The following is a 57,671-nucleotide window of genomic DNA, read 5'->3' as shown; positions in this document are numbered from 1 at the left end:
TGAAGCAGGTGGAAGACACCTTCGCCTCGGTCGAATTGCCACTGCCGCCTGCCGCCCACTACTTCTACCTCAGCGGCCGCAGCGGCCTGCACAGCGAGCACCTCGGCCTGCTGCTGGCCGAGATGCAGTTCCTGCCGCGAGCCTACCCCGATGCGACCTGGTGAGCTGATCGCCAGCGACCGCGGCGCCCGTGCCGGCCAGGCCGACGACCTGGCGCGCGCCTGGTCGGTACTGGAACAGGTGATGGACCCGGAGGTGCCGGTGGTCAGCGTGGTCGACCTCGGCATCGTCCGCGATCTCGACTGGCAAGCCGGGCACCTGCATCTGGTGGTCACGCCGACCTACTCGGGCTGCCCGGCCACCGAGGTGATCGAGGGCGACATCCGTCAAGCCCTGGAGCAGGCCGGCTTCAACGGGCCGCACCTGGAACGGCGCCTGACCCCGGCCTGGAACACCGACTGGATCAGCGACCTCGGCCGCGAGCGTCTGCGTGCCTATGGCATCGCCCCGCCAGTGGGCAGCAGCAGCAAGCGCAGCCTGCTCGGCGACAGCCCGCAGGTGCACTGCCCGCAATGCGGCAGCGCGCACACCGAATTGCTCAGCCAGTTCGGCTCGACGGCCTGCAAGGCGCTGTACCGGTGCCGCGAGTGCCTGGAGCCCTTCGACTATTTCAAATGCATCTGAGCGCGTCGCGCCGTGCAGCGGGAGAACAATAATGAGCCACTTTCACAGCCTGACGATCAAGGAAGTCCGCAAGGAAACCCGCGACGCCGTGTCCATCGCCTTCGACGTGCCGGCGCAACTGCGGGACGATTTCCGTTTCACCCAGGGCCAGTACCTGGTGATGCGCACCCAGCTGGATGACCAAGAAGTGCGCCGCTCCTACTCGATCTGCAGCGGCGTCGAGGACGGCGAGCTGCGCGTGGCGATCAAGCGCGTGCCGGGCGGGCGTTTCTCGGCCTATGCCAACGAAGTGCTCAAGGCCGGCCAGCAACTGGAGGTGATGCCACCCGCCGGCAGCTTCTACGTGCCGCTCGACCCGAACCGTCATGGCCACTACCTGGGCGTGGCCGCCGGCAGCGGCATCACGCCGATCCTGTCGATCATCACCAGTACCCTGGAGCGCGAGCCGAACAGCCGATTCACCCTGCTCTACGGCAATCGTTCCAGCTCTGGCGCGCTGTTTCGCGACAAGCTCGAAGACCTGAAGAACCGCTACCTGCAGCGCCTCAACCTGATCTTCGTGTTCAGCCGCGAACAGCAGGACATCGACCTCTACAACGGGCGCATCGACGCCGACAAATGCGGCCAGCTGTTCAGCCGCTGGATCGACGTCAAGTCGCTGGAGGCAGCCTTCATCTGCGGCCCCCAGGCGATGACCGAAACCGTGCGCGACCAGCTCGCGGCCAACGGCATGTCGGCTGAACGCATCCACTTCGAACTGTTCGCCGCAGCCGGCAGCGCGCAGCGTCGTGAAGCCCGCGAAGCCGCACGTGAGCTGGACTCGGCCGTCAGCCAGGTCACCGTGATCAGCGACGGCCGCGCCCTCGCCTTCGACCTGCCGCGCAACACCCAGAGCGTGCTCGATGCGGGCAACGCCACCGGCGCCGAACTGCCCTATTCGTGCAAGGCCGGCGTGTGCTCGACCTGCAAGTGCAAGGTCATCGAGGGCGAAGTGGAAATGGACAGCAACCACGCCCTGGAAGACTACGAAGTGGCGGCCGGCTACGTGCTGTCCTGCCAGGCCTTCCCGATCAGCGACAAGGTGGTACTCGATTTCGACCAGATCTGAGCGCAGCTAACGCGCTTTCGGTGGGCCGCTCGCCCCCTTACACCCGCAACGCCCCGGCAATACCGTCTCGACAATCACAATAAAGAGAGCGCAGCCATGACCCCGCACGACCTCGAGCACCTACGGCAACACCCCGACTTCATCCAGCTGGTGCGGCGCAAGCAGCGCCTGACCTGGACCCTGACCCTGTGCATGCTGGCGATCTATTTCGGCTTCGTGTTGGTCATGGCCTTCGCTCCGCACCTGCTCGCTCAGCCCATTGGCAACGGAGTGACCAGCGTCGGCATCGCGGTGGTGGCGGCGGTGATCGTGCTGTCCTTCGTGCTCACCGCCATCTACGTACGCCACACCAACAAGGTGATCGACCCGCTGGCGGCGAAACTGATGCAGGAGCCCCGTCCATGAGAACGGCTCCCCTGCTCCTCCTCGCTGCCGGCCTGCTGGCCAGCGCTGGCGTGTTCGCCGCGGATGCCGCCGCGCGGCCACTCAACTGGCACGCCATCGGCATGTTCCTGGTGTTCGTCGCCTTCACCCTCGGCATCACCCGCTGGGCCGCCACCCGCACCCGCTCGGCCAGCGACTTCTACACCGCCGGTGGCGGTATCAGTGGCTTGCAGAACGGCCTGGCCATCGCCGGCGACATGATCAGCGCCGCGTCCTTCCTCGGTATCTCGGCGATGATCTTCCTGGCTGGCTTCGATGGCCTGCTGTACTCCCTGGGCATCGTCGCGGCCTGGCCGATCATCCTGTTCCTGATCGCCGAACGTCTGCGCAACCTGGGTAAGTACACCTTTGCCGACGTGGTCTCCTATCGCCTGGAGCAGACGCCGATCCGCATCACGGCGGCCCTGGGCACGCTGATCGTGGCACTGATGTACCTGATGGCGCAGATGGTCGGCGCCGGCAAGCTGATCGAGCTGCTGTTCGGCATCAGCTACGTGCAATCGGTGATGCTGGTCGGCGTGCTGATCGTCTGCTACGTCACTTTCGGCGGCATGCTCGCCACCACCTGGGTGCAGATCATCAAGGCGGTGATGCTGCTCTCCGGCGCCACCTTCATGGCCTACATGGTTCTGCGTCACTTCAACTTCAGCCTCGAGGCGATGTTCGCAGGCGCCGCTGCCGTGCATGCCAAGGGCACCGCGATCATGGCGCCGGGCGGGTTGCTGGCCGACCCCATCGACACCCTCTCACTGGCCGTCGGCATGCTGTTCGGCACCGCCGGCCTGCCGCACATCCTCATGCGTTTCTTCACCGTGAAAGACGCCCGCGAAGCGCGCAAGAGCGTGCTCTATGCCACCGGTTTCATCGGCTACTTCTACCTGCTGCTGATCGCCATCGGCTTCGGCGCCATCGTCATGGTCGGCACCGACCCGGCGTTCCGCGACGCCGCCGGCGCCATCATCGGTGGTGGCAACATGGTCGCCGTGCACCTGTCCCACGCCGTGGGCGGCAGCCTGTTCCTCGGTTTCATCTCGGCCGTGGCCTTCGCCACCATCCTCGCCGTGGTGGCAGGCCTGGCACTGTCCGGCGCCTCGGCGGTGGCCCATGACCTTTACGCCTGCGTGATTCGCAAGGGCAAGGCCACCGAGAAGGAAGAAATGCGCATGTCGCGTATCGCCACCCTGGTGATCGGCGTGCTGGCGGTGGTTCTCGGCATCCTCTTCGAGTCGCAGAACATCGCGTTCCTCTCCGGCCTGGTGCTGGCCATCGCCGCCTCGGTCAACTTCCCGGTGCTGATCCTTTCCATGTTCTGGAAAGGCCTGACCACCCGCGGCGCCGTGGCCGGCAGCCTGATCGGCCTGGTTTCGGCCGTGGCGCTGCTGGTGCTCAGCCCGGTGGTCTGGGTCAAGGTACTGAACAACCAGAGCGCGCTGTTCCCCTGGTCCAATCCGGCGCTGTTCTCCATGACCCTGGCATTCCTTGGCGCCTGGGCGTTCTCGGTGACCGACCGCTCGGCGCGCGGCGCCAGCGAACGCGGCCGCTACCTGGCCCAGTTCATCCGCTCCATGACCGGTCTCGGCGCAGCTGCCGCCAGCCGCCACTGATCCACACGGAACCACAACAATGAACAATATCCGTATCCAGGCCTCGCTGATGTCCGCCCTCGGCCTTTGCCTCGGCAGCTACGCCAGCGCCGCCTTCCTCGAAGACAGCAAGGCCAGCCTCGAGGCGCGCAACGTCTACCTGAACCGCGACTTCCGCCAGAGCGGTGCGCCCCAGGCCAAGACGGAGGAATGGGCCCAGGGCTTCACCGCACGGGTCGCATCAGGATTCACCGAAGGCACGCTGGGCGTGGGCCTCGACGCCATGGCCCAGCTCGGCGTGAAGCTGGACAGCAGCGCCGACCGCCGCGGCAGCGGCTTGCTGCCGTTCGACCCGGCAAGCGGTGAGCCCGTGGACGACTACAGCGAACTGGGGCTGACCGCCAAGCTGCGCGCCTTCGACAACGTAGTGCGCCTCGGCACCCTGCAACCCCTGCTGCCGGTGGTCACCTACAATGACACGCGGCTGTTGTCCTCGAGCTTCCAGGGCGGCCTGCTGACCTCCACGGCCATCGACGGGCTCACCTTCAACGGCGGCCGCCTGACCCGCGCCAACCTGCGCGATTCGTCGAGCCGCGACGACATCGGCTATGCAGGCGCCAGCAGCGATGCCTTCGACTTCGCCGGCGCCAGCTACGCCTTCACCCCGCAACTGACGGCCAGCTACTACTACGGCCGGCTGGAAGACATCTATCGCCAGCAATTTTTCGGCCTGGTGCACGACCAGACCCTCGGCGGCGGCTTCGCCCTGCGCAGCGATATCCGCTATTTCGACAGCCGCGGCCACGGCCAGGAGCGCGCCGGGGGCATCGACAACCGCAACTTCAACGGCATGCTCAGCATCAGCCATGGCGGGCACCGCGTCGGCGCGGGCTGGCAACGCATGTCGGGCGACAGCGCCTTCCCCTTCCTCAACGGCGGCGATCCCTACTCGGTGAACCTGGTGACCTTCAACACTTTCACCCGCGCCGGCACCGACGCCTGGCAACTGCGCTACGACTATGACTTCGCGGCCCTCGGCATTCCCGGGCTGAGCTTCATGACCCGCTACGTCGATGGACGCAACGCGACGACCGCCAGCGGCGATGACGGCGAAGAATGGGAACGCGATACCGACCTCGCCTACGTGGTGCAGAGCGGCCGGCTCAAGGGCATGAGCCTGCGCTGGCGCAACGTCACCTTTCGCTCGGGCGGCGGCCTGAGCACCGATCTCGACGAGAACCGCCTGATCCTCGGCTACACCCTGGCGCTCTGGTAGGGCGCCCCTGTTTCGTGCCGGTGCCCGTCGCCGGCCTCCATCTCCAGAGGAGAACACCTGATGAGTAACGTCCCCACGCTGCAGAGCTTCATCGGCGGCCACTGGATCGGCCAGCACGGCGCCAGCGCCCTGCGCAGCGCGATCAACGGCCAGACCCTGTTCCGCACCCACGAGGAGTCCATCGACTTCGCCGAAGCCCTCGCCCATGCCCGCCAGCAGGGGCTCAAGGAGCTGCTGGCGCTGGACTTCCAACAACGCGCATCGCGCCTGCGCGAGCTGGGCAAGTACCTGCTCGAACGCAAGGAACAACTCTACGCCCTGTCCCACCACAGCGGCGCGACCCGGGGCGACGGCTGGGTCGACATCGAAGGCGGCGCCGGCACCCTGTTCGCCTACGCCAGCCTGGGTCGCCGCGAACTGCCGTCCGGCAACCTGGTACACGAAGGCCCGGCCATGCCGCTGGGCAAGCTCGGCACCTTCGTCGGCAGCCATATCCTGGTGCCGCGCGGCGGCGTCGCGGTGCATATCAATGCGTTCAACTTCCCGATCTGGGGCATGCTGGAAAAATTCGCGCCGAGCTTCCTCGCCGGCATGCCGTGCATCGTCAAGCCGGCCACCGCCACCAGCTACCTGAGCGAGGCCGCCGTACGCCTGATGCACGAGTCCGGCCTGCTGCCGGCCGGCAGCCTGCAATTGATCGTCGGCAGCACCGGCGATTTGCTCGACCGCCTGCAAGGCCAGGACGTGGTGACCTTCACCGGCTCCGCCGACACCGCCGCCAAGCTGCGGGTCAACGCCAACCTTATCCGTAACTCGGTGCCGTTCAACGCCGAGGCGGACTCGCTGAACTGTGCCATCCTCGCCCCGGAAGTCACCCCGGACGATCCCGAGTTCGACCTGTTCGTCAAGGAAGTCGCCCGCGAAATGACGGTCAAGGCCGGGCAGAAATGCACCGCCATCCGCCGTGCCATCGTGCCGGCCAGGCATGCCGATGCCGTGGCGGAAAAACTGCGCGAACGCCTGCGCAAAGTCGTCGCCGGCGACCCTTCCGTGGAAGGCGTGAAGATGGGCGCCCTCGCCTCTCATGCACAACAGGCCGACGTCGCCGAGCGCGTCGAAGCCTTGCTGGCCAACAGCGAATTGCTGCTCGGTGCCCGTGACGGTTTCAGCCCACGCGGCGACGGTGTGGCCGAGGGGGCGTTCTTCGCCCCGACCCTGCTGCGCAGCCGCGATCCACACGCCGAAGGCGGCGCCCACGACATCGAAGCCTTCGGCCCGGTGACCACGCTGATGAGCTACGACGATATCGACGAAGCCATCGCCCTGGCCGCCCGCGGCAAAGGCAGCCTGGTCGCCAGCTTGATCACCAAGGACCCGCAGGTCGCAGCCCGCGTGGTGCCCGCTGCCGCCGCGCTGCACGGTCGCCTGCACATCCTCGACCGCGAATCCGCTGGGGAATCCACTGGCCACGGTTCGCCTCTGCCGCAACTCAAGCACGGCGGCCCTGGTCGGGCCGGGGGCGGCGAAGAGCTGGGCGGCCTGCGCGCGGTCAAGCACTACCTGCAACGCGCAGCGGTGCAAGGCTCGCCCAGCATGCTGATGGCGGTCACCGGCGAATACGTGCGCGGCGCCCAGGTGTACGAGACTGAAGTACATCCGTTCCGGCGCCACTTCGAAGACCTGCAGATCGGCGAGTCGCTGCTGACCCATCGGCGTACCGTTACCGAAGCCGATCTGGTCAACTTCGGCTGCCTCTCGGGCGACCATTTCTACATGCACTTCGACGAGATCGCCGCCCGTGAATCGCAGTTCGGCAAGCGCATCGCCCACGGCTATTTCGTGCTGTCGGCGGCCGCCGGCCTGTTCGTCTCCCCGGGGGCCGGCCCGGTGCTGGCCAACTACGGCCTGGACAGCCTGCGCTTCATCAACCCGGTGGGCATCGGCGACACTATCCAGGCGCGCCTGACCTGCAAGCGCAAGATCGACCAGGGCAAGCTCAGCCCGAAGGACGAACCCCAGGGCGTGGTCGCCTGGGACGTGGAGGTCACCAACCAGAACGGCGAACTGGTGGCCAGCTACGACATCCTCACCCTGGTGCTCAAACGCCAGGCCTGACCGGCCGGCCTTGCCGTCACGACTCGCCGATGCTTGCGCAACGGCGCTGCGGCCATGACCTCAGGGGTAACTGAAACGCTGCACCAGCGTCAGCTCGCCCGGTGTACGCATCGGCACGAGGAAACTCTGCTGCTTTTCGTTGACCGTGCCTTCTTCGCTGATCACGGTGATCTGCCCGGTGGTGAGAACCTGCTGGGCAGTGCTCTCGCCGTCTTCGTCGTAGCCGTAACCACCACCGTAGTAATTCACGTACACCAGGTACTGGCCCTTGAGCGGTGTCGCGGTGGCGATCATCTCCGGGCCGTAGCCGGTGGTCACGTCCACATCCAGGGCTGCGCCGTTGGCCAGGGAACGGTCGCCGTACCAGACGTGGCCACCATCGGGTGTCACCAGGTGCAGGTCGAGGTCGGTGTTGTCGCTGTCCCAGGACAGCACCACCCGCAAGCGCGCCGGGGTTTCGCCGCTGCCGCGGTTGTAGAACTGCACACGGCGGCGCTGAGCGCCATCGGGGCTGCGCACCTCGACGTTGTTGCTGCCCTCGGAGAACACGAAGGGACGATCGAAGCTGCCATCTTCGGCGATCTTCAGCGGCATGCTGACCCCGTTGACGACCAGTCGGCCGGGTGTCTTGCCATCTTTCCCCAGCGTGCTGATCGCGCCCTTGATACGGGCGGTATCGGCCTGATTGGCGGCGCTGTTGACGCTTGATGCCGGGTAGTTGACCTGCTGCCTGAACTGCGCGCCATCGGCGCCGCCCTCGCGCCAACCGCCGCTTGGTGCGTCGATTTGTACGTCGGCCAGCAGCGACGGCGAGAGCAGAGCCAGACACAACGAAACGAACAGCGGATTCATCGGAGCCATGATGTCATTCCAGTAACAGGGTGCGGGCGAGACTTTCTACATAGGCCTCGTCCTGTCCATTGGGGTGGGCGGCGAACGCCAGGTGCAGGTATTCGTGGGTCAGATCGAGGCGATCCTGCAGGGAAAAGAAGCCGCGCACGTAGATGCGCTGCCGTTCGCGATCCACCGAAGGCCGGCCGGAGGCCAGCTGGCAGACGGCGAACTGCTGGATTTCCTCGTAACCGGGCTCGCCGTCCAGTCGTTGTCGCCAGTCGCGACGCTGCTTGCGCAGCCACTGTTCGGCGGCAGTAATCGGTTGGCAAGCGGCTACCGGTTCGTCCCAGCGGCTCAGCGTGGCGCGAGGAAAGGCGCGGGCCAGGATGGCGTCATAACGCAGGCCGCTGCCAGCCTGCTCGACGGCTTGCGTCCAGGCCAGGCGATCAGGCCCGGGTTGGGTCGTGTGATAGGTCACAGGCGTGCCGGCCAGCACCAGGTCGGCCGTCCACGCGGCGATATCCCGTGCGCCCTGACTGGCCGGGCGCGGCGCCACCCGCTGGTTGGCGCTGCTGTCATCGATGCTCAGGCATTCACCGCGGCGCCCGGCGCTCTGCAGCAGGTAGGTACGGACAGCGATGGCCAATGCCTTGGCGGCTTCGGCGGGCTGCGCCGAGGCTTCGCGATCCAGCACGCGGGCCACATAGTCCTCGCGATCCAGATGGGCAGTGAGCTGCAACCCTTCGCTGCTTCGCTCAAGGAACAGCTCGCCGTGGCTTTCGATAGGCAAGCGGTTGCCGTTAATGAACTCGACCTCGTAACGTCCGTTCAGCGCGCCTGGCTCCACTGCCGCGTCGTTACCCTCACGGCGTATCTGGCGCACAGGATAGCGGGCGAACAGGCGCACCTCGACGCAGCTGCCGGCCTCGCGCGGCCACGCTGTTGGCAGCACCTGGCCGAGCGCCTCGGCATGGCGCTTGAGCACCATGCTGCTGGTGCCCGAGCCACCCGCCCAGACTGGCGTGCCATCGGCCAGCCAGCCGGCAAAACCGCCCTGCCGCGCCTGGGGATCGCCATCGGCCAGCCAGCTCCAGGTTTTTACCCGCAGCCGGCTGCCCAGGGCGCTGATGGTCGAGCCGTCGCCGCCCAGCACCACGTCCAGCAGCACCTTGCGCGCATCGGCCTGGGCCGGCAATTGCCCGAGTTGCGTCAACAATTGCTGAACCGAAACGCGGGTATCCGCTGCCAGGCGCTGGCGCTCGCTGATCCAGCTCGGCGCCTTTCGAGCCTGCCAGTAGCGCGACCAGTCATCTTCGGCCAGTTGCAGATTCTGCTGCTCGAAATACAGGCCGCAGGATTTGACCAGCGCCTGATCCCGGTCGATGCGCCCGCCCGGGTTGCAGCAATAGACCTCTTCCTTGTCCTGCCCACGGCACTGATAGCCGTTATCCGGCTGCTTGGTGTCGACCAGATAGGCATAGACGAACAGCTTCCACAGGCTGCCCAGTGGCGCCTGCAGGTTCTCGGACAAGGGTTCGCGGCTGAGCAGCCGCTGCCCGTCCAAACGCAGCAGCTCGCTGCCATCGGCCCGCTGCCAGGCCAGCGACAGCGGCGCCTGGCCGGCCATTGCCAAACCACCAAGGGCGGTCAGCAGGGCCAGCGAAGCTAGCAAGCCGTACTTATTCAACGGTTACCTTCTGCAGCGCGGGTTCAGCCTCCAGCGCCTGCTGCCCGGGCGCATACAAGCGCACATAACGGGCTGGCGGCAACACGAACTCACCCTTCTGCGAAAAACGCACCAGATGGCGCAATACCAGTTCGCCCTGCAGGCTGTCCACCGGTACGGCGTAGCTCAGCTCGCCCGACTCGTTGCGCGCCTTTTCCAGCGCCGAGGCTTCATCGCCGCCCAGGCCACTGACCTGAATCCCCCAGGTGGTACGTTCCACATCGGCGCCCGGTGGCAGCGGCACTTCCAGCATGCCGTAGCGCAGGGTCTGCTCGGATTCGCTGCTCAGGGTCACTTCGTCCAGGTACAGGTCGGCACTGGAGATCTCGTCCTTGCCGACTTCCTCGGCGCGGAACTCGAACGCCTTGTCGCTCGGCACCAGGCGCAGCAGCCGCCGCTTCAAGGTCACCGGCACGTTGCTCGGCGCCGCCTGGGCGCTCTGGTAGTCGAGGCGCACGTCGCTTGGCTGATCCAGATCCCCGGCCAGCACCAGGGCCTGGGGCGGCTGAGCGCCGTTCCATTGCCAGTAGGTTTCTCCGCTCGCACCTTCCACGGCCTGCCAGTCGCCTTGCAGTACCAGCGCGGGCTGGGTACCACGCAGATCCAGCGACGGCTGCAGCCAGGTCAGCGCCAGGGCGCGTTCCAGGCCTGCCTGGGCAGGCGCCAGCTCGCCGAGCAGGCGCTGAGCCCGTTGGCGATCCGGGCCATCCAGATACAGACCGACGGCGTCGACGAAGGGTGACTGGCTCTCGGCGAGACGCCCTCGCGCAGCATCCATCTGCGCGAGCAGCTCTTGCGCTATCGGCACGCCAGCGCGCTGCGCCAGCTTGACGCCCAGCTCGCGAGCAATCGCCAGACCGAGCGCGGAATCCGGCGCAGCCATCACCAGGCTGTCACCCTCGCCAAGCACCACTTCCCCGCCTTCGCCTGCCGCGGCCAGGTCATACACCAGCCCTTCGAGCAGGGTTTTCACCGGCAAGCCCATGTCTCGGGAGAACGCGATGATCAGCGCGCGTTGCAGCAATGGCGTGTCCTGAGCGCGTTTGGCATACAGCTCCAGCAGGCGCTGCCAGTGCTCGGGCGGCAACGGGATCGCCAACGCACGGCTGGCGTGCCAGTCGGCGAAATAAGCGTAGGCGGTCAGGAAGGCGTCGCCATCGGCATCGCCGCCCCACCAGGTGAAGGTCGCTTCCGGCCCGGCCATCTGCACCAGGCGCAGGCGGCTGTTCTGCATGACCAGACGCAGGCGATCCTTGACCCGCGGCTCTCCCGCCGCCAGGGTCGGGTAAGCCAGGCTCAGTGGCAGTAGACGGCTGGCCGTCTGCTCGACACCGCCATAGGGGTAGGCGAGCAGGTCATCCAGGGCCGCACCGAACAGACCGGCCCCACTGTCCTCCCGGCGCACTTGCACCTGGCTGGCATCGGCAGGCAACTGCAACGCCGTGCTGCCCGGGAAAGCCGAAAGGCGCGTGCTGCGCACCTGCTGCCAGCCCGCAGCGACCGTGCGCAGATTCACGGCCAGCGCATCTGCCAGCTTGTCGCCCTGGCGCAGCTCGGCACTGAAGTCGCCGGCGGCGATCACCGCGTCCTCGACGGGCAGGTAGTTGATGCCCTTGGCCAGTACCACGTCACGGCGCTGTTGCTGCTCGCCATGACGGATCAGCAGTTCGGCCTTGGCGCCCTCTTCGCCCTGGTTGAAGGCGAACAGCCCCAGTGCCGGCTTGTCGCCGACCCGGAAGCGGCTCGGGCCGCTCCACTTCAGGTACAGCGGCTTCTCCGAGCGCACGAACTGACGCTTCTGACCGACCTGCCCGTCCGCGCTCACCGCACGGGCGGTGATACGCCAGCGGGTCAGCGAGTCGGGCATGCGGAAGCTGAACCGTGCCTTGCCGTGCGCATCGGTGACCAGATCCGGCTGCCAGGAAGCGGTGTCGACCTCTTCACGGCGTGGCCGCTCCAGTACCTTGACGCCCCGCTCGCTGCGGTTAGCGCGGCCCGGTGCACTGGGCATTCCCGGCAGGGCCAGGTCATAGCTGATGAACGACAGGCTGGCGCTGGTGCGCACGTTGTTGCGCCGTGGGTGGTAGAAGAACCGATCGATGCCCGGGGCGATCTCCGGCTGCAGGGCGTAGATCATCTCGTCCACCACGCTGACCGTCAGCCGCGTCGGCAGCGGCTTGCCTTCGAACAGGGTGCTCAGCTCGACGGTGACCAGCTCGCCCGGCTGCACCACGTCCTTGTCGGTCTTGATGGCGATGTCGATCTGCGGCGTGGCGACCTTGATACCGGCGTTCTGGAAGCTGTAATCGCCGCCACGGGTATAGAGCGCGGAGAAGGTGATGTTCGGCGAGAAATCATTGCCTACCGGGATCCGCGCACGGTACTGGGTGTCGGACAGGCGCTCGAGCTTGAGCCAGTCGCCGCCCCTGGAGAGCAGCGCAGTGGCCTCGACCTTGTCGCGCTCCAGGGTCAGCAGCGCATCGCTGACCGGCTCGGGGAAAGTGATCAGCGCCAGGGCTTCGTCGCCGGCCTGGTACTCGGCCTTGTCGAGCACGATCTCGATGGTGCCGGCGACGGATTTGACGCCCTCGCCACTGACCGAATGGCCGGTGGCGCCGAGGATCAGGCCGCTGCTGTCCTTGAGGGTGACGCTGTAGGTACCGGGGCGCTCGAAGTTCAGTTCGAAGCCCTTGGCGTCCGCCGCCAGCTCGCCGTTGCCGGTGCTCTGGTCTTCCAGGCGCACCCACTCGTAGCGGGCCGGTTTGCGCTCACTGACGCCCTCGCTCTGATAGGCGAAGTTCACCGCCTGGCCAGCCGAACTGAAGCGCTGCGGCGCGCTCAGGCGGTAGCGGGCGGCGCCGCGCTCGATGAGGATTTCCTTGCTGGTCTTGACCCGGTAGGCGGCGCCATCGCTGGCGAACACGCTGAGCAGGTAGCGGCTGGGCTTGTCGGCGGCCGGCAGGTCGAGCACGGCGCGGCCCTGGCTATCGGTACTCACTTCGCTGCTGGTCAGCTCGACCGGGAACTGGCCGAGGTACTGCAGCTCGTTGTCGACCATCGACAGCTGCTGGGCGCGCAGGCTCAACTGCACCTTGGCATCCACCACCGGTTTGCCATCCGGGTAGAGCAGCACCAGAGCCCCCTTGACCGGCTCACCGGTGCGCACGTCCGGCTTGTCCAGGTCCAGCGACACTTCGAAGTGCGGCTTGATGTACTCGGCCACCCGGAAGGCGCTGCTGTACTGCTGGTCGCGGTAGGCGAAGCGCAGTTCGTAGCCGCCGGCCACGGCGTTGTCCGGCAGCTGGAAGCGGCCCTGGCCGCCACGGGCGCTGTCGAAATCCAGCTTCTGGGTCTGCAGCACGGTGCCGTTGGCGTCCAGCACGCTGAGGCTGATCGGCGCGGTGCCGGCGGCCACCGAGTCGCGGGCGTTCTTGAACTCACGACCGACGATCTTCACCTCGACCCAGTCACCGGGGCGGTACAGCGGGCGGTCGGTGAAAGCGTACAGCTTGGTGTCGTAGATTTCGCTGTCGTAGTAGAAGTTTTCGGAGACGAACACACCGCCCTGGGCGTCCTCGCCGATCACGTAGGAACGCTCCGGGCTGGCATGGCCGAGGCGCAGCAGGCCTTGTGCGTCGGTCTTGCCGCTGGTCATCACGCCCAGGCCATCGCTCCACAGCAGCTTGGCATCGGCCACTGGCGTGCCCTGGTGCTTGTCGGCCGTCCACACCAGCAGCTCGCCACCGGCGATCTTGCTCACCGCCACGGTGTTGGAAACGAACACCACGGTGGTGGCGCGGTACTTGCCGATGATCGCCTCGGCCAGGTACAGGCCCGGCTCCAGTTTGCCCAGCGGCACGTAGACGTTACCTGGCGCGACACTGACGAAGTTGCTCGACGAGCCGGACAGGTCGACACCCGCCGGCGGTTCGATGGGCTTGGCTTCCCACAACGGATAGCGGAACTCGGCCACCAGCGGCAGCCCCTTCATCGGCGCGAACTGCACCTGCGGGGTGTACTCGGTGGGGGCCGCGATGGCGCTGCCCATCTTCAGCTCAGGCGCTTCCTCGGTGACCTGCTTGCGCGACTCGTAGGAGAAGGCACGCTGCATCACCCGGCGAGACTTGCGGTACCAGTTGTCCCACAGGTAGGACAGGGTATTGGACAGCCCTTCCCCCTTGAACTGGCCCTCGGCGACCACGCGGTGCAGGTTCTTCTGGCGCTTGAGAAACTCCAGCGGCTGCTCGATGCGATACAGGCGCATGTCCACCCCGCCGTAGCCTTCCATGCGATAGCGGCGGTAATCACGGCCTGGCGCCTCGAGGCGTACCGTGGCCACTTCGTCAGCGGCGAAGCTTGAGTCGGCGAGCAGGAAGAACGACTCGCCGGACAGCGGCGTGTAGTTGCCCGCCGGCACCTCGTCTTCGGCCTGGACGGCGAACGGCAGAATTGCGCACAACGCCAGGCAAAGGAGGCGGCTTATCGCGCGAGGAAATTCAGCCGATAGATGCCGATAAAGTTGGGGTTGGCGTCGTCGGGTATCCATCGGGTGTCCTTCCATGTCATGAGTTGTTGCAGGCTGACGGCACGCATGCCGTTATCCGTGGGAGTGGTGGTGCCGGTGTGGTAAACGATGTCGCGGCCCATCCAGATCATCAGGTGCTGGTCATCGCCCTGATCGAAGAACATCAGGTCGCCGGGGCGGGCCTGGTTCAGATCGCGGCCGACCCACTGGCTGTTGAACTGGATCATCTTGATCGCATTGACGTAGGGGCCCTGCTTGCCGCCGCCCTGCTGCCAGTTCTGCGCCAGACGGCGCTGGGCGTCGTCCAGTTCCAGCTCCGGCGGCAGGTAGCGATTGGACAGGCCATTGGCGTGCAGCCACTTGGCGTCATGCACTTTCAGCGCTTCGTTGGCAGCGAAGCGCACCAGGCCAACACAGTCCTGCTGGTGCCAGCGCGGGCTCGGTCCCTGGCGCAGCTGTTCCTGGGCGATACGCACGAACCAGGCACGGAATATCTGCGACTGCTCGGGGTTCAGGCCGGGCACCGACTCTGGCGTTGGCTCGGCGCGGGCGCAGAGGCTCAACGCCAGGAGCATGGCGAACAGGCCAGCAAGAATGGGTTTCAAAGAGCGCGCCATTCCAGGGGCACCCATTTCCAATCGTCATCGGCTTCGGTGTCTTTCGGCAGCGTCAGCGCGAACTGGCCATAACCGCCCATGGCACGCAGCTTGGGCAGCAGATGCGTGTCGGCGGCGTTGCGGAATACCGGCTCGTAGTTGGCCGGCAGGCTGTCCAGGGTTTCCTGTTCGAGCAGGCGCGACAGCCCCTCGGGTGCCAGATAGCCGGGCACCAGGCCATCGGCGGGCAGCACCTCGGCAAGCGGCGGGAAGCGTTTGCCGAGCGTATCGAGCGCCTTGTCCACCAACCGGTCATCCAGGGAGAACAGCAGCGTCTGCCCCTGACGCGCCAGGCTCACCCGGAAGAACCCCTGGGAAACCAGCGCATCGGGCATTGCACTCTGCTCGGCCGGGTACTGGCCGAAATTGGAACCCACCTCGCGGCGCCAGGTATGGCCATCGGCAGTGCTCTGGCTTTCCACCGGGAAGCGGCCGTTCTCGGCATTGGGCTCGAAGGCGCCGATCATGCCGTCGAACAGCCCGCCGATAGCCTGATCCAGCTCAGGCGTGGCGGCTTCGTCGAGATGGGCGACCAGCAACGGCGAGTGCAGCCGCGAGTCGGCGTACCAGCACAGGCCGGCGACGTTGCCCAGGCGCTTGCGCAGGTCTTCGCTGGCTTGCTCGCTGGCGCCGACCTTGGCCAGCAGTTTCTCGGCACTGCCCGGCGCCACGGGCACCGCCACACAGGCGCTGGCGCCCATCGGCATGGCTTTCCAGATCGGCGTGAAATCCAGGCGCGGCTGGTCATCGACTTCGTTCAGGGCCAGGAAGCTGCTCCAGCCGCCCTCGCCTTTTTCGAAACGCAAACCGGCGAAGGCCGGGAAGAAGCGCTGGTAGCCGAGGGCGACATACTCGCCACTCAGGGAAATGCGCTGCTGCTCCTGCTCACGGGCCTTGAGGCCGAAGCGCTTGGCAAACGGGTTGTCGCCGTCGAGCAGGGACTCCACCGACTCCACGGCTTGGCGGCCGAGCTTGTCGTCCTCGCCAAACAGCATGCCAGGTGAAGACAGCACCAACAGCTTGTCGCCATGGCTGGCCAGCAGCAGGGCACGGTCGCCCAGATAGTTGAGACGATACAGCTGCACGCTGCTGCCATCGACGCGCAGCTCGCCAGCCTGCTTCAGCTGGCTGTCGTCCAGGGCGACATGGGCCAGCGGCTCCAGCACCTTGGCCAGACCGCCGCGCTGCATGACCATCAGGAAATGCTTGAGCTTGCCATCGGCGCCCTTCCACAGAGCGACGTCGGCGGGCTGGTCGAGCAGCTCGTCGAGCAGGTTGTCACGCAGCTTCAGGTCGCGTTCGTAGATGATCCGCCGCAGGCTGCCAACCAGCCCGAGGCGGTCGGCGTTGTGCTCGTAGTAGAAGACGAAGTCTTCGGTGAGGGTGTCGCGCAGCAGCGGCACCGCCAGCAGATCCTTGGGCAGACGGCTGAGCGAGGCACTCTCGATCAGCGCATCGGGGTGCTGCAGATTCAGGCCCAGGGCGCTGCGTTCACCCAGCTCGCGGGAATCCTGGCCGCAGGCGGCAAGCAGCACAGCCAGCGCCAGTGTGGAGGCGCGCTGCAAGTGGGCGGTGATCATCCGGTTCATAAAAAGTCCCAGTTCATCCGAGCATCGGGTTCAATAATTGAAAGATTTGACGAAAAGCAGCTCGCCAATGGCGCGTAGCGGCACCAGGAACGTCTCGCGCTTTTCGTTGACGGTGTTCTCGTTGAAGACCAGGTTGATCTGCGCAGTGATGATCTCGTTCTGGTTGCTGCCAGCCTCGAAGTTGTAACCACCGCTGCCCAGGTTGCCCCAATAGTTCACGTAGATCAGATAGGTGCCCTGCAGCGGCGCGGTCATGGTGAACATTTCCGGGCCGGGGCCATCGACGCTGTCGACATCCAGGCCACCGCCATTGCTCAGCACCGGCCGACTCCAGAAGGCGTGCTGACCATCCGGGGTGACCACGTGCAGGTCAAGCTCGGCCTTGGGATCGTCCCAGCCCAGTACGATACGCATGCGCGCCGGCGTGCGCAGGTCGTTGGCTTCATAGAACTGAATGCGCCCCCGCGACTGCCCCTCGCCTGCCACCAGCTCGACGCTGTTGGAGCCGGCACCGAAGGCATAGGGCCGGGCGAAACGACCCTGCTCGTCGGTATACAGCGGCAGTGGGTTGCCATTGACCACCAGCCGATGGGGCGGGCGCAACTGGCCGATGTTCTGCAGAGTCCCCTCGATCAGGCTGCGGCCACGCTGGGCGCCACGGTCGATGGGTGGCGTCGGGTAAGCGACGCGGGCCTGCGTGTCGGCGTCATTGAGACCGTGGTAACGCCAGCCACCGCTGGGGCCTTGCAGGGATACGGAGGGCTCGGCCAGGCTCACGGCAGGCACCAGGGCGACGCACAGCAGCGGCAGGCGACGCGCCAGCCAGGCACAGGCCCGAACGAGCCGAAACGACCTTCGTCGCGAAGAGGGACGAACCACTGCACTGCACTCCTTGTGCCGGCTCAGGCTGCACAGCCTGGCATCCGCACGTTACGTCACAGGTGATAGCGCTTCATGGACGATCCGCCGCCAAGAGGCTGTCACATGAAGTTACACGCCAGCCGACGATGCTAACCAGTTACCCCGCAACTAACAATCGTGGAGCGTGCGAATAGGCACTGGATCACAAGGGCGGGCTCGATGAAGGGCGGGAGTGGGCTGGCGATGCGAACATCTGGCGCGCTGAATCCACCCCGGCAGCACGCGCCTTGCGCAGGGTGGATGACGCTCTTTTCATCCGCCATCGCTACCGTGAAAGGGTGACCGATTCGGGTCGTGCAGGTCAGGCGCCTTCTACCCGACTGGTTCGGATTGCCGATGTGAACATGCCATTGGCGGGCTGAAGCGGACGCTATCGATGCGCTAGATCCATCCTGCCCACTGCAACAGCAGCAAACCGACGTTGGTGGTGACCACCGCTGCCAGGGTGGTGATCACGATGATCGCGGCGGCCAGTTGGTAGTTGCCGTTCACCGCCCGCGCCATGACGAAACTCGCCGCCGCCGTAGGGCTGGCGAAGTAGAGGAAGAGGATGGCCAGGTCGGCATCACGAAAACCGCAGGCCCAGGCCCCGAGCGTCGCGAACAGCGGCAGCCAGACCATCTTCATCATGCTCGACCCGAGCGCCACGCCGCTGCTTTCGCGCAGCGAGGTCAGCGACAGGGTACCGCCGATGCAGATCAGCGCCAGCGGCAGGGTCATCTGCGCGAAGTACTCGCCGGACACCAGCATCCAGTGCGGCAGCGGGATCTGCCAGTAGGCGAACGGGATGGCCGCCAGTACGCCGATGATCAGCGGGTTGCTGAAGATGCTCTTGCATAGCGTCCAGGGGTCGGCCTTCATGTTCGGGCTGTAGATCGCCAGGACGATGGCCGACAGCACGTTATAGCAGAGGATTACCACGCCACCGAGCACCGCCCCCACCGACAGGCCGTAGTCGCCGTACATGCTGGTGGCCAGCGCCAGGCCGACGATGCCGTTGTTACCTCGAAAGGCACCCTGGGTGTAGATGCCGCGGTCGGCCATCGGGCAGCGCCAGATGGCCCAGCCCCAGGCGACCACGAAGCTGACCAGGGTGGCGAGCACGAAGTAGCCGATCAGCCTGGGCTGCAGCGCCGCATTGAGGTCCGCGCCGATGATGCTGAGAAACAGCAGGGTCGGCATGGTGCCGCGGAACACCAGGGACGACGCGGTGCCGATGAAGTCATCGTCGATCCAGCGCAGCCGCTTGAGCGCCACGCCGAGAAACAGCATGGAAAAGACCGGCGCGGTAATGCCGAGGGTTTGCTGAAGCACGGCGAGCATGGGTGTCCAGGGAGCAGGAAGGTGGCACGACAACGTGCCTGAAACCCAGGCACGTTGATAGCGTGCTAATGATAGTCGTAAAGGCAGCGGCAAGCTTCAAGCTTTGAAACGCAAGAAACGGCCCATGGTTGCCAGGGGCAGACGAGCGGCATTGCGACGCTGCCCTGACCGAGAAAAGCGCATGCCCACCAGCGTCGCTCAGCCAGCGAACTTTCTTTTACTTGCAGCCTGAGGCTTGAGGCCGCGTTATCGGCGAACCGGTCGCTTCTGCAGCTTGCGCTGCAGGGTCCGGCGATGCATGCCGAGGGCACGGGCAGTGGCCGAGATGTTGCCTTCGTGCTCGGCCAGCACGCGCTGGATGTGCTCCCACTGCAGGCGGTCCACCGACATCGGGTTCTCCGGCACCAGGGTGTCGAGGTCGGCATGCTGGGTCAGCAGCGCGGCGAGCACGTCGTCGGCATCCGCCGGTTTGCACAGGTAGTTGCAGGCGCCGCGCTTGATGGCCTCCACCGCGGTGGCGATGCTCGAATAGCCGGTGAGGATCACCACGCGCATTTCGGCATCCAGCTCCAGCAGCTTGGGCAGCAGCACCAGGCCCGAGTCGCCTTCCATCTTCAGGTCGAGCACGGCGTAATCCGGCACGTCCTGGCTGGCCAGCGCCAGGCCTTCCTCGGCAGAGGCGGCGGTCGAGACGCGCAGTCCACGGCTGCTCATGGCCCGCGCCATCACCCGGGTGAAGGTGGGATCGTCATCGACCAGCAGCAGATGGGGTTGTTCTTCACTTTCCAGCAGCGCTTCGTCACTCATCACATCACTCCTTAACTCAGGCCCGAACGTAAGCCCTTGGCAGCTTGAGCTCGGTGAGCGTGCCGCCTTCTTCATGGTTATACAGCTTCACCGTGCCACCGGCACGGGTCACGCTGGCCTGGCTGAGGAACAGCCCGAGGCCGAACCCCTTGCCCTTGCCTTTGGTGGTGAAGAACGGCCGCCCCAGTTGCTCGGCAATCGCCAAGGGTACACCCGCGCCGTAGTCCCGTATGCTCAGGCGTACCCACTGGTGATCCCAGTCCAGGCAGATTTCCAGGTTCTCCGGGCAGGCATCGGCGGCATTGTTGAGCAGGTTGAGCAGCGCCTGGCTGAGGTCCGCCGGCGGCATCAACGGCGGCGGCTTGCCAACCCCCAGGCACTCGTAACGATAGCTGGCTTCGGGGCGCATCAGGTGCCAGCGATTCAGGGTGCTCTCCAGCCAGGCCACCGAGGACATCTCCACCACCGCCTGACGGCGATCCGCTTCGGCGGCGCGCACCAGTTGCTGGAGGGTTTCCTTGCACAGCTTGACCTGCTCCTGAAGCAGCGCCAGGTCTTCCTGCAGCAGCGGGTTCTGGTGCTCGCGGCGCAGTTCCTTGATCAGCACGCTCATGGTCGCCAGGGGCGTACCCAGCTCGTGGGCGGCCCCGGCGGCCTGGGTGGCCACGGCCAGCAACTGCTGATCGCGCATGCCCTCCTCACGGCGCTCGGCACGCAGTTTTTCCTGCTGGCGCAGTTCCTCGGCCATCTTGGCGACGAAGAAGGTGATCAGCCCCGCGGCCAGGGCGAAACTCAGCCACATGCCGTAGACCAGCAGGCTCTCCCGCGGCCCGACCGGCAGTTGCAGCGGGTGCGACCACACCAGCAACAGGGTGTAAGAGGCCAGCGCCATGCCGCCGAGGATCATGGTGAACAGCCAGGGCAGCGTCGCCGCGGCGATGGTCAGCGGCACCAGGTAATAGGAGACGAAGGGGTTGGCCGAGCCACCGGAGTAATACAGCAGCACGCTGTGGATGATCAGGTCGAATCCCAGGTGGATGCCGTACTCGGCCTCGGTCACCGGCCAGGGCCCGCGCAGGCGAACGGCCGTGAGCAGGCACAGCACCAGCGAAGCGCCCAGGGTGATGCTAAGTTGCATCCAGGGCAGCGGCAGCAGCTCGGACTTGTAGGCCAGACCGACCGAACCGGCCTGCGCCGCCAGCACGAGGAAGCGAATCAGGGTCAGGCGCCAGAGGTTCTGGCGACTGGCCGACAGCAGTTGTACGGGGGCGAGCATCGATACTCCTTTATGCTCGTGGGCAGGCCCGGCGAGTATAACCAAGCCCGTCGACGGCCTGATGCGGCAACGCGCCGCAGTCGTACGATGATTGTCGCCCCGCCGCCCGAGAAAAAATCACCTGCCGAAAACAGTGCCCTGGGAAGGGCGGATGTTTTTTCCGATGGCCTTGACCCGATTCCCCAGGCCGCCTCGTCTAACCTGATGAACACGGCTTTCATCCGTGCCCGTAATCGATAAGGAACCGCCATGCAGCCACTGTCCCGCCTCGCCACCGCCCTGGCCCTCACCACGACCGGCCTGCTCAGCATCACCGCCCAGGCCGACGAGCCACGCTACAACCAGGTCTCGCTGAGCACCCAGGTCAGTCACGAAGTGGCCCATGACCTGATGCAGGTCACCCTGTACACCGAAGCCCAGAACACCGATCCCGCCGCCCTCGCTGCAGAGATCACCCGCACCCTCAATGCCGGCCTGACCCAGGCCCGCGACGTGAAAGGCGTGAGCGTGTCCCAGGGCAGCCGCAACAGCTACCCGGTCTACGGTGAGAAGGGCGAGGACATCAGCGCCTGGCGCGAGCGCGCCGAGATCCGCCTGGAAAGCGCCGACTTCGCCACGCTTTCGACACTTACCGGCGACCTGCTCAAGACCCTGAAGATGGGCGGCATGAGCTTCAGCATCGCTGACGCGACGCGCAAGAAAGAGGAAGACGCGCTGATCAAGGACGCCGTCGCAGCCTTCAAGGAGCGCGCCCAGCTGACCACCGAAGCGCTGGGCGGCAAATCCTACAAGCTGGTCAGCCTGGGCCTCAACGGCGGCGGCTTCGCGCGCCCGCCCATGCGCCTGCAAGCCATGAAAGCCTCGTCGTTCTCCAGCGACAGCGTGGCACCGGAAGTGGAAGCGGGTACCAGCCAGGTGACCCTCAGCGCCGACGGCGTGATCGAAGTGCAGATGTAAGCCAAGCCCAACCCCCGCGCCGAGCCCGCTCGGCGAATCCCGTCATGGGGTTGCGACCAGCGTCGCACCCCCATTGCCATATCCCGACCGGTTTCGGCACATCCCGTGCATAGCGTGCAACAAGGTCTAGGGTTAAGGCAGGCCGGTCACGATCTGACACGCCCTGTTTTCCTGCAGCAGACCCCTCACGAAAAAACACAATAGACATGAGGTAACCATGCACAAGAACGCCTTCATCCAGGCTTTTGTCGCCGCCGGTCTGATCGCCAGCGCCCCGTTCGCCAGCGCCGCCAGCAACCTGGTGTTCTGCTCCGAAGGCAGCCCGGCCGGCTTCGACCCCGGGCTCTACACCACCGGCACCGACTTCGACGCGGGTGCGGAAACCGTCTTCAACCGCCTGTCGCAGTTCGAGCGCGGCGGTACCGCCGTGGTCCCGGGCCTGGCGGAAAAGTGGGACATCAGCGAAGACGGCCTCACCTATACCTTCCACCTGCGCGAGGGGGTGAAATTCCACACCACCGAGTACTTCAAGCCGAGCCGCGCGTTCAACGCCGACGACGTGCTGTTCACCTTCAACCGCATGCTCAGCCGGGAGCATCCATTCCGCAAGGCATACCCCACCGAGTTCCCCTACTTCACCGACATGGGCATGGACAAGAACATCGCCAAACTCGAGAAGGTCGACGCGCACACCGTGCGCTTCACCCTGAGCGCCGTCGATGCGGCCTTCATCCAGAACATGGCCATGAGTTTCGCGTCGATCCACTCCGCCGAGTACGCCGACCAGTTGCTCAAGGCCGGCAAGGCCTCGGACATCAACCAGAAGCCCATCGGCACCGGCCCGTTCGTGTTCAGCCGTTACCAGAAGGACGCGCAGATCCGCTACAAGGGCAACAAGGAGTACTGGAAACCCGAAGACGTGAAGATCGACAACCTGATCTTCGCCATCAACACCGACCCGTCCGTACGCATGCAGAAGCTGCGCGCCGGCGAGTGCCACGTCAGCGTCTACCCACGGCCTGCCGACCTGGAAACCCTGAAGAAGGATGCCAAGCTGCAGATGCCCGACCAGGCCGGTTTCAACCTCGGCTACCTGGCCTACAACACCGAGCACAAGCCGTTCGACAAGCTCGAGGTGCGTCAGGCCATGGACATGGCGGTCAACAAGCAGGCGATCATCAATGCCGTGTACCAGGGCGCGGGCCAGGTGGCGGTGAACGGCATGCCGCCGACCCAGTGGTCCTACGACGACACCATCAAGGACAGCCCCTACGACCCGGAAAAGGCCAAGCAACTGCTCAAGGCCGCCGGCGTCGAGGAAGGCACCGAAATCACCCTGTGGGCCATGCCCGTGCAGCGCCCGTACAACCCCAACGCCAAACTGATGGCCGAGATGCTCCAGGCCGACTGGGCCAAGATCGGCATCAAGGCGCGCATCGTCAGCTACGAGTGGGGCGAGTACAACAAGCGCGCCAAGGCCGGCGAGCACGACGCCCTGCTGATCGGCTGGACCGGCGACAACGGTGACCCGGACAACTGGCTGAGCGTGCTGTACGGCTGCGACGCCATCGGCGGCAACAACTACAGCCGCCTGTGCAACAAGGAGTTCGACGGGCTGCTGAAAAAGGCCAAGGCGATCAACGACCGCGAAGCGCGCACGGTGCTCTACAAGCAGGCCCAGCAGCTGCTCAAGGCCGACGTGCAGAGCACCCCCATCGCCCACTCCACGGTGTACCAGCCGATGAGCACGCGGGTTAAGGACTTCAAGATCAGCCCCTTCGGCATCAACTCCTTCTACGGTGTGAGCATCGAGTAATCCAGCCCCTAAGGAAAACGCCCGGCCAATTGGCCGGGCGTTTCCGTTTCCAAGAGTGGGTTACGCACCCAGACCGAACGGGTCGTCCAGCGAATGGCTCGGCTGGGTAAACCAGCGCGGGCCGTTGGCGGTCATGTAGAAGTGATCCTCCAGGCGGATGCCGAACTCGCCGGGCACGCAGATCATCGGCTCGTTGCTGAAGCACATGCCCTCGGCCAGCGGGGTGTCGTCGCCACCGACCAGATACGGCCCCTCGTGGATGTCCAGGCCGATGCCGTGGCCAGTACGGTGCGACAGGCCTGGCAGCTCGTAGCCCGGGCCCAGCCCGGCGGCCTCCAGGCTGCGGCGCGCTGCGGCGTCCACCGATGAGCAAGGCGCACCCAGGATGGCGGCCTCGAACGCCGCTTGCTGGGCGGCCTTCTCCTGGTTCCAGAACGCGCGCTGGCGCGTGCTGGGCGTGCCGAACACGTAGCTGCGGGTGATGTCCGACAGGTAGCCGTGCACCTGGCAGCCGGTGTCGATCAGCACCATGTCACCGTCCTTCAGATACTGCGCATGCTTGACCCCGTGAGGAAACGCGCTCGCCGGCCCGAACAGCACGATGCAGAAGACCGAGCCCGGTGCACCGACCTTGCGATGAGCCTGACGGATGAACTCGGCCACCTCAAGGGTACTGATGCCCTCGTGGAGGATGCTCGCAGCGGCCTTGTGCACGTCCAGGGTCATGTCCTTGGCACGCTGCATCAAGGCGATTTCCGCCGCCGATTTATGCTGCCGACAGGCCGTGGTGATCAACCCGGCATCGACGAAACGATAACCGTCGGTCAGTTGGCGCAGGCCGTCGTACATGAAAAAAGGCAAGGAAGAACAAAGACCTACCCGAGGCTGCGCACCATCACTGGGCGAAATCACGAGGCGTTGCAGGCAACTGATCAGCAATCCGTAGGGACTCTCATGCTCTTCCCAGGTATTGATCACACCCGGCACGACCTGGAAGTCGAGCACGGTGCCTTCTTCGAAGGTCGGAGCCAGGTATTCGAGTACGCCGTCGGCAGGCAGAATCGCCCCTACCATGCGCTCGCTGGGGTTCCACTTCACACCGGTGAAGTACTGCAGATTGCTGCCTGCCGACACGAACAGCGCGGCGATACCTTGCTCGCGCATCAAGGATTGAGCACGTGCGATGCGGCCCCGGTACTCGTCTTCGCTGATCGGCGAGGTCCCGCCTGTCATATCCTGCAGGCGCGCCAAGGCCTGCTCCGGCGTGCTGCCGCCCACTCCCAGTGTCATCTGCGCATCCTCTTCTCAGGCCTGCAACGGGCATCGTCGGCCGGCCGTATACCGGGGCAAAATTTAAGTGCAACTTAAATTTTGGTCAAAGTCTTTTTTAGCAGCACTTAAAAAGCCTCTGACGTTCAAGCTGAAGTCCTTGTATCTCATGGGTATACTGCGGCGATTCGAACAGCGAGCCCCCTTCATGACCGCAGATCGCATCGGCGAACGCTTGCGCCGCTACCGGCGGGCCGCCGGCAAGACCCTCAATCAGGTAGCCGCCGATGCCGGCCTGACCGCGAGCTTCCTGTCCCAGGCGGAACGCAACCTCACCGGGGTGTCGCTGTCGTCCCTGGCGAGTATCGCCAAATCCCTGAACATCCCCCTCAACGCCCTGTTCGACCAGCCCGCCCAGGCGCAACCCGATTCCCACGTCAACGAGCGGGTGCGCTACACCGTGGGCGGCCAGTTGCTGGCCTACGAGCGGTTATCCAGTTCGTTTCCCGGCAACTCGATCAATGCCGTGAAGATGAACATCCCGGTGGGCTACCAGTCGGAACTGATCGCCCACGAAGGCGTGGAGTTCTCCTACGTACTGGCCGGGCAGATCGTCTACACCATCGAGGGCCGCGACTACCCGCTCGGGCCGGGCGATTCGGTGCACTTCGATGCCGGCAAGCTGCATCGCCTGGCCAATGCCACGGATGCCCCCGCCGAGGTGCTGACCATGACCACCATGGCCCTGTTCGACGATCGCCCCACCAGCGAGTGATTTCCGCCCCAATTCAGGGCAATTATGCGCAATGTTAGTGCTGCTTAATTTTTGTTGACCGGAATTTCAGCATGACTTAATTTCGAGCCTGACCCGGTGGGCTATCCGCTTTCACCGCATTCCGAGCTCGCGCTACACCCCGGCGCGAACAAAAAGAAAAAGAGGTTCGCATGCGCATGTCTCCCTTGTGCAAGGCTCTGCTCACCGCAGGACTGCTCACCAGTGCTTCGTTCGCACACGCCAGTAACCTGGTGTATTGCTCCGAAGGTAGCCCGGGCGGTTTCGACCCCGGCCAGTACACCACCGGCACCGACTTCGATGCGGCCTCGGAAACCATCTTCAACCGCCTGGCGGAATTCGAGCGTGGCGGCACCAAGGCGCAACCCTCCCTGGCCAGTTCGTGGAACATCAGCGAAGACGGCCTGACCTACACCTTCCACCTGCGCGAAGGGGTCAGGTTCCACACCACCGAGTACTTCAAGCCGACCCGCGACTTCAACGCCGACGACGTGCTGTTCACCTTCCAGCGCATGCTCGATCGCAACCACCCGTTCCGCAAGGCCTACCCCAGCGAGTTCCCGTACTTCACCGACATGGGCCTGGACAAGAACATCGCCAAGGTCGAGAAGACCGACGACAAGACCGTGATCTTCACCCTCAACGCCGTGGACGCCGCCTTCGTGCAGAACCTGGCGATGAACTTCGCCGCCGTGCATTCGGCCGAGTACGCCGACCAGTTGCTCAAGGCCGGCAAGGCCGCGGACATCAACCAGAAACCGATCGGCACCGGCCCGTTCGTGTTCAGCCGCTACCAGAAGGACGCGGTGATCCGCTTCAAGGGCAACAAGCAATACTGGGCCCCGGAGATGGTGAAGATCGACAACCTGATCTTCTCGATCAACACCGATGCCTCGGTGCGTGCCCAGAAGCTGCGCGCCGGCGAATGCCAGGTCACCCTCAACCCCCGTCCTGCCGACCTCAAGGGCCTGCAGGCGGACAAGAACCTCAACGTACCGACCGAGCCGGGTTACAACCTCGGCTACATCGCCTACAACGTCACCCGTGCGCCATTCGACAAGCTCGAGGTGCGTCGGGCATTGGACATGGCAGTCAACAAGCAGGCGATCATCGACGCGGTTTACCAGGGCGCCGGGCAGTTGGCCGTCAATGGTATGCCGCCCACCCAGTGGTCCTACGACGAGTCGATCAAGGACGCCGCCTACGACCCGGAAAAGGCCAGGCAACTGCTCAAGGCCGCCGGCGTCAAGGAAGGCACCGAAATCACCCTGTGGGCCATGCCCGTGCAGCGCCCGTACAACCCCAACGCCCGCCTGATGGCCGAAATGCTGCAGAGCGACTGGGCCAAGGTCGGCATCAAGGCACGTATCGTCAGCTACGAATGGGGCGAGTACATCAAGCGCGCCCATGCCGGCGAGCACGACGCCATGCTGATCGGCTGGACCGGTGACAACGGTGACCCCGACAACTGGCTGGGCACCCTGTACGGCTGCGCCTCGGTCGACGGCAACAACTTCTCCAAGTGGTGCGATGCCGAGTACGACAAGCTGGTGGTGGCGGCCAAGCGCGTCACCGACCAGACGCAGCGCAGCGAGCTGTATCGCCAGGCCCAGGTGGTTCTCAAGCGCGAAGTGCCGATCACGCCGATCGCCCACTCCACGGTCTACCAGCCGATGCGCAGCAGCGTCAAAGGCTTCCAGATCAGCCCCTTCGGTCGCAACAGCTTCATCGGCGTGAGCAACGACTGATAGCGTGTCGCGCAACCGTCCTGCAACGACGTGGTTCGGGTACCCACCCGAATCATGTCGCGGCCGAACAGCTACCCTGCAAGTAACCGAGGAATCGCCAGAAATTCCCGGGCTGTTCGATATTGCCCTGATGAGGAGTTATCCACCCCCATGCTGAGTTTCATCGCACGCCGCCTGGGCCTGCTGATTCCGACCTTCTTCGGCGTCACCCTGCTGACCTTCGCCCTGATTCGCATGATCCCCGGCGACCCGGTGGAGGTGATGATGGGCGAGCGCCGGGTCGACCCGCAGATGCACGCCGAGGCCATGGAGCGCCTGGGTCTGAACAAGCCGCTGTACGCCCAGTACCTTGACTACATCGGCCAGTTGGCGCGGGGTGACCTGGGTGAATCGCTGCGCACCCGCACACCGGTGTGGGACGAGTTCACCACGCTGTTCCCCGCCACCCTCGAGCTGACCCTGGCCGCCCTGTTGTTCGCGGGCACCCTGGGGCTGATCGCCGGGGTGATCGCGGCACTCAAACGCGGTTCGCTGTTCGATCACGGGGTGATGGGCATCTCCCTGACCGGCTACTCGATGCCGATCTTCTGGTGGGGGCTGCTGCTGATCATGTTCTTCTCGGTGTGGCTGGGCTGGACTCCGGTGTCCGGGCGCATCGACCTGCTCTACGACATCCAGCCGGTGACCGGTTTCATGCTCATCGATACCCTGCTCTCCGACGAGCAGGGGGCGTTCGTCGATGCCCTGCGCCACCTGATTCTGCCCGCCATCGTGCTGGGCACCATCCCGCTGGCGGTGATCGCCCGCATGACCCGCTCGGCGATGCTCGAGGTGCTGCGCGAAGACTACGTGCGCACCGCCCGCGCCAAGGGCCTGTCACCAGCCCGCGTGGTGTTCGTGCACGGCCTGCGCAACGCGCTGATCCCGGTGCTGACGGTGTTCGGCCTGCAGGTTGGCACACTGCTGGCCGGCGCCGTGCTGACCGAGACCATCTTCTCCTGGCCGGGCATCGGCAAATGGCTGATCGAGTCCATAGGCGCCCGTGACTATCCGGTGGTGCAGAACGGCATCCTGCTGATCGCCTGCCTGGTCATCCTGGTCAACTTCGTGGTGGACATCCTCTATGGATTGGCCAATCCGCGCATCCGCCACCAGCGTTGAGAACCGGCCATGACCTGCTGCGCGTCGGCGATGCCGCGTCAAAATCCATCTCGAGATGCTCATTGGCTACAGCCAACTCCGCTCTCACGACGAATTTTTCCTTGCCTCGCGCTAGCTCGCGAGGCCATGAACCGATTCTCCGGAGTCATGAATGGCCACTGATACCAACACCTCTCGCCAGTCCGTAGGGTGGATGACGCTGTTTTCATCCACCATCAGTAAACCTCAGTGGTGGACGGATAAAGCGTCGTCCACCCTACAAGAGAATGAGGTGCGCCCGTGACCTCGACATCCACCGCACCTCTCGACCAGAGCCTGGTCTACCCCTCGCCACTGAAGGAGTTCTGGAGCGCCTTCAGCCACAACAAGGGCGCCGTCGCCGGGCTCGGCTTCATGATCCTGATCGTGTTCTGCGCATTGTTCGCGCCCTGGATCGCCCCCTATTCACCCAGCGAGCAGTTCCGCGATGCCCTGCTGACGCCGCCGGTGTGGCTCGAAGGCGGGCAATGGCAGTTCATTCTGGGCACCGACGAGGTGGGCCGCGACCTGCTCTCGCGGCTGATCCATGGGGCACGGCTGTCGCTGCTGATCGGCCTCGCCTCGGTGGTCATCTCGCTGATCCCCGGTTTGCTGCTGGGCCTGGTGGCGGGTTTCTTCCCGCGCCTGATGGGCCCGTCGATCATGCGTCTGATGGACATCATGCTGGCGCTGCCGTCGCTGCTGCTGGCGGTGGCCATCGTCGCCATTCTCGGCCCCGGTCTGATCAATACGGTGATCGCCATCGCCATCGTCTCGCTGCCCTCCTACGTGCGCCTGACCCGCGCTGCGGTGATGGGCGAGCTGAACCGCGACTACGTCACCGCTGCACGCCTGGCCGGCGCCAGCCTGCCACGGCTGATGTTCATCACCGTGCTGCCCAACTGCATGGCACCGCTGATCGTGCAGGCCACCCTGAGCTTTTCCTCGGCGATCCTCGACGCCGCCGCCCTGGGCTTCCTGGGCCTCGGCGTACAACCGCCAACCCCCGAGTGGGGCACCATGCTGGCCTCGGCGCGTGACTACATCGAGCGCGCCTGGTGGGTGGTGACCCTGCCGGGGCTGGCGATCCTGCTCAGCGTGCTGGCGATCAACCTGATGGGCGACGGCCTGCGCGATGCGCTGGACCCCAAGCTCAAGAACGCGAGCTGAGGAGGTCACCATGAACAACCTCCAATCCGTGCCAATGCCCCGGTGGACGAGTGAAGCGTCGTCCACCCTACGCTCCCGTTCGAGGCTGCCCGTAGGGTGGATGACGATTTTCTCATCCACCATGGCCGCACCTCGCTACCCGATGGAGGCCGCCCGATGAGCCTACTGGAAATCCGCAACCTGAGCGTGCGCTTCGGCGACGCCAGCGCCGTGCCGGTGGTCGATGGCCTCGACCTGAACGTCGACAAGGGCGAGGTGCTGGCCATCGTCGGCGAGTCCGGCTCCGGCAAGTCGGTGACCATGATGGCGCTGATGGGCCTGATCGACGCCCCGGGCATCGTCCGTGCCGATCGCCTGCTCTTCGACGGCAGCGACATGCTCACCCTCAAGGGCCGCCAGCGTCGGCACATCGTCGGCAAGGACCTGTCGATGATCTTCCAGGACCCGATGACGGCGCTCAACCCCAGCTTCACCGTCGGCTTCCAGATCGAGGAAGTGCTGCGCCAGCACCTCGGCCTCAGGGGCAAGACAGCTCGCCAGCGCGCCCTGCAATTGCTCGAACGGGTGGAAATCCCCGCTGCGGCCAGTCGCCTCGACGCCTACCCGCACCAGCTGTCCGGCGGCATGAGCCAGCGCGTGGCGATCGCCATGGCGATCGCTGCCGAGCCCAAGCTGCTGATCGCCGACGAACCCACCACCGCCCTGGACGTGACCATCCAGGCGCAGATCATGGCGCTGCTGCTCGACCTGCAACGCGAGCAGAACATGGGCCTGGTGCTGATCACCCACGATCTGGCCGTGGTCGCCGAAACCGCCAATCGGGTTTGCGTGATGTACGCCGGCCAGGCCGTGGAACTGGGCCAGGTGCCGGCTTTGTTCGATGCGCCCACCCACCCGTACAGCGAAGCGCTGATCAAGGCGATCCCCGAACACAGCCTGGGTGCCAAGCGCCTGTCGACCCTGCCCGGCATCGTGCCAGGCCGTTACGACCGGCCGCAGGGCTGCCTGCTGTCGCCGCGCTGCCCTTACGTGCAGCCGAGCTGCCATGAGCGCCGCCCGGCTCTTGAAGCCCACGAGCGTGGCGCGGTGCGCTGCCATTTCCCGCTCAACCTGAATGCCGAGGTGGCGTGATGACGACCGTCCTGACCGCACGCCAACTGACGCGCCACTATTCCGTGTCCCAGGGGCTGTTCAAGCCCAGTGCCACGGTGCAGGCGCTCAATGGCGTGTCCTTCGAACTGCAAGCCGGCAAGACCCTGGCCGTGGTCGGTGAGTCCGGCTGCGGCAAATCCACCCTGGCCCGCGCCCTGACGCTGATCGAGGAGCCCTCCTCGGGTTCACTGCAGATCGCCGGCCAGGAGGTCGCCGGGGCCAGCCGGCAGACCCGCAAGCAATTGCGCCGCGACGTGCAGATGGTCTTCCAGAACCCCTATGCCTCGCTCAACCCACGGCAGAAGATCGGCGACCAGCTGGCGGAGCCGCTGCTCATCAACACCGGCCTGTCACGCCTGGAGCGTCGCGACAGGGTGCAGGCGATGATGAGCCAGGTCGGCCTGCGCCCCGAGCATTACCAGCGCTACCCGCACATGTTCTCCGGCGGCCAGCGCCAGCGTATCGCCCTGGCCCGCGCCATGATGCTCACCCCCAAGGTGCTGGTGGCCGATGAGCCGACCTCGGCGCTGGACGTGTCGATCCAGGCCCAGGTGCTCAACCTGTTCATGGACCTGCAGGAAGAATTCAGGACCGGCTACGTGTTCATTTCCCACAACCTCTCGGTGGTGCGCCACGTCGCCGACGACGTGCTGGTCATGTACCTCGGCCGCCCGGCGGAGATCGGCCCCAGCGAGCGCCTCTACGAGCGCCCGCTGCATCCGTACACCAAGGCGCTGTTGTCGGCCACGCCGACCATCCACCCGAACCCGGACACGCCGAAGATCAAGATCGTCGGCGAACTGCCCAATCCGCTGAACCCGCCATCGGGTTGTGCCTTCCACAAGCGCTGCCCCTACGCTACCGAACGCTGCCAGATCGAACTTCCACTACTGCGCCCGCTCGATGGCCGCGAAGTGGCCTGCCATCACGCCGAGCAGTTTCTCTGACCGCACGTCGGGCGCAGCAGCACGCTGCGCCCGGCAACTCAGGCAGCCAGAGTGACGAATACAGCAGCCGGTCAGAAGGTCAGCTCAACGGTGAGAGCGGGTGGGGACGCCTAGTCCATGCCCGCGATTAGCGCACAGACCACACCCACTTCAGCACTTGCCCATAAATACAGAGCAAGCCCTCAGTACACATCCCGCCGATACCGTCCCTGCTCCACTAGCTCCTCGACCACCGCCTCGCCCAGCACCTCACGCAACACCTGATCCACCCCCGCCGCCATGCCCTGCAGGCTGCCGCACACATAGACGGCAGCGCCATCGGCGATCCACGCACGTAGCTCCTCAGCTGCTTCACGCAGACGGTCCTGCACGTACACGGGCTGTGCCTGATCCCGCGAGAACGCCAGGTCGAGGCGCTGCAGGAGGCCGTCGTCCGACCAGCCCTGCAGCTCGGCAGCGCAGTAGAAATCGTGTTCGGCATTGCGCTCGCCGAACAGCAGCCAGTTACGCGCGTGCCCGGCGCCGATACGTGCCTTGAGCAGGCTGCGCAGGCCGGCCAGGCCGGTGCCGTTGCCGATCAGGATCAGCGGCCGGTCATCCACCGGCACATGGAAATTGCTGTTGCGCCGTATCCGCGCCAGCAGGTGTCCGGCCAGGGGCAGGTGCTCGGTCAACCAGCCGGAACCGACTCCCAGCTCACCCGTGGCCAGCCGTTGCTGACGCACGATCAGCTCCAGCTTGCCGTCCTCGGGCAAGGAGGCGATGGAGTATTCGCGGCTCGGCAGCGGCACCAGCGCCTCGAGCAGCGCCTGGGCGTGCAGGCCGACCAGGTGGCTGGCGCTGCACGGCAGTTGGCGGGCGCTCAGTGCCTCGCCCAGGGTATGGCCGGATGACTCGACGAGCACCGACTCCAGCGCCTGCAAACCATGTTCGTGCAGCCAGCGGGCAACCTGGGCCTGGCCGTTGCGCGGCAGAATCTCCAGGATATCCCCCGCCTCCCAGGTGGTAGCGGGCGGCGGCTGCAGGCCGATCAGCCAGGTGCTCTGGCCCTGGCCGAGGGGGTTGAGGCAGGTACGCTCGTGCAGCGTCCAGCCATCGAAGGGCACCTGTTGCACGGGTAGCGGCTGCACCCCGGTCAACTCGGCCAGTTGCCGCTGCCAACCGAGCAGCGCCTGCTCGTCATCGCCGTCCACCTCGATACGCTCGCCGAGACGCTGGGCGCCGCGGCTGCTCAACCAGTCGTCGAGGCGTCGGGCGAAACCGCATAACGCAGGCCGGGCAGATCCAGCGTCGCCGCCAGCCACTGGCGCTCGGCGCCTTGCCGTCGCCAAATCCCAACCACCTCACTCAGCACCTCGCGCAGCATGCTATCCACGCCGCCCGTCATGCCTTTCAAGTTGTGGCATATATAAGTCTTTTTTATATATAAAAACTTGTGTGATGAGCGGATGCGGGAGCTGAGTGCAATACGGTTATTGAATTGACGCAGGCGCATCATGTTTCACTGCCGTAATCTTTTCCATTACCTGTGTCATGACTTCAATAGGGCACTTCCAGTCGAAGCGTTTACGCGGGCGGATGTTCAGCAAGTACGCAAACCTATCCAGCTGCTCTTGGCTGTACCCCGACAAGTCCCTGCCTTTGGGTAAGAACTGGCGGATCAGGCCGTTGATGTTCTCGTTACTGCCGGCGCTGCCAGGGGCTGTGAGGGTCGTAAAAGTAGATCGCCACCCCCGTTTTCTGGGTGATTTCAGCATGTCGGGTCATCTCCCGGCCTTGGTCATAGGTCATGCTTTTGCGCACGGGCAGCGGCATGCGATTGAGCGCTGCGCTGAGCCTTCCACCGCGGATGTGGCCGTGGCATCGTTCATTTTGATAAGCATCACATAGCCGCTGGTGCGCTCGACCAGCGTACCAACCGACGAGGCGTTGGCCTTACCTTTGATCAAGTCACCCTCCCAATGACCAGGCATCAGGCGATCCTCGATCTCCGGCGGGCGGACTTGGATGCTGATCATGTCCGGTATCTGGTTACGCCGATCGACAGCACCTGTGCGCGGTCTACGCGTACTTTTACCTTGCCGCAGGCAAGCGATCAGTTCCTTGTGCGGCTCGTCCACCGGCAAGGCATACACCGCGCTGTAGATCGTCTCGCGGCAAACGTAAGCATCTTCAAAGCTGGGAATATTCATGCTGCGCAGCTTGCCGGCAATCTGTTAGGGAGAAAAGTACTCGCGCAGCAACTGCACGATCAACTCAAACAGCTCGGCGCCCGGTACCAGCTTCTTCGGAGGCCGGCATACCACACGCCGTTGGCGCATATGCCCCTGGGCCGTAGGCGCATGATAGATGCCGTTGTCGCCCGTATTACGCCGCAACTCACGACTGATCGTGGAGCAATTGCGACCCAGCGCTTTGGCAATGGCTCGCTGGCTCATGCCATGCAGCCGACTCACCTGGATCGTGGCGCGTTCTTCAATGCTGAATTCGTGATATTTCATGCGGCCGCACCTTACCGGAAAGGTCAGGTGTTGCACTCAGTTTCCGCGGCCGCCATGGCTGGGACTTGCTCTGAGTAAAAGGCCGCCCAAGAAATGCACCGTTACAAAAAATGAGGAAAAATCCTATTCAAGAGAAATATCCTAGTCGGGCTGAGTTAGCGCTCAAGCTTAACATCAGTACATTCAGACTGGCCTATATGCTATATCTTTAGCGATCAGGTCAATATAAATCTAAAGGGACATGCTATGAATACTAGCTTAAAGATGGATCTTAAAGGACAAGACTTCACGTATCCGACGGAGCTGGAAAAATACGAGCACAGTGGGGTTATAGGAAAATTCAAAGATGAATGGGATGTTGATACACAAGAGGCTAAAGAAATCTTCGAGGAAATGAAAAAATTCCTTTACATATCGGCACTTGCTCAAAAAAATTGCATAGAATTCGAAATAGATGAACCTATATTGATGATTGATAAAATGTGGCATCACTTCATCATGTTCACCCTAGATTACGAAAATTTTTGCAAGAGTTTCTTTGGAAAAATGCTTCACCATATCCCCTTTTGTACAGAGCACTTGACGCAAAAAATTAAAGAGCTTTCATCAAAAGGAGAGACTTTAAATGAATACAAATCACGACGTCTTCAAAGACAACTCGAGACTATCCAAGAAGTATTCGGCACTGAAACCGTGAAGAAATGGTATGTAGATTATAGCCATAGGTACTCGCCCGAGAGAATGAACATGCTTCAACGATCAATTTACCATGGAGATCTTGATCGCCTTGGGTCACCAATTGATTTAGAGACAGTTAAAAAAAGTGACGCAAAAGAGCTTATTCAGGGAATCTTGCGTCACCAATCTCAATCAATGTTCTGTGGTGGGCATGGCTGCGGCGTTTATTGTAGCTGCAACTCTGGAAGCCTATATAGCTAATTAATTACTATATCGGAGAGTCAGCCCCAGTTATGCGCTGCGCTGACTGGGACTGTTTGCTAGCTAACAATCAAGGAACGCAAAGACTGACATGTCAAATTATCTACACACACTTATAAAAAAATATAAATTCTATGTAATAGGAATATTCATACTTGCATGCTTAGCAGCCATTATAAACACTTCTTTTGGTGTGATTTTAAAGTGGCTGGCAGATGGCTTGCAGAACAATGACCCAAGCGCACTAGTAACTTTTGTGCTGCTTTTTACCCTACAAAGATTTTTACTACCTCTCGCTGGAGGCGGCGGCACTCTAGTCGCGAGCATGCTCGCAAACAAGATAGAAAATGAGATCAGGAATATATGGTATGGATATGTCGTAGATCTAGAACATAGTGAATCCAAAGCCAAAAATTCTGGAGAGCTACAAAAAAAACTTCAGGAGGCAGTAAATTCTGTAAGAATGCTTTTGAACGGCACAATAAGATCTGTGTTGACTATCGCCTTGGAAATAATATCCATTGCAGTCTTGGCCGCGATATTCATAAACTTCAGCGCCAGCTTAGCATTATTAGCTTTCGCTGGAACTTATGCATACTTCATTATTTATGTAACAAAAAAAAGAATGCCTATAATGAAGGACATTGCCCATTCGGACGGACAGTGTGCCGCTTTCATGCATGACAGCTTCATTAATACTGGAGTTATTTCTCCTAATGTACGGACAAATAGAATCGAGCAACATAAAAGTTTATTGCACGATTTAGAATACAAGAAGAATCTGAATTCAAAAAAACTTTTTATGGATAGCGCTCTCTCTGCCGTAATGTGCTCCGCGGCATCTTATTTCTTGTTATTTTTTTATTACAATGAAACTGCAATATCTATAGGCATAGTTGTGATGCTGGCCACTAGCCTTGCACAAATAATTGCTCAAATAAATACTCTTGGCTTTAATTACCGAAATATTCTGCGCGCTGGTATAGACTTTGCCAGAGTATCGGAAGCTCTAACCCCACGGATTGACAAAAACCTGGGTGATGATAAATACAATATCAGCGGCAACAGTCATAAATTTTCATTTACTAAGCTTGAGTTACCCAATTCAAACCCAGTGACCTCCCCCTCGATAACAGGAGAGTTACTGATTAACAAAGGTGAGATAAATATCTTGCGAGGATCAAGTGGAATAGGTAAAAGCTCACTTGCCCGCACCATAAGAGGAGAAATAAAAACTCAAGAAAAACAAGCTTACTTAAACTCCATAGACATAAGCAATATAAAAACCAACATACTCCTTGAAAAGATAGGCTACGTATCTCAAGACACCATCATATTTAATGAGTCCGTGATTAAAAATCTAAGATATGGGAAGAGTGATGCTAGCGATAATGAAATAAGAAACACGCTATTGAGCGTTGGCCTAGAAAAGCTCGCTAGCAATATTGACTATGTAGTAGGAGAAAAAGGAGGGCTTTTATCTGGGGGAGAAAGACAACGCCTAGTCATAGCTCGTGGCTTATTACAAAAATGTGAATTATTGATACTTGACGAACCGTTTGCAGGACTCGATGAAGAAACCGCTCTAGAACTTGCTTTTATCATTTCAAGCTTAGCTCGCTCACTATGCATACTTGTGATAATGCACCAACGCCCAACTGACTTATTCGGAAAACAGCCCATAATAAATGAGCACACCATGCGCGAAGAAAACGGACTGATCTTGATAAAGGGAAATGCTGAGAATGTTAAAGCTTGATGAATTTATCGTAGACGCTTTACATAGTCAGCCGTATAAGTTTAATCACATAGAGGTAGATCAACTGGTAACTTGGGAAAATACCAACACCCTTCTATCTAGCGGAGTACTCGACTATCCTAGAATAAGAATTGCATGCGCTGAGAATGAATACAGCAAAAGTTATAGTGGATTTTTACGGTATGCGTATTCTGATCGAGGAGAAAAATTAGCAAAAATCATTCCTGGGGTATTGTATAAAAATTTAGCACTTGGCGGGACGATAATAATTGATCGATGCGAGGCATTTTTTCCTACAGTTAATACTCTAGTAAAAGAAATTAGCGAGATGCTCGGTTGTCGAAGCTGGGCAAATCTATATATATCAGCAAAGGGTTCAAGCGGCTTCAGCTGCCACTTCGATGACCATGACATTTTAGCAATTCAGATATATGGGACCAAACAATGGACCATCCATGAACCCACGTATCAGTCACCAAACCGTGGTGACAAAAGCTTTCACCTGCCACCGCCAAGAGGAAAACCTTTAAAAATAGAAATCCTACCTAGCGGCGGAGGTATTTATTTACCATCGGGTTATTGGCACAATGTGGAAACGCTATCGGATCTGTCATTGCATGTAACAATTGGCATGGATTTCACTAGAAGATTGGACGTCATGCGGTTAATAGCCAATGAGCTAGCTGCTAATAGTTTTTTTCGTGGTCGCTTAGAAGCACACGACGGCAACGAACTAAAACAGAGACTTATTGAAGCCATTGAGAACCTTGATGCCAAGTTATTGACTAGCAAAATTTTTGAACAAGCAAACATAGGAGAACACGAGTTGAAACTACCTAATTATTGGAGCAAATCAATATGAATGCAGAGAAATTTAACCTAGTTAAATTTTCCTCGGAGGTACAAACCTTACTATCAAGCGAATTAGATATTTCGGCTGGAAATATGGAAATCTTGGGTTTTAGTGAGAAATTATACAAACTCGCACGCGTCCATGCATACAATGAGGGCTTAATGGCGGTCAGAGACGTACTAGAGCGGAAATGGGAAGATATCTCTGAGCAAATAGACGTACTAATACAATATGAAGACTAATTTTTCACTTAAAGTTGTCAGGCAGGCATGGATTGATGCATATTTTAAAAGCGACGTGGATTGGCTAGCACATGTAGAGTCGCCCTTCTTTTTTGTTAAACGGGGCGCAATTGTGATGTCAAAAAAAGAGCAATTGTCTCTGATTGAGAGAAACAGAAGAAAAGTGCCAATTGCTGATACTGTTTTTAATGAGACGACCACGCAAACTCAAGAGCACACAGGTTGGGCTACCATCTCGGGATCTGCCTCAGTGACGAGAGACAATGAATTAGTAAACGAATATAAGTTTTTTGAGCTATGGCTTATTTTGCACGGGCGCTGGCAAATTGCATCACTTTGCTACGACGATATAAATAATAATGAAGCAGAGAAATAATGACTGACTTTACAACATTTCAAGGCGAGTTCCGCGGAGCAAGAAGGGGATCAGATTTTCTGCGGCGTATTGAAAGTTCACCTCCAAATATTTGGTATAGGGGTGAGCTAGTGAAAGATGTTAGAAATTTTGCCCCCTTAAGAGGTGGTATAGAGACTCTAGCCTCGCTGTATGACTACCAATGGAAACGAAGCGAAATAATGCTTGTAACAAGTGAGGATAGAAAAATCAGTAGGACTTTTTCTATCCCTAAAGAAAAGAGTGAGCTGCATGCTCTTGGAAAAGCTCTAACCGCAAGCGCGCAATTTAGCCAAGGTATGCTAGGCAGGGAGCCCGCATATATGAATAGATCGATTGCATCTTTTGCTGGTTGCTCGGCTTTTTTCGACACGGGTGGAAAAACCTTCTCAAACAACGTAGTTAACTACTTCAATTATATTCGAAACAATGATCTTTCATTAACTCATACGTTATTAAACCCCAAAGTAAACCGCCAGGCTAGCCCAGCGCTTCAGAATGACCCGACGATAGCTGCTCATATTACTAAAGAGTCTGACTCAGGCTTCTTCGTAAGTGGCGCAAGGCTTGTGGCAACACTTCCATTTGCAGATGAGATCGCAGTATTTCCTGCGCGTTTAATGGACACCTCTGAAGCAACCAAAGACTATGCATTCGCGTTTGCAATACCAACTACGGCTAAGGGTCTAAAGTTTCTGTGCCGAGACTCTGTTGATTATGGTTTAGGCAAAACCAATCACCCTCTTAGTTCCAGATTCGAAGAGATGGATGCGGTAGCTATTTTTGATAACGTTTTTATACCATGGGAAAGGGTTTTTTGTTATAGGGATATTGATATTTGCAATCGTTTCTACGACGCAACAGGGGCTACCGCCCATATTTCATATCAAGTAGTATGCAAAAATATTGTAAAAACAGAGTTTTTTTTAGGTTTAATTTCCCTTATGACACATGGTTCCGGATTGGATCGTTTTCAGCATATTCATGAGAAAACCGCCGAGATCTGGGTTGGGCTGCAGGCTATGAAAGCTTTCAAAGTCGCATCAGAGGCTGGGGCGAAAACTAACTCGTTTGGCATGCTAGTTCCTGACTGGGATCCTCTAGACGCTGCCAGATATATGTTTCCTCGCTTATACCCTAGAATGGTTGAAATTGTTCAGCAGATCGGTGCGAGCGGATTAGTAGCACTACCAACTAAAGAAGATCTAAACGGGCCATTAAAAGAGGAAATTGAAAAATACTTCCAGACAGAAAAGCTTGAAGCTGCCGAAAAAATTGACTTATACAGGCTAGCGTGGGATGTTTCGATATCCGCGTTTGCCGGAAGACAAACACTTTATGAGCGATTCTTTTTTGGAGACCCCGTTCAAATGGCAACTCGAATATTTCGCGACAAGAATCGTGTCGAGTTAATGGAAAGAGTAAATACTTTCATTCATAGAAATTACTAAAATATACCACTAATAAATACTATCTTTAAAAATACACATTAAATTTTATAAACGTGACCAATTTAATTTTACGTAAATTCTGAGAAAATATCATTAGCACAATATGAATATTTATTATCGTGCACCACTCTCCGAAACACATTAAAAATAGCTATAGCAGTTCTATTAAGCTTTTAATGTTAGGCAAATATATAGATCCCGAGCGAGAGTTTCAGGATATTGGTCGACCGGTAGCGCATCTGGCAGATACAGCGCTGCAGCAGCCAGCGTTGCCAGGTCGAACTCACGTTCGATCGCGCAGGCCTGAAAAAGATGGTTGATCGCCTTCACCTCGGCAGCGCTGGTGCAGTTTATACGCCGGCCGCCGAGAAAAGCATTGAGCTGGTCACAGACCTTTTCTGGCAGCAACCCGGTGGCTTCGGCTTCCAGAAGCGACAGCCCAAGCTCCTCTTCACTCATGGGGTCGAGCATTGCCAACTCGACAGTCGGTTTGACGATGGCGGACATGCTTGAGCCAGGCACGGCGGCGCCGACTTCGATGGGGAAAGGGCCATTCACACTTTGATAGAAGCGGACGGCCATTGCGCCTTCGAGCATTCCAGGGATCGATTTCATTACACGACTCTCGTTAATCCAGTTTTGTTCTGACCCGCGACGACATCCTGCTGCCGCAACGGGGAGGCATTTTCATCCTCTTGTGTGTAAGAGTCGTGACAGTGGAGATGGTTGAGTGTTTTTTGCGAGTCAGAACCCATAACGGAACGGCCGCTGTGCTGGTTCCAACAGAAGATGTTTTGGCTGCCAGATCGATCAGGGCACTGGCCCTGCCTAACGAGGGGTGGGATAGCGCAACAGGATTGCCCTGCTGCGCGTGCTGCGTTTAAACCACGCCCTGGGCCAGCATCGCGTCCGCCACTTTGACGAAGCCGGCGATGTTGGCGCCTTTCACATAGTTGATGGTGCCGTTTTCCTCGCCGTGACGGACGCAGGCAGCGTGAATGGATTGCATGATGCCGTGCAGCTTCTCATCCACCTCGCCTTCGCTCCAGTGCAGGCGCATGGCGTTCTGCGACATTTCCAGGCCGCTGACCGCAACGCCACCGGCATTGGATGCCTTGCCCGGTGCGAACAGGGTGCCGTGCTCGACAAACAGGTCAACCGCCTCCAGGGTGGTGGGCATGTTGGCGCCTTCGGCGACGCACACGCAGCCATTGCCCAGCAGGGTGCGGGCATCGTCCAGGTTCAGCTCGTTCTGGGTCGCGCATGGCAGGGCGATGTCGCACGCCAGGCTCCACGGCCGCTGACCGGCCTGGAAGCGCAAGCCGTTGCCTTCCAGTTCGCGGATGCGTCCGCGCTGCTGGTTCTTCAGCGCCATGAGCGCCTGCCACTGCGTCTCGCTGAAACCCGCTTCGGCGTGCAGCGTACCCTCGGAGTCGGACAGCGAAATCACCTGACCACCCAGCTCCATGACCTTGCGTGCGGCGTATTGCGCCACATTGCCGGAACCGGAGATCGCCACGCGCTGGCCGTCGAAGCTGCGGCCACGGGTCTTGAGCATTTCCTCGGCGAAATACACGCAGCCGTACCCCGTCGCCTCCGGGCGGATCAGGCTGCCGCCGTAGCTCAGCCCCTTGCCGGTGAGTACCGAGGAGAACTCGTTGGCCAGGCGCTTGTACTGGCCGAACAGGAAACCGATCTCCCGCGCCCCGACGCCGATATCGCCGGCCGGCACATCGAGGTCGGCGCCGATATGGCGGTACAGCTCGCTCATGAACGACTGGCAGAAACGCATCACCTCGGCGTCGCTCTTGCCCTTGGGATCGAAGTCCGCGCCGCCCTTGCCGCCGCCCATGGGCAGCGAGGTCAGGGAGTTCTTCAGGGTCTGCTCGAAGGCCAGGAACTTGAGCACGCTGAGGTTCACCGACGGGTGGAAGCGCAGGCCGCCCTTGTAGGGGCCGATGGCACTGTTCATCTGCACCCGGAAACCACGATTGACCTGCACCCGACCCGCGTCATCGACCCAGGGCACGCGAAACAGCACGGCCCGCTCCGGTTCGACCAGGCGCTCGACGATACCGGCCTGCAGGTAGTGCGGGTTGGCCTCGAGGAATGGCCACAGGCTGCGCAGCACCTCTTCGACCGCCTGGTGGAATTCGGCCTGGTCGGGGTCGCGTTGCTGCACACGCGCGAGGAAACGATCGACGGACATGCTCATGGCGGACTCCTGGCGTCTTGCTGCGCCACGTTGTGGAAGTGGCCGCGACTCTAGCAAGAATGGATCGCACTTAAAAAGTGCAAAATGACGCCTTTATGAAAGTTTTTGGTGCCTTTACATAAATTACCGCCGATTTACAGGGGCATTCAGGGTAAAAATACGCACCAAAAACATTCACAAAGAGCACCAAAACGATCATCCCGGCTCGCGAATCGCCTGCCAGGTCAGCCCGAAGCGGGCCAGGTATTTGCGCAGCCGGTCGGCATCGTTGGCTTGCGCCTTGGCCTGGCGGCTGACATCGAACAACCGCCGTCCGGCCTCGGACAGGCTGCCGGCCTGACGACAGACGTCGATCACCGCAGCCAGTTGCAACCGGTCGAACAGATCCAGCTCGGCAGCCCCCGGTATCGCCGCCAGGCCTCCGTCCGCGGGCGCCCCCCAGGCACGGCGCAGCCGCTCGATTTCCTCCTGCACCTGGGCTTCATCGATGCGCCCGCTGTCGGCCAGGGTGGCCATGCGGGTGATGGAGGCCGACAGCTCGCGGAAGTTGCCCTGCCAGGCCGCTTCGCCGGAACTGGCGAAGGCCAGGTAGCGATGTCGCGCCTGCAGGTTGAAGCGTACCAGGCGCCCCTGTTCGCGGGCGTGGCGCTGCAGCTCGAAGTCGATGTTCGGCTCGATGTCTTCGCGCCGCCCCGCCAGCCCCGGCAGCTCGAAGGTCCACAGGTTGATGCGCGCGTACAGGTCCTCGCGGAACAACCCTTCGGCCACCCGCGCACGCAGGTCCCGGTGGGTGCCGGCGATCAGCAGGAAATCGCTGCTCAGCTCGCGGTCCGAGCCCATGGGGAAGAAGCGTCTTTCCTCGATGGCCTTGAGCAGCATCGCCTGCTCATCGAGCCCCAGCTCACCGATCTCGTCGAGAAACAGCATGCCGCCATCGGCGGCGCGCAACAGCCCCTCGCGGGCACTCTGCGCGCCGGTGAACGCGCCCTTGAGGTGGCCGAACAACGCGGACATGGCGCCATCGCCACGCAGCGTGGCGCAGTTGACCTCGACGAAGCGGCCTTTTACCAGGTGACGACTGCGCTTGAGTTCGTACACCCGCCGGGCCAAAAACGACTTGCCAGCGCCAGTGGGGCCAATCAACAGCATCGGCGCCGAGGAGCGTACCGCTACCCGCTCGATCTGCTCGACGGAACGGTTGAAGGCGGCATTGCGCGTCGCGATACCCGACTTGAGAAAGGCCAGGCCCTCCAGGCGCTCGTGCTGGAAGCGCGTGGCGATGCGGTCGTAGCGCGACAGGTCGAGGTCGATCAGCGCATGGGTACCGGTGACCTGGGCCGCTTCGTCCCGCCTGCGGGCAGGGGAGGTCTGCACCAGGCGTGCCGGCAGGTAGCGCGCCTCGGTGAGCAGGAACCAGCAGATCTGCGCCACGTGGGTGCCGGTGGTGATGTGCACCAGGTAATCCTCGTGCTCGGTGTCGAAGGCATAGGCGCTGGTGAAATCGTGCAGCGCCCCATAGACCTCTTCGAAATCCCAAGGGTTGCTCAGGTGCATCGGCTGCAGGCGCACTTCGGTTTCCGGGGATATCTGCTCGATATCGGCGCGCACGCGCTCGGCCAGGCTGATGTCACGTGCATCGGCGCCATGAATCAGCTCGAGGCGGTCGATGAGCAGATCCGGCTGCTGACACAGACCGATGCTGGGTCGCCATTTGTTCCAGCGGTTGGCGCCCTTGCCCACCCGATCCAGGGTCGCGCCGATGAAACCGATTGCGACCGTGCGCTTGCGTGCCATGTCAGTTGCCTCTGATTTTCCGGATGGAAGACGATTTGCAAATATTATCTAAAAATATAAAAAACTATCCATTCATCTATAAAAATCAGAGAGAACCCACCAATCACTTCGTCAAAGAATCCTCCAAAAATAAATTTAAATCCTTATAAATCATTTACTTAAAATTAAATAAGTGCGAAAAACGAAAAGCTGGCACAGCGGCTGCAATAACTCTGGCAACACGGAAACACAGAGCGAGACGCCACGATGGCCAACTTCAAGCTGTTCAATACCCAGCAAGCGCAACTGCCAGCCAGCGATACGCTGAACAAGGCACAGGCTCCGGCTTACACCTACAAGCCCAAGCACAAGCTGGCGCAACTGGCGGTGACCGGCTGCCTGAACCAGACCTACTACGCCGCTGCCGAGACCCAATTGGCCGACGTACTGGCGCTGGTCGCTCAACTGGATAGCCGCTACGTGGCCAAGGCCGCCCTGTATGCCCGCAAGAAAGGCCACATGAAGGACATGCCCGCCCTGCTGCTGGCAGCCCTGGCGGCGCAACGTTCGAGCCTGGTACCGGCGCTGTTCGCCGAGGTGGTGGATAACGGCAAGATGCTGCGCACCTTCGTGCAGATCCTGCGTAGCGGTGTGACCGGGCGTAAATCCCTGGGCTCGCAGCCCAAGCGACTGGTGCAGAACTGGCTCAACACGGCCAGCGAGCGCCAACTGTTGCAGGCTGCGATCGGCAACCAGCCCTCCCTGGCAGACGTGGTGAAGATGGTTCACCCCAAGCCGGCAGAAGCATGGCGCGAGGCGTTCTTCGCCTGGCTGATCGGCAAGCCGGCGGATGTCGCTGCGCTGCCACCGCTGACCCGCTCCCTGCTGGCGTTTCGCAGCGGAACCAGTAACGAGTTGCCGCAGGTACCGTTCCAGTTGCTCGGCAACGAGACGCTGAACGCCGCGCAATGGGCCGAACTGGCAGGACGCATGGGCTGGCAGGCACTGCGCATGAACCTGAACACGCTGCTGCGCCACGGCGCATTCGAGATCAGGGGCTGCGCGGAAATCGTCGCCGCCCGGCTGGCCGACGCAGAGGCAGTGGCCAAGGCGCGGGTTTACCCCTACCAGCTGCTGGCGGCCTACCGCATGGCCAGCAACGAAGTACCGCTGGTGGTGCGCGAAGCGCTGCAGGATGCCCTGGAGCTGTCGCTGGCCAACGTGCCGGTGCTGAGCGGCAAGGTGGTGGTCTGCCCGGACGTATCGGGCTCGATGGCGAGCCCGGTAACCGGCTATCGACAGGGTGCGACCACGGCGGTGCGCTGCATCGACGTCGCGGCACTGGTGGCAGCGGCTATCCTGCGCAAGCAACCGCATGCCCAGGTGCTGCCGTTCGAGAACAGGGTGGTGAAGGTAACGCTCAACCCGCGCGACAGCGTGATGAGCAATGCCCAGAAGCTGGCGGCGATCGGTGGCGGCGGAACCCGTTGCTCGGCTCCCCTGCAACAATTGGCGGACGCCAAGGCGCGGGTGGATACAGTGATTCTGGTTTCCGACAACGAATCCTGGATCGACGCCCGGCTTCATGGCGCCACGGAAACCCTGCGGCAGTGGGAGCGGATCAAGCACCTCAACCCGCAAGCGCGGTTGATCTGCATCGACCTGCAGCCCCATGGCACCACCCAGGCGCCGGATCGTGCGGACATCCTGAATGTCGGCGGCTTCAGCGACGCTGTGTTCGATGTGGTGGCACAGTTCTCCACCGGTACCTATGGCGCAGCCCACTGGGTCGACGCCATCGAGCAGATGGAGGTATGAGAACGCGCCCAGCCAATCAGGGCTGGGCGTACAAGATCAACGATTTCGAGCGCATACGAATGCCGATGGGACTACATCCAAGACGTCTCGTCACGCCCTTGTCGACTGCGCGCGAAGGCACGAATGCCAGTGGCTGTACATCGGTTAAGCGGGTTCGATTCCCGCCCGTGGCAACACGGAACAGTCACTCATCTTGTCGTGCCACCTGATTCAACGGTTTTGCGACGAATGCCGGTGGAACTACACCCTTCCACGGTCGAGGTTGCGGGTTCGAGTCCCGTCGGCTCCATCACTGGGGGGCCGTAGTTCAATGGCAGAACACGAAAATACGTTTCACCACTTTTGTCGTCGCATCTTTTCAAGGCCCGCCACGGTGGGTCGGCAGCGAATGCCATGGGTACTACAGTGTGTCGCGGGTTCGAGCCCCGCCCCGGCAACGGGTAGCTCAGTCGGTAGAGCGAATGTGCCCATCACCTCGTCGCTGCAGGAGGCCCGCCTCCACGCTTTTTCGATTGGCCCGGCGAATGCCGGTGTAACTACAGGACGCAAGGGTTGCGGGTTCGACTCCCGCCAGCCGTCAGGCTGTAGCTCAACTGGACAGAGCAAGGCGCATGTTTCACCAACGATTGTCGCCGCACTGCAAACACGCTGGCACGGCCAGCACGAATACGAGTGAATGATGATGCAAACCAAGACCTACAACCTGCTGGAAGTCGCAGGCGGCAAGCCGATCAAACTGTGGACGCAAGGCGTACCGGTCGAGGAAGAGGCCCGCCAGCAGCTGATGAATACCGCGAAGATGCCCTTCATTTTCAGGCACCTGGCCGTGATGCCGGATGTGCACCTGGGTAAGGGCTCGACCATCGGCAGCGTGATTCCCACCATCGGCGCCATCATCCCGGCTGCGGTCGGGGTGGATATCGGTTGCGGAATGATCGCCGCACGTACCTCGCTGACCGCCACCGACCTGCCGGACAACCTGGCCGGGCTGCGCGCCGCCATCGAGAAAGCCGTTCCCCATGGCCGCAGCAACACCCGCGCCGGTCGCGACCGTGGTGCCTGGGAAAACGTACCGGATCTGGCCGATCACGCCTGGTCGGCGCTGAGCGATCGCTTCAAGGTGATCACCGACAAGTACCCGAAGCTGGAGAAGACCAACAACCGCAAACACTTGGGAACGCTGGGAACCGGTAACCACTTCATCGAGGTCTGCCTGGATGAAGCAGGCCGCGTCTGGTTCATGCTGCACAGCGGATCGCGCGGTGTGGGTAACGCCATCGGCAACCTGTTCATCGAACTGGCCCAGGCCGATATGCGCCAGCACATCGCCAACCTGCCGGACCGCGACCTGGCCTACTTCGAGGAAGGCAGCCAGCACTTCGCCGACTACGTGCAGGCGGTAGGCTGGGCCCAGGACTTCGCCAAGCAGAACCGTGCCTTGATGATGCACGCGGTGATCGCAGCGGCCCGGGGCGTCATCGCCAAACCGTTCGAAGTCGCTCTGGAAGCGGTCAACTGCCACCACAACTACGTGCAGAAGGAGCGCCACTTCGGTGAAGAGGTACTGGTAACGCGCAAGGGGGCGGTGTCCGCCAAGAAGGGCGAACTGGGCATCATCCCCGGCTCGATGGGCGCCAAGAGCTTCATCGTGCGCGGCCTGGGTAACGAGGAAGCGTTCTGCTCCTGCAGCCACGGCGCCGGCCGAACCATGAGCCGAACCAAGGCCAAGAAACTGTTCACCGTGGCCGACCAGATCAAGGCCACGGCCCACGTCGAATGCCGCAAGGACGCCGACGTGATCGACGAAATCCCGATGGCCTACAAGGACATCGACCATGTCATGGACGCCCAGCGCGAGCTGGTGGAAGTCATGCACACCCTGCGTCAGGTGGTGTGCGTAAAAGGATAGAGCATATGAAACACCTGAAAGACTGGCTGGAGCGGCTGAAGAGCCGCCCGGCTTCCGGCGACTACTGGGAAGACCGTCGCCACCAGGATGCCCTGGAGGCACTGGCAACCTGCAAGGGGCCAGGCGACTTGCTCACGCTCAGCACGCACGGTAATGGCTTTGTTCGCGAGGTGGCGGTACGCGAGCTGAGCGAGCAGCCTTCCCCCGATGCACTGGCGGCCTTGCTAGAACGCGTCAACGACTGGGTGCCACAAATACGCAAACTGGCAGTCGCTGGCGTACAGACCTACTTGACCCCAGAGCACACGACAGCCCTGCTGCATGCCCTGCCAGCGCTGATGGCGCTTGCCGAACGCCAGCGCGCCGACCACGGCCCCACACTGGCAGCGGCTCGAGCAGTCCTGCAGACGGCAGAGGCGCGCCACGAGGTGGAAGCCGCGTTCGTCGCGAAGCACGGCAAAGGCGCTCGATTTCTCTTCGGGCTGTTGCTGGAAGCAAGCGACGAGCCAACCAGCCTGCTCGCTACCGCACTGGCGCATCGTGAAATGACGGTACGACAGATGGCAGTGTCTGCCTGCCAGGTGCTGCCAGCGGATCTGGCGCGTCCGTTGTTGTTGAGGGCCTTCGCGACACCGGGCGCCAGCGTTCGGGTCAACGCCTTGCGCTACCTGCTGACGGCGCTCGATGCCCCTCGTCCGCTGCTGCGCGAGGCCTTGCTGGATGCCTCGCCCGCCGTGCGCAACCTGGCACGCTGGGCGGCTCCACGCTGGCAGATGGATGTTCACGACGTGCTGCATACCCGCCTCGAGCAACAGGCGCCAGCCAACAAGCGCGAATGGCTGGGGTTGCTTGGCCTGGCTTGCGAGCTGGCGGTCGACCTGGACGAGCGCTGGAAAGACCAGGCCCGGCAAGCGCCCATGAGCAGCGTGCGACTGGCTGCCGTCGAGAGCCTCGGACAGAGCGATCTATCGAGGCAGTTGGCGGCACTCGATGACACCTCCGACAAGGTGTTCGCCAAAGCGGTAGAGCGCTTGAGTTCGCAGGACTGGAACGAGCTGGCCAGCGAACTCGACACCAGGCTGGATACTGGATGGTACGCGTTGTCCCACAGGCGGCGTGCTGCACTACTGGAGCTGCAACCACGCTGGCAGCAACTGGCTTACCTGTTGAGACGCCTGGATAGCGCCCCTGAAGAACGGGCGTATTGGCTGGAGCAACTGAGCACCTGGTGCAACAGACAATACCTGATGGTCGACCCGACGACCTCGACGGTCGAACGAGCAGCGTTGCTGCAGCGTGTCGAACGGCTGGAAGCCGATGGGCTCGTAGTGAAGGGCAGTAGCGAACGATTGCGCTAAGCACGTCATAAAGGAAATGAACATGGCAACGGAGGAACGTCATCCACTCAGCGACGCCATGCGCGAGCGGGTGCTGGAAGAGCTGCAACGCGTCGAACGCGAGCGCAACGTCAAGGTGCTGTATGCCTGCGAGTCGGGCAGCCGCGCCTGGGGGTTCGCCTCCACCGACAGCGACTACGACGTACGCTTCGTCTACGTGGAAAAACCGGACTGGTTCGTCCAGGTCGACGAGGGACGCGACGTGATCGAGCGCCCGCTGGATGACGAGCTGGACGTCAGTGGCTGGGAACTGCGCAAGACCCTCGGCCTGCTGCGCAAGTCCAACCCCACTTTGCTGGAGTGGCTCGACTCGCCACTGGTGTATCGCCAGGAAGACGAAGCCACGGTGCGCCTGCGCGAACTGGCCGAACGCTTCTACAGCCCGCCGGCAGCCCGCAACCACTACCTGTCGATGGCCAGGAAGAACTTCCGTGGCTACCTGCAGGGCGAGTCGGTGCGGTTCAAGAAATACGTCTACGTACTGCGCCCGCTGCTGGCCGTGCGCTGGATCGACCAGGGTCGCGGCCGACCGCCGATGACCTTCGCCGACCTCCTGCAGACGGTGGACGACAGAGCCCTGCTGGAGGAAGTCGACGAACTGCTGGCCCTCAAGCGCCTGGCCGATGAGTCGGCCTATGGCCCTCGTCGCCCCGTCCTGCATGGCTTTATCGAGGCGCAGCTGGAGCGGCCGGTACCGAAACTGCCGCGCACCCAGGCGGACAGCGGCGTGCTCGACGACTACCTGCGCGAAATGGTCAGGCACTACGCCTGAAGCTCTCGCTGGCTGGGGTGCGGAGCGTCCCGAGGGGCGCTCCCACGCGCAGCCTGGAAACGATCAACAAGGATTCACATGAACGAGGACATTGTCGAACTGGATGGCGCCATCGGAGGCGGCCAGGTGCTGCGCACCGCGCTGAGCCTGTCGATGATCACCGGCACGCCATTGCGTATTCACAACATCCGCGCCAAGCGCAGCCGCCCGGGCCTGCTGCGTCAGCACCTGACCGCCGTGCTGGCTGCCGCGCAGATCAGCGCTGCCGAGGTCGAAGGCGCGCAGATGCACGCCACCAGCCTGACCTTTCGCCCGCAGGCAGTGCGCGGTGGCGACTACCGCTTCGCCATCGGCTCGGCGGGCAGCTGCACCCTGGTGCTGCAGACCATTCTGCCAGCCCTGCTGCGTGCCGCCGAACCGAGCCGCGTGCAGATCAGCGGTGGTACCCACAACCCGGCGGCACCGCCTTTCGACTTTCTCGATCAGGCCTGGCTACCGCTGCTGCGGCGTATGGGCGCGCAGGTCGAACTGCAATTGCACCGCCACGGCTTCGTGCCGGCCGGTGGGGGCGAACTGGAGGCCTTCATTCAGCCCTCGCAATTGCTGCCGCTGCACCTGACCGAACGCGGTGCGATAACCGGGCAGCACGCGCAGGTTTTGCTGGCCGGGATCGCCGGGCATGTCGGTGAGCGCGAACTGGAGCGGGTCGGCAAGCGCCTGAAGTGGGCGGCCGAGGATCTGCACTGCACCTGGCTGGATCAGAGTCACGGCCCCGGCAACATCCTCATGCTGACGGTGGCCTGCGAACAGCTGACGGAACAGTTCTGCGCCTTCGGGCAATCCGCTGTGCGAGCGGAAACGGTCGCCGACCGGGCCATCGAAGCGCTGCGTCAATGGCTTGCCAGCGAGGCGGCGGTGGCCGAGCACCTGGCCGACCAGCTCTTGCTGCCCATGGCGCTGGCCGGTACGGGCAGCTTCACCACCACGCACCTGAGCGAGCATCTGCAAAGCAATATCCAGGTGATCGAGGCCTTCTGCCCGGTGACCGTCAGTTGCACGCCGACGGGCAAGACATTGCGGGTCGAGGTCAGCAGCCGAGCGTAGGAGCCGCGCACGATCCTTGTGTATCTGAGAGCGGGTATTGCTGATGGATCGACGGTGATGAGGCGTAAACGGTCATTCGGCGCTTGATTGTGGGAACGGGCCATGCCCGTGATTTCTCGCCCGCACGGCGCGCTCCCACAGCTACCTGAGCCGAACGGCCGCTCCTGCCACTTTTCGGTCATCGCACAGGCATTTCGTCGAAGGATGGTGAACCCCTTCAAGGAAATGCAGCCGCAAAAAAACGGAGCCACTGGCTCCGTTTTTTCATTGCAGCGCTTACTGCGCCAGTTTCTTGTGCCGTACCCGATGCGGCTGGGCGGCAGCGTCGCCGAGGCGCTTCTTGCGGTCGGCCTCGTACTCGGTGTAGTTGCCTTCGAAGAACAGCACGCCGTCGTCCTCGTAGGAGAGGATGTGGGTCGCCACACGGTCCAGGAACCAGCGATCGTGAGAGATCACGATGGCGGCGCCGGGGAAGTCCAGCAGTGCGTCTTCCAGCGAACGCAGGGTTTCCACGTCGAGGTCGTTGGACGGTTCGTCGAGCAGCAGGACGTTGGCGCCCTCCTTGAGGGTCAGGGCCAGGTGCAGGCGGCCACGCTCACCGCCGGACAGGTCCTTGACGAACTTCTGCTGGTCGGCGCCCTTGAAGTTGAAACGGCCGACGTAACCACGGGACGGCACCTCGTAGTTGCCGATCTTGATCTGATCCAGGCCATCGGAAACCGCCTCCCAGACCGACTTGCTGCCGTCCAGGTCGTCGCGGCTCTGGTCCACGCAGGCCAGTTGCACGGTGTCGCCGACCTCGATGCTGCCGGCATCCGGGGTCTCCTTGCCCATCAGCATGCGGAACAGGGTCGACTTACCGGCGCCGTTACCGCCGATCACACCGACGATGGCGCCCTTGGGCACGCTGAACGACAAGTCTTCGACCAGTACACGGTCGCCATAGCCCTTGGTGACGTTCTTGAACTCGATGACCTTGTCACCCAGGCGCGGCCCGGCCGGGATGTAGATTTCGTTGGTCTCGGCGCGTTTCTGGAATTCCTGGGACTGCATTTCCTCGAAGCGCTGCAGACGCGCCTTGGATTTCGACTGGCGGGCCTTGGCGCCTTTGCGCACCCACTCCAGCTCTTCCTTCATGGCCTTTTCGTGGGCCGACTGCTGCTTGGACTCCTGGGCCAGACGGGACGATTTCGCCTCCAGCCAGCCGGAGTAGTTGCCCTCGTACGGGATACCGGCGCCGCGGTCGAGTTCGAGAATCCAGCCGGCGACGTTGTCGAGGAAGTAACGGTCGTGGGTGATCGCCACCACGGTGCCGGGGAAGTCGTGGAGGAAACGCTCCAGCCAAGCCACCGAGTCGGCGTCCAGGTGGTTGGTCGGTTCGTCCAGCAGCAGCATGTCGGGCGCCGACAGCAGCAGGCGGCACAGTGCCACGCGGCGTTTCTCACCGCCGGACAGGTGTTCGATCCTGGCATCCCAGGCCGGCAGACGCAGGGCGTCGGCGGCGACTTCCAGCTGGCGCTCCAGGTTATGGCCATCGCTGGCCTGCAGGATGGCTTCCAGCTTGGCCTGCTCGGCGGCCAGCTTGTCGAAGTCGGCATCCGGCTCGGCGTAGGCGGCGTACACCTCGTCGAGGCGCGCCTGGGCGTCCTTGATGCCGCTCACGGCTTCCTCGACCACCTCGCGCACGGTCTTGTTCGGGTCGAGCTGCGGCTCCTGCGGCAGGTAGCCGACATTGATGTCCGGCATCGGACGGGCTTCGCCGTCGAACTCGGTGTCCACCCCGGCCATGATGCGCAGCAGGGTCGACTTGCCCGCGCCGTTCAGGCCGAGCACGCCGATCTTGGCACCCGGGAAGAAGGACAGGGAAATGTTCTTGAGGATCTCGCGCTTCGGCGGCACGACCTTGCTCAGCCGATGCATGGTGTAGACGTATTGAGCCAAAATTCAGACCTCACTCATAAATGGCAACGATGGCGCACCCTATGCGAAGACGATGCGTCACGCAAACGGAGAAATGTCGCGCCGGCGACCGAAGCCGCCGCCTGCACGCGGGAATGGCAAGCCTAGCGCATGCCGGCCGATCATGGCTGCGGCCGAGCCGCGTGGGCGACGCCCTGGCAGCAGCGCAGGCCGGCAAGGGCGCGACGGCGGCGGGGCGGCGGGAAGCACAGGCACCGGCAAGACACTCGTCGCCCGGACTGGCACTTCGCCACAGTTGTGGCATGCTAGCCGCCCTGGCAAGCGGACGGCCTGTTTACTACCGTTTCAACAGTACTGCCCGCCCTTTCGCCCGCCGCCGCAGGACCTCATCACGTGTCAGCGCACAAGACCACGCGTCCCCATCGCGACTCCTCCAGCGTGCCCATGCGCCGCTCGTTCAAAGGCGCCCTGGTCGTGCTGGTGTTCGGCCTGCTGGCTCTGTTGCTCTGGCAACTGCAGCTCGAATTCCGTCAGCTGAAGCACAACCAGCGCGAGCTCAATCTGGCGGTCAGCGAACAACTGGCCAGGCAACTGGGCATGAGCATGGCGTCGCTGGCGAATGCCGGACAAGCACTGCTCGGTGCCACCCAGGTACCCGAAAACGCCCCTGACCGGCACCGGCGCTACCTGGACAACCTGCTCGCGGTATTCCCGTCCCTGCAAAGCATTGCCCGCCTGGACGCCAACGGCCGTGTACTGCACGACAGCGCGCCACAAAGCGGCGACCAGCGATTGCTGGCTGAGCTGGCCGGCCGCAGCGCCAACCGGCGCTACCAGTATGCGTTCACCCCCGGACACGGCGGGCGTATCTACCTGCTGCTGCACAGCCCCGTGGAGAATGGCTACTGGGCGCTGCGCCTGAACGCCGAGGCGCTTGCAGGCTGGATGCCCGATAGCCGCGAGGGTGACGTCCCCTGGCTGCTGGAGGACGCCTCCAGCGAACGGGTGATCGCCGGCTCGCGCGGGCTGGGCTCGCACCAGCGCAACTACCCGATGGTCACTGCCGCCAACCAGGCACAGACCGTCTCTGTGCAGGGCGTGCCTGGCTCCGACTGGCAACTGCGCACGCTGCTCGACGAGCGCCAGGTGCAGACCGAGGTGCTGCCGGAAATGGCCGGCAAGTTCCTTCTGTTCATTCTCTGCAGCCTGCTCACCCTGTTCGCCCTCTATCGCCTGCTACGTGAGCAGAGCAACCTGCACGCCCTCAACGCGGCGTCGCGGCGCTCCCTGTACCTGGCCGCCAGTGCCCTGGGGGTTATCGAGGAGCGGGTGCTGGTGACCGACAGCAGCGGCCGCCTGACCTACCTCAACCCGCAGGCCGAGGCGCTGTTCGGCCTGGCCAACCGCCATGCCCGCGAATGGCACCTGCTGGAACTGCTGCCGCGCCTCGACCCGTTGTTGCTGCACGCCACGGCGTTCCACAGCGATCTCGGCCCTGACCTGGTGGAAATCACCCAGGACGGCGACAGGCGCCTGTTCACCATCACCCGCAGTGACCTCGGCGACGACGCACGCCACCTGGGCTTCGTCTGGGTGCTGCGCGACGTCACCGAAGAGCAGCACGCCACCCGTGTGCTGCAGGAAACCCGGCGCCGTTACCAGGACATCTTCGACGGGACCGGCACGGCCCTCTGCGTGCTCGACCTCGCCGGCCTCCATCAATTCCTGGTCGACGAGGGGCTGAGCACCGGCGCCCAGTTGCAGCCCTGGCTGCAGAGCAACCCACAGCGCCACAGCGAATTGCTGCGCCATATGCGCATCACCGAAACCAACCAGGTCGCCCTGCGTCTGCTCGGCGTGAGCACGCCCGAACAGGCCTGGCAACAACTGATCAACCGTGGCCAGATCAGCCCCGGCGGCTTCCGCTCCCAGCTCAGCACGGCGCTGCTCGCCGGTGGCGGCCAGCTCGAACTGGAGAGCCACATCGACGGCCCCAATGGCATCATCCGCCACCTGTGGCTGGTCATGCGCCTGCCGGAAAGCCTCCAGGACCTGCACGCCGTGGCCCTGAGCATCAGCGATATCACCAGCCGCAAGCGCATGGAACTGTCGCTGGTCGAGCGAGAGCGTTTCTGGTCGGAAGTGGTGCGGGCGGTGCCCGACACCCTCTACGTCAACGACATCCCGTCGCGCACCCTGCTGTTCAGCAACCACGACATCGGCACCAAGCTGGGTTACGACGCGGCCTTCGTGAAAGACCAGGGCGACGATTTCTGGAAAACCGTCGTCCACCCCGACGACAGCGATCTCCACACCCGCGTGCGCAATCTGCAAACGGTGCTGAGCGACGGCGTGCTGCTCGAATCGCAGTTCCGCGCCCGTCACCAGAACGGTTCCTGGCGCTGGTTCAGCGTCACCGAGCAGGCACTCTCGCGAGATGCCAATGGCTGGGTCGGCCGCCTGATCGGCGTGGCCAAGGACATCACCGAACAGATCGCCCGCAACGAATCGCTGCGTGACAATGAACAGCGCTATCGCATGCTGGCCGAAAGCATCAGCGACGTGATCTGCTCCACCGACAGCCAGTTGACCCTCAACTACATCAGCCCGTCCGTGCAGACGGTGCTCGGCTACACACCGCAGTGGATTCAGGCACATGGCTTCGAAGGTCTGGCCACCAACCCGCAGCAGCTGACGGGCATCTTCGCCCTGGTCGAACGCATCCGCTCCGCCCTCGGCGCGCCCCAGCAGTTGCACGAGCTGCGCCAGACCCTGACGCCGCAACTGTTCGTGTTCGACTGCCTGCACGGCGATGGCCGCAAGATTCCGGTGGAACTGCGCCTGGTGCCGATGTGGGACGACAACGGGCGCTTCGAGGGCCTGCTCGGCGTCGGTCGCGACATCGGCCAGCAGCGTCGTGCCGAAAAAGACCTGCGCATGGCCGCCACGGTATTCGAGCACTCGACGGCGGCGATTCTGGTCACCGACCTGGCGGGCTACATCGTCCAGGTCAACAATGCCTTCAGCCGGGTCAGCGGCTACAGCTCCGAGCAGGTGCTCGACCAGTTGCCGGGCATGCTCACCGCCGACAGCCAGCAGAGCACCCACCTGCACTACGTGCTGTCCCAGCTCTACCAGCGCGGCACCTGGGAAGGCGAGATCTGGCTGAAACGCCGCAACGGCGAGAACTTCCCGGCCTGGGTCGGCATCACCGCGGTGCACGACGAAGAAGGCGACCTGGTCAGCTACGTGTGCTTCTTCAGCGATATCAGCGAGCGCAAGGCCAGCGAACAGCGCATCCACCGCCTGGCGTACTACGACGCCCTGACCCAACTGCCCAACCGCACCCTGTTCCAGGATCGCCTGCACACCGCCCTGCAACATGCCGAGCGGCATCGCGAGTGGGTGGCGCTGATGTTCCTCGACCTCGACCGCTTCAAGCCGATCAACGACTCCCTCGGCCACGCCGCCGGTGACCGCATGCTCAAGGATGTGGCCGTTCGCCTGGCCGCCTGCGTGGGCGAAGACGACACCGTGGCGCGCATGGGCGGGGACGAATTCACCCTGCTGCTGCAGTCCAACGGCAGCCGCGAGGGCGCCCTGCACCGGGCCATCCACGTCGCCGAACAGATTCTCGCCAGCCTGGCCCGCGCCTTCGTGCTGGAAGGCCGCGAGTTCTTCGTCACCGCCAGTATCGGCATCGCCCTGAGCCCCCAGGACGGCAACGAGCTGAGCCAGCTGATGAAGAACGCCGACACCGCGATGTACCACGCCAAGGAACGCGGCAAGAACAACTTCCAGTTCTACCAGGCGGACATGAACGCCAGCGCCCTGGAGCGCCTGGAGCTGGAAAGCGACCTGCGCCACGCGCTGGAACAGGGCGAATTCCTGCTGCACTACCAGCCGCAGTTCTCCGGCAATGGCAAGCGCCTGACCGGCGTCGAGGCGCTGCTGCGCTGGCAGCACCCCAAGCGTGGCCTGGTGGCCCCGGACGCGTTCATCCCGGTGCTCGAAGAACTCGGCTTGGTGGTGCAGGTCGGCGACTGGGTACTGGCAGAAGCCTGCCGCCAGTTGAACATCTGGCACCACAACAAGATCCGTGTCCCCAAGGTTTCGGTGAACCTGTCGGCCCGCCAGTTCAGCGACGGCCAGCTGCACCGGCGCATCGAGCGCATCCTCGGCCATAGCAACATCCCGGCGGCCTGCCTGGAACTGGAACTCACCGAAAGCATCCTCATGCAGGACGTGGGCGCGGCCATGCAGACCCTGAAAGACCTGAAAAGCCTCGGCCTGTGCATCGCCATCGACGACTTCGGCACCGGCTACTCGTCGCTCAACTACCTCAAGCAGTTTCCCATCGACGTGCTGAAGATCGACCGCAGCTTCGTCGACGGCCTGCCCCAGGGCGAGCAGGACGGGCAGATCGCTCGCGCCATCATCGCCATGGCCCACAGCCTGAACATGACGGTGATCGCCGAGGGCGTGGAGACCCAGGACCAGCTCGACTTCCTGCGTAACCACGAATGCGACGAAGTGCAGGGCTACCTGCTTGGCCGGCCGATGCCCGCCCACCAGTTCGAGGCGCAGTTCTGCGGGCGCAGCCTGTTCATGCTCGAATAGCCCGCGCAGCTCGCCTAGCTGTGATCTCTCAGTAGGTTGTTCATCCGGGGCATTCCCGGAATTCTGGAAGTGCGACCAACCAAGCACTCCAGGAGCCCCGGATGAA

42 protein-coding genes and 1 pseudogene (1 of these 43 running past the window's edge) are annotated in these 57,671 nt (G+C 62.3%); 26 read left to right on the top strand and 17 right to left on the bottom strand.

Going from position 1 to position 57,671, the window contains the following annotated elements; all coding sequences use genetic code 11:
* The 7 genes from paaC to paaZ all read left to right on the top strand — a co-directional run.
* Positions 1–164: the 3' portion of a 1,2-phenylacetyl-CoA epoxidase subunit PaaC gene (paaC, locus tag BLR94_RS14305; RefSeq protein WP_084306627.1), read on the top strand. 598 nt of this gene lie to the left of the window's left edge; only the last 164 of its 762 coding nucleotides appear in the window; its start codon lies beyond the left edge, outside the window; it ends in the stop codon at positions 162–164.
* Positions 151–684: a 1,2-phenylacetyl-CoA epoxidase subunit PaaD gene (paaD, locus tag BLR94_RS14300; protein ID WP_084306626.1), complete on the top strand. Its 534-nt coding sequence runs from the start codon at positions 151–153 to the stop codon at positions 682–684. The genes paaC and paaD overlap by 14 nt, the downstream gene beginning before the upstream one ends.
* 31 nt (positions 685–715) lie before the next feature.
* A complete protein-coding gene (paaE, locus tag BLR94_RS14295) occupies positions 716–1,792 on the top strand; it encodes a 1,2-phenylacetyl-CoA epoxidase subunit PaaE (RefSeq protein ID WP_084306624.1) in 1,077 nt (358 codons plus the stop codon).
* A 96-nt stretch (positions 1,793–1,888) separates the two neighbouring features.
* Positions 1,889–2,197, top strand: coding sequence for a DUF485 domain-containing protein (locus BLR94_RS14290; protein ID WP_084306622.1), 309 nt, complete (start codon positions 1,889–1,891; stop codon positions 2,195–2,197).
* Positions 2,194–3,840, top strand: a complete 1,647-nt coding sequence (locus tag BLR94_RS14285; RefSeq protein ID WP_084306620.1) for a cation acetate symporter — start codon at positions 2,194–2,196, stop codon at positions 3,838–3,840. The genes BLR94_RS14290 and BLR94_RS14285 overlap by 4 nt, the downstream gene beginning before the upstream one ends.
* 19 nt (positions 3,841–3,859) lie before the next feature.
* The gene (locus tag BLR94_RS14280; RefSeq protein WP_084306618.1) at positions 3,860–5,095 is read left to right on the top strand and encodes an OprD family porin; all 1,236 of its coding nucleotides are present in this window, start codon (positions 3,860–3,862) and stop codon (positions 5,093–5,095) included.
* A gap of 60 nt (positions 5,096–5,155) precedes the next feature.
* On the top strand, positions 5,156–7,210 hold the full coding sequence (gene paaZ, locus BLR94_RS14275) for a phenylacetic acid degradation bifunctional protein PaaZ (protein WP_084306615.1): 2,055 nt from the start codon (positions 5,156–5,158) through the stop codon (positions 7,208–7,210).
* A gap of 60 nt (positions 7,211–7,270) precedes the next feature.
* Here paaZ and BLR94_RS14270 read toward each other — a convergent pair whose 3' ends face one another.
* From BLR94_RS14270 to BLR94_RS14230, 9 genes are all read right to left on the bottom strand, one after another.
* Positions 7,271–8,062 (bottom strand): YfaP family protein, encoded by a 792-nt coding sequence (locus BLR94_RS14270; RefSeq protein ID WP_084306861.1) that lies wholly within the window; start codon positions 8,060–8,062, stop codon positions 7,271–7,273.
* A gap of 13 nt (positions 8,063–8,075) precedes the next feature.
* The gene (locus BLR94_RS14265; protein ID WP_084306613.1) at positions 8,076–9,671 is read right to left on the bottom strand and encodes a DUF2300 domain-containing protein; all 1,596 of its coding nucleotides are present in this window, start codon (positions 9,669–9,671) and stop codon (positions 8,076–8,078) included.
* 52 nt (positions 9,672–9,723) lie between these two features.
* Complete coding sequence (locus tag BLR94_RS14260) at positions 9,724–14,316, bottom strand: alpha-2-macroglobulin family protein (protein ID WP_175154234.1); 4,593 nt, start codon at positions 14,314–14,316, stop codon at positions 9,724–9,726.
* A complete protein-coding gene (locus tag BLR94_RS14255) occupies positions 14,250–14,912 on the bottom strand; it encodes a DUF1175 domain-containing protein (protein ID WP_090423713.1) in 663 nt (220 codons plus the stop codon). Before BLR94_RS14255 ends, BLR94_RS14260 begins: the two co-directional genes overlap by 67 nt.
* Positions 14,897–16,540, bottom strand: a complete 1,644-nt coding sequence (locus BLR94_RS14250) for a DUF2138 domain-containing protein (RefSeq protein WP_084306609.1) — start codon at positions 16,538–16,540, stop codon at positions 14,897–14,899. The genes BLR94_RS14255 and BLR94_RS14250 overlap by 16 nt, the downstream gene beginning before the upstream one ends.
* Positions 16,541–16,570: 30 nt before the next feature.
* On the bottom strand, positions 16,571–17,362 hold the full coding sequence (locus BLR94_RS14245) for a YfaP family protein (RefSeq protein ID WP_084306857.1): 792 nt from the start codon (positions 17,360–17,362) through the stop codon (positions 16,571–16,573).
* A 480-nt stretch (positions 17,363–17,842) separates the two neighbouring features.
* Entirely contained in the window at positions 17,843–18,784 is a 942-nt protein-coding gene (locus BLR94_RS14240) for an AEC family transporter (RefSeq protein ID WP_084306607.1), read from the bottom strand.
* 246 nt (positions 18,785–19,030) lie between these two features.
* Positions 19,031–19,591 carry a response regulator transcription factor gene (locus BLR94_RS14235; RefSeq protein WP_084306605.1) on the bottom strand — a complete coding sequence of 187 codons (561 nt, stop codon included), beginning with the start codon at positions 19,589–19,591 and terminating at the stop codon, positions 19,031–19,033.
* 16 nt (positions 19,592–19,607) lie between these two features.
* The gene (locus tag BLR94_RS14230; RefSeq protein ID WP_084306603.1) at positions 19,608–20,867 is read right to left on the bottom strand and encodes an ATP-binding protein; all 1,260 of its coding nucleotides are present in this window, start codon (positions 20,865–20,867) and stop codon (positions 19,608–19,610) included.
* 249 nt (positions 20,868–21,116) lie between these two features.
* Here BLR94_RS14230 and BLR94_RS14225 point away from each other — a divergent pair, with 249 nt between their 5' ends.
* Together BLR94_RS14225 and BLR94_RS14220 are read left to right on the top strand one after the other, a co-directional pair.
* On the top strand, positions 21,117–21,824 hold the full coding sequence (locus BLR94_RS14225; RefSeq protein ID WP_084306601.1) for an SIMPL domain-containing protein: 708 nt from the start codon (positions 21,117–21,119) through the stop codon (positions 21,822–21,824).
* Between the two features lie 217 nt (positions 21,825–22,041).
* Positions 22,042–23,640: an ABC transporter substrate-binding protein gene (locus BLR94_RS14220; RefSeq protein WP_084306599.1), complete on the top strand. Its 1,599-nt coding sequence runs from the start codon at positions 22,042–22,044 to the stop codon at positions 23,638–23,640.
* Between the two features lie 60 nt (positions 23,641–23,700).
* Here BLR94_RS14220 and BLR94_RS14215 read toward each other — a convergent pair whose 3' ends face one another.
* A complete protein-coding gene (locus BLR94_RS14215; RefSeq protein ID WP_084306597.1) occupies positions 23,701–24,930 on the bottom strand; it encodes a M24 family metallopeptidase in 1,230 nt (409 codons plus the stop codon).
* A gap of 187 nt (positions 24,931–25,117) precedes the next feature.
* Between BLR94_RS14215 and BLR94_RS14210 the strand changes: the two genes are divergently transcribed.
* The 6 genes from BLR94_RS14210 to BLR94_RS14185 all read left to right on the top strand — a co-directional run bounded on the left by BLR94_RS14210 (position 25,118) and on the right by BLR94_RS14185 (position 31,898).
* Positions 25,118–25,684: a cupin domain-containing protein gene (locus BLR94_RS14210; protein ID WP_084306595.1), complete on the top strand. Its 567-nt coding sequence runs from the start codon at positions 25,118–25,120 to the stop codon at positions 25,682–25,684.
* 170 nt (positions 25,685–25,854) lie between these two features.
* Positions 25,855–27,450: an ABC transporter substrate-binding protein gene (locus BLR94_RS14205; protein ID WP_084306593.1), complete on the top strand. Its 1,596-nt coding sequence runs from the start codon at positions 25,855–25,857 to the stop codon at positions 27,448–27,450.
* A 150-nt stretch (positions 27,451–27,600) separates the two neighbouring features.
* Positions 27,601–28,611, top strand: coding sequence for an ABC transporter permease subunit (locus BLR94_RS14200; RefSeq protein ID WP_084306592.1), 1,011 nt, complete (start codon positions 27,601–27,603; stop codon positions 28,609–28,611).
* A gap of 279 nt (positions 28,612–28,890) precedes the next feature.
* Positions 28,891–29,799 carry an ABC transporter permease subunit gene (locus tag BLR94_RS14195; RefSeq protein WP_084306591.1) on the top strand — a complete coding sequence of 303 codons (909 nt, stop codon included), beginning with the start codon at positions 28,891–28,893 and terminating at the stop codon, positions 29,797–29,799.
* Positions 29,800–29,955: 156 nt separating this feature from the next.
* Positions 29,956–30,930, top strand: a complete 975-nt coding sequence (locus BLR94_RS14190) for an ABC transporter ATP-binding protein (RefSeq protein WP_084306590.1) — start codon at positions 29,956–29,958, stop codon at positions 30,928–30,930.
* On the top strand, positions 30,930–31,898 hold the full coding sequence (locus BLR94_RS14185) for a peptide ABC transporter ATP-binding protein (RefSeq protein WP_084306589.1): 969 nt from the start codon (positions 30,930–30,932) through the stop codon (positions 31,896–31,898). The genes BLR94_RS14190 and BLR94_RS14185 overlap by 1 nt, the downstream gene beginning before the upstream one ends.
* 182 nt (positions 31,899–32,080) lie before the next feature.
* Here the strand turns inward: BLR94_RS14185 and BLR94_RS14180 are convergent, their stop codons facing one another.
* The 3 genes and pseudogenes from BLR94_RS14180 to BLR94_RS14175 form a co-directional block, all read right to left on the bottom strand.
* The gene (locus tag BLR94_RS14180; RefSeq protein ID WP_244158177.1) at positions 32,081–33,133 is read right to left on the bottom strand and encodes a ferredoxin reductase domain-containing protein; all 1,053 of its coding nucleotides are present in this window, start codon (positions 33,131–33,133) and stop codon (positions 32,081–32,083) included.
* Entirely contained in the window at positions 33,130–33,396 is a 267-nt protein-coding gene (locus BLR94_RS27180) for a hypothetical protein (RefSeq protein ID WP_139207453.1), read from the bottom strand. The genes BLR94_RS14180 and BLR94_RS27180 overlap by 4 nt, the downstream gene beginning before the upstream one ends.
* Positions 33,371–34,399: pseudogene (locus BLR94_RS14175) on the bottom strand (IS30 family transposase). The gene BLR94_RS27180 and the pseudogene BLR94_RS14175 overlap by 26 nt, the downstream one beginning before the upstream one ends.
* Before the next feature lie 246 nt (positions 34,400–34,645).
* Here BLR94_RS14175 and BLR94_RS14170 point away from each other — a divergent pair.
* The 5 genes from BLR94_RS14170 to hpaB all read left to right on the top strand — a co-directional run bounded on the left by BLR94_RS14170 (position 34,646) and on the right by hpaB (position 40,037).
* Positions 34,646–35,338 (top strand): glycine-rich domain-containing protein, encoded by a 693-nt coding sequence (locus BLR94_RS14170; protein ID WP_084306587.1) that lies wholly within the window; start codon positions 34,646–34,648, stop codon positions 35,336–35,338.
* Positions 35,339–35,429: 91 nt separating this feature from the next.
* The gene (locus BLR94_RS14165; protein ID WP_084306586.1) at positions 35,430–37,097 is read left to right on the top strand and encodes an ATP-binding cassette domain-containing protein; all 1,668 of its coding nucleotides are present in this window, start codon (positions 35,430–35,432) and stop codon (positions 37,095–37,097) included.
* Positions 37,084–37,959 carry a JmjC domain-containing protein gene (locus BLR94_RS14160; RefSeq protein ID WP_167359759.1) on the top strand — a complete coding sequence of 292 codons (876 nt, stop codon included), beginning with the start codon at positions 37,084–37,086 and terminating at the stop codon, positions 37,957–37,959. Before BLR94_RS14165 ends, BLR94_RS14160 begins: the two co-directional genes overlap by 14 nt.
* Before the next feature lie 222 nt (positions 37,960–38,181).
* Positions 38,182–38,568 carry a hypothetical protein gene (locus tag BLR94_RS27175; RefSeq protein ID WP_139207452.1) on the top strand — a complete coding sequence of 129 codons (387 nt, stop codon included), beginning with the start codon at positions 38,182–38,184 and terminating at the stop codon, positions 38,566–38,568.
* Positions 38,568–40,037 carry a 4-hydroxyphenylacetate 3-monooxygenase, oxygenase component gene (hpaB, locus tag BLR94_RS14150; protein ID WP_084306582.1) on the top strand — a complete coding sequence of 490 codons (1,470 nt, stop codon included), beginning with the start codon at positions 38,568–38,570 and terminating at the stop codon, positions 40,035–40,037. The genes BLR94_RS27175 and hpaB overlap by 1 nt, the downstream gene beginning before the upstream one ends.
* Before the next feature lie 165 nt (positions 40,038–40,202).
* Here hpaB and BLR94_RS14145 read toward each other — a convergent pair whose 3' ends face one another.
* From BLR94_RS14145 to rtcR, 3 genes are all read right to left on the bottom strand, one after another.
* Positions 40,203–40,652: a hypothetical protein gene (locus BLR94_RS14145; RefSeq protein ID WP_084306581.1), complete on the bottom strand. Its 450-nt coding sequence runs from the start codon at positions 40,650–40,652 to the stop codon at positions 40,203–40,205.
* A gap of 265 nt (positions 40,653–40,917) precedes the next feature.
* Positions 40,918–42,252 (bottom strand): NADP-specific glutamate dehydrogenase, encoded by a 1,335-nt coding sequence (gene gdhA / locus BLR94_RS14140; RefSeq protein WP_084306579.1) that lies wholly within the window; start codon positions 42,250–42,252, stop codon positions 40,918–40,920.
* Between the two features lie 195 nt (positions 42,253–42,447).
* Positions 42,448–44,046 carry an RNA repair transcriptional activator RtcR gene (rtcR, locus tag BLR94_RS14135; protein WP_084306578.1) on the bottom strand — a complete coding sequence of 533 codons (1,599 nt, stop codon included), beginning with the start codon at positions 44,044–44,046 and terminating at the stop codon, positions 42,448–42,450.
* A 246-nt stretch (positions 44,047–44,292) separates the two neighbouring features.
* On the opposite strand from rtcR, the gene BLR94_RS14130 reads away from it, so the two are divergent.
* The 5 genes from BLR94_RS14130 to rtcA all read left to right on the top strand — a co-directional run bounded on the left by BLR94_RS14130 (position 44,293) and on the right by rtcA (position 51,025).
* On the top strand, positions 44,293–45,843 hold the full coding sequence (locus tag BLR94_RS14130; RefSeq protein ID WP_084306577.1) for a vWA domain-containing protein: 1,551 nt from the start codon (positions 44,293–44,295) through the stop codon (positions 45,841–45,843).
* A gap of 682 nt (positions 45,844–46,525) precedes the next feature.
* Positions 46,526–47,752, top strand: a complete 1,227-nt coding sequence (locus tag BLR94_RS14125; protein WP_084306855.1) for an RtcB family protein — start codon at positions 46,526–46,528, stop codon at positions 47,750–47,752.
* A 5-nt stretch (positions 47,753–47,757) separates the two neighbouring features.
* The gene (locus BLR94_RS14120; RefSeq protein ID WP_084306576.1) at positions 47,758–49,110 is read left to right on the top strand and encodes a HEAT repeat domain-containing protein; all 1,353 of its coding nucleotides are present in this window, start codon (positions 47,758–47,760) and stop codon (positions 49,108–49,110) included.
* Between the two features lie 22 nt (positions 49,111–49,132).
* Complete coding sequence (locus BLR94_RS14115; protein WP_084306575.1) at positions 49,133–49,921, top strand: nucleotidyltransferase domain-containing protein; 789 nt, start codon at positions 49,133–49,135, stop codon at positions 49,919–49,921.
* Between the two features lie 78 nt (positions 49,922–49,999).
* Complete coding sequence (gene rtcA, locus BLR94_RS14110; RefSeq protein ID WP_084306574.1) at positions 50,000–51,025, top strand: RNA 3'-terminal phosphate cyclase; 1,026 nt, start codon at positions 50,000–50,002, stop codon at positions 51,023–51,025.
* A gap of 276 nt (positions 51,026–51,301) precedes the next feature.
* Here the strand turns inward: rtcA and ettA are convergent, their stop codons facing one another.
* Positions 51,302–52,966: an energy-dependent translational throttle protein EttA gene (gene ettA / locus BLR94_RS14105; RefSeq protein WP_084306573.1), complete on the bottom strand. Its 1,665-nt coding sequence runs from the start codon at positions 52,964–52,966 to the stop codon at positions 51,302–51,304.
* A gap of 423 nt (positions 52,967–53,389) precedes the next feature.
* Between ettA and BLR94_RS14100 the strand changes: the two genes are divergently transcribed.
* On the top strand, positions 53,390–57,565 hold the full coding sequence (locus tag BLR94_RS14100) for a bifunctional diguanylate cyclase/phosphodiesterase (RefSeq protein WP_084306572.1): 4,176 nt from the start codon (positions 53,390–53,392) through the stop codon (positions 57,563–57,565).
* Positions 57,566–57,671: the final 106 nt, after the last annotated feature.

The sequence above is a fragment of the Phytopseudomonas flavescens genome (assembly GCF_900100535.1).
Classification (GTDB): Bacteria; Pseudomonadota; Gammaproteobacteria; order Pseudomonadales; family Pseudomonadaceae; genus Aquipseudomonas; species Aquipseudomonas flavescens.
Note: the sequence above shows the minus strand (reverse complement) of the source record. Positions and strands in the feature narration are given on the sequence as shown.

What these genes read in the sequence shown, in the direction of transcription:
- BLR94_RS14100 (WP_084306572.1), top strand. Translation starts at nt 53,390, where the DNA reads ATGCGCCGCTCGTTCAAAGGCGCCCTGGTCGTGCTGGTGTTCGGCCTG.
- BLR94_RS14235 (WP_084306605.1), bottom strand. Translation starts at nt 19,591, where the DNA reads ATGAGTGACGAAGCGCTGCTGGAAAGTGAAGAACAACCCCATCTGCTG.
- rtcR (WP_084306578.1), bottom strand. Translation starts at nt 44,046, where the DNA reads ATGGCACGCAAGCGCACGGTCGCAATCGGTTTCATCGGCGCGACCCTG.
- rtcA (WP_084306574.1), top strand. Translation starts at nt 50,000, where the DNA reads ATGAACGAGGACATTGTCGAACTGGATGGCGCCATCGGAGGCGGCCAG.
- BLR94_RS14250 (WP_084306609.1), bottom strand. Translation starts at nt 16,540, where the DNA reads ATGAACCGGATGATCACCGCCCACTTGCAGCGCGCCTCCACACTGGCG.
- BLR94_RS14210 (WP_084306595.1), top strand. Translation starts at nt 25,118, where the DNA reads ATGACCGCAGATCGCATCGGCGAACGCTTGCGCCGCTACCGGCGGGCC.
- BLR94_RS14285 (WP_084306620.1), top strand. Translation starts at nt 2,194, where the DNA reads ATGAGAACGGCTCCCCTGCTCCTCCTCGCTGCCGGCCTGCTGGCCAGC.
- BLR94_RS14115 (WP_084306575.1), top strand. Translation starts at nt 49,133, where the DNA reads ATGGCAACGGAGGAACGTCATCCACTCAGCGACGCCATGCGCGAGCGG.
- BLR94_RS14260 (WP_175154234.1), bottom strand. Translation starts at nt 14,316, where the DNA reads ATGGATACCCGACGACGCCAACCCCAACTTTATCGGCATCTATCGGCT.
- BLR94_RS14255 (WP_090423713.1), bottom strand. Translation starts at nt 14,912, where the DNA reads ATGGCGCGCTCTTTGAAACCCATTCTTGCTGGCCTGTTCGCCATGCTC.
- paaD (WP_084306626.1), top strand. Translation starts at nt 151, where the DNA reads ATGCGACCTGGTGAGCTGATCGCCAGCGACCGCGGCGCCCGTGCCGGC.
- BLR94_RS14120 (WP_084306576.1), top strand. Translation starts at nt 47,758, where the DNA reads ATGAAACACCTGAAAGACTGGCTGGAGCGGCTGAAGAGCCGCCCGGCT.
- BLR94_RS14165 (WP_084306586.1), top strand. Translation starts at nt 35,430, where the DNA reads ATGTCAAATTATCTACACACACTTATAAAAAAATATAAATTCTATGTA.
- BLR94_RS14290 (WP_084306622.1), top strand. Translation starts at nt 1,889, where the DNA reads ATGACCCCGCACGACCTCGAGCACCTACGGCAACACCCCGACTTCATC.
- BLR94_RS14145 (WP_084306581.1), bottom strand. Translation starts at nt 40,652, where the DNA reads ATGAAATCGATCCCTGGAATGCTCGAAGGCGCAATGGCCGTCCGCTTC.
- BLR94_RS14280 (WP_084306618.1), top strand. Translation starts at nt 3,860, where the DNA reads ATGAACAATATCCGTATCCAGGCCTCGCTGATGTCCGCCCTCGGCCTT.
- BLR94_RS14215 (WP_084306597.1), bottom strand. Translation starts at nt 24,930, where the DNA reads ATGACACTGGGAGTGGGCGGCAGCACGCCGGAGCAGGCCTTGGCGCGC.
- BLR94_RS27175 (WP_139207452.1), top strand. Translation starts at nt 38,182, where the DNA reads ATGAAGACTAATTTTTCACTTAAAGTTGTCAGGCAGGCATGGATTGAT.
- BLR94_RS14240 (WP_084306607.1), bottom strand. Translation starts at nt 18,784, where the DNA reads ATGCTCGCCGTGCTTCAGCAAACCCTCGGCATTACCGCGCCGGTCTTT.
- BLR94_RS27180 (WP_139207453.1), bottom strand. Translation starts at nt 33,396, where the DNA reads ATGATGCGCCTGCGTCAATTCAATAACCGTATTGCACTCAGCTCCCGC.
- BLR94_RS14270 (WP_084306861.1), bottom strand. Translation starts at nt 8,062, where the DNA reads ATGAATCCGCTGTTCGTTTCGTTGTGTCTGGCTCTGCTCTCGCCGTCG.
- BLR94_RS14125 (WP_084306855.1), top strand. Translation starts at nt 46,526, where the DNA reads ATGCAAACCAAGACCTACAACCTGCTGGAAGTCGCAGGCGGCAAGCCG.
- paaE (WP_084306624.1), top strand. Translation starts at nt 716, where the DNA reads ATGAGCCACTTTCACAGCCTGACGATCAAGGAAGTCCGCAAGGAAACC.
- BLR94_RS14185 (WP_084306589.1), top strand. Translation starts at nt 30,930, where the DNA reads ATGACGACCGTCCTGACCGCACGCCAACTGACGCGCCACTATTCCGTG.
- BLR94_RS14190 (WP_084306590.1), top strand. Translation starts at nt 29,956, where the DNA reads ATGAGCCTACTGGAAATCCGCAACCTGAGCGTGCGCTTCGGCGACGCC.
- gdhA (WP_084306579.1), bottom strand. Translation starts at nt 42,252, where the DNA reads ATGAGCATGTCCGTCGATCGTTTCCTCGCGCGTGTGCAGCAACGCGAC.
- BLR94_RS14130 (WP_084306577.1), top strand. Translation starts at nt 44,293, where the DNA reads ATGGCCAACTTCAAGCTGTTCAATACCCAGCAAGCGCAACTGCCAGCC.
- BLR94_RS14160 (WP_167359759.1), top strand. Translation starts at nt 37,084, where the DNA reads ATGTTAAAGCTTGATGAATTTATCGTAGACGCTTTACATAGTCAGCCG.
- BLR94_RS14200 (WP_084306592.1), top strand. Translation starts at nt 27,601, where the DNA reads ATGCTGAGTTTCATCGCACGCCGCCTGGGCCTGCTGATTCCGACCTTC.
- hpaB (WP_084306582.1), top strand. Translation starts at nt 38,568, where the DNA reads ATGACTGACTTTACAACATTTCAAGGCGAGTTCCGCGGAGCAAGAAGG.
- paaZ (WP_084306615.1), top strand. Translation starts at nt 5,156, where the DNA reads ATGAGTAACGTCCCCACGCTGCAGAGCTTCATCGGCGGCCACTGGATC.
- BLR94_RS14220 (WP_084306599.1), top strand. Translation starts at nt 22,042, where the DNA reads ATGCACAAGAACGCCTTCATCCAGGCTTTTGTCGCCGCCGGTCTGATC.
- BLR94_RS14170 (WP_084306587.1), top strand. Translation starts at nt 34,646, where the DNA reads ATGAATACTAGCTTAAAGATGGATCTTAAAGGACAAGACTTCACGTAT.
- BLR94_RS14265 (WP_084306613.1), bottom strand. Translation starts at nt 9,671, where the DNA reads ATGGCCGGCCAGGCGCCGCTGTCGCTGGCCTGGCAGCGGGCCGATGGC.
- BLR94_RS14230 (WP_084306603.1), bottom strand. Translation starts at nt 20,867, where the DNA reads ATGCTCGCCCCCGTACAACTGCTGTCGGCCAGTCGCCAGAACCTCTGG.
- BLR94_RS14205 (WP_084306593.1), top strand. Translation starts at nt 25,855, where the DNA reads ATGCGCATGTCTCCCTTGTGCAAGGCTCTGCTCACCGCAGGACTGCTC.
- BLR94_RS14225 (WP_084306601.1), top strand. Translation starts at nt 21,117, where the DNA reads ATGCAGCCACTGTCCCGCCTCGCCACCGCCCTGGCCCTCACCACGACC.